This is a genomic window from Streptomyces sp. NPDC057287, assembly GCF_042667905.1.
Classification (GTDB): Bacteria; Actinomycetota; Actinomycetes; order Streptomycetales; family Streptomycetaceae; genus Streptomyces.
In genome coordinates, this window is the sequence record NZ_JBHUYV010000006.1 from 139603 (window position 1) to 193326 (window position 53724).

Genomic DNA, 53724 nt, shown 5'->3' on the forward strand with positions numbered 1-53724 from the left:
TTTCACGAAGCAGATCGGGTCGAGTTTCCATCTGATGAACCGTCTGACGCTGGCGGACATCAATGCGGACGGCAAGGCTGATGTCGTGGCGACGGGGCGTACGACGGGTGATCTGAACCTCTACACGAGCAGCGGGGACGACATCACCGGCGCCGGTGTCATCGGCCACGGCTGGAACACCGTCAAGCACCTCGTCTGACCACGGCCTCCGGATGCCACGAAGTGCCGGCCGGTCACCGGCCGGCACTTCCTGTCGTCTCCCTACCGGACGGCGAACCGGTCCAGCGCGGACAGCACCGCACGGGAGGTCGCCGGGCCGCCCAGGTGGCCCGCGTCGTCGATCACCGTCAACTCGGCTTCCGGCCAGGCCTTCGCCAGCTCCCAGGCGGTGGTCAGCGGACCGCCAAGGTCGAAGCGTCCGTGCACCAGGACGCCCGGGATGCCCGCGAGGCGGCCGGCGTCGCGGATCAGCTGCCCCTCCTCCAGCCACGCGGCGTGGGAGAAGTAGTGCGCGCAGATCCGGACGAACGCCTCCTGGGCGCGGGCCGGCCTGCCGCCGTACGGGGCCGGGCCGGTGTACGGCTCCATGGACAGCACCGCGTCCTCCCAGGCGCACCAGTCGGCCGTCGCCCGGGCCCGTACGTCCGGGTCGGGGCTCTCCATCCGCCCGGCGTACGCGGCGACGAGGTCCCCGGGGCCCGCGGCCTCAGGAACGCCCGCCCGGAACAGGTCCCAGGCCTCGGGGAAGATCTGCCCGGCGCCCCTGTACAGCCAGTCGATCTCGCCGCGCCGGGTCGTCGTCACCGCGGGGATCACGATCTCCGTGACCCGCTCCGGGTGCTGTTCGGCGTACGCGAGGATCAGGGTGGAGCCCCAGGAGCCGCCGTACAGCAGCCACTTCTCGATGCCGAGGTGGGCGCGCAGGAGCTCCATGTCCGCGAGCAGGTGCGCCGTCGTGTTGTGCCGCATGTCGGCGGCCGTATCGCTCGCGTGCGGGGTGGAGCGGCCGCAGTTGCGCTGGTCGAAGAGCACGACGCGGTAGAGGTCCGGGTCGAAGTACTGCCGGGGCCGGGTGCCGCACCCCGAGCCGGGCCCGCCGTGGACGACGAGGGCGGGCTTGCCCGCGGGGTTGCCGCAGACCTCCCAGTGCACGAGGTTGCCGTCTCCGACGTCCAGCATCCCCTGGTCGTAGGGCTCGATCGGCGGGTACTTCTCGTCGGGCTTCCTGTCCACGGCTGCGGTTCCCCTCGGTCGACGGGGTGCCCAGGGGAGGGCGTCTCCCCTCGGCACACCGTGGCGTACGCGGACGGGCGCCGGTAGCGTGTCGGTCCGGGCGGAGCCGTAGCGCAGAGGTCGTCGCGCCGGTCTCCAGAACCGTGAGGACGCCGGTTCGATTCCGGCCGGCTCCGCCCCTCTCCGGATTCCGTGCTGTCCCGCTACGGCGCGATGGGCAGTCGGCGCTTGTGGTCGGTGAGGCGGTAGCGGGCGACGATCGTCTCGAAGGCCTGCTCGTCCACCGGCTTGCCCTCCAGGAAGTCGTCGATGGTGTCGTAGGTGACGCCGAGCGCGTGCTCGTCGGCCTTGCCCGGGTCGAGCGTCTCCAGGTCGGCGGTCGGCACCTTTCCGACCAGCTCGGCGGGGGCGCCCAGCGTCTCCGCGACGGCGCGCACCCGACGCTTGGTGAGCCCGGTCAGCGGGACCAGGTCGGCGGCGCCGTCACCGAACTTGGTGAAGAAGCCCGAGACGGCCTCGGCCGCGTGGTCCGTGCCGACGACGAGGCCGTTGTGCGCTCCGGCCACCGCGTACTGGGCGATCATGCGCTGCCGGGCCTTCACGTTGCCGACCACGAAGTCCTGGTGGTGCGGGTCGCGGAAGGTCACGTCGCCGGTGAGCAGGGACGCCTGCGTGGCGTCGGTCGCGGGCTTGATGTCCACGGTGAGCACCTGGTCGGCCTGGATGAAGGAGAGCGCGAGCTGGGCGTCGCGCTCGTCGGCCTGGACCCCGTAGGGAAGCCGCATCGCGTAGAAGCGCGCCTCGTGGCCGGCGGCCCTGGCCCGCTCGACGGCGAGCTGGCACAGTCGGCCGGCGGTGGTGGAGTCGACGCCGCCGCTGATGCCGAGCACCAGGGAGCGCAGACCCGTGGAGGTCAGCCGCTCGGTGAGGAAGGCCACCCGGCGCTCGATCTCCTTCTCGGCGTCGAAGGTCTCCGCGACCTCCAGCTCCCGGGCGATCTCCTGCTGCAGGGCGATGGACGCCGGCTCGCTCACGTCTGCTCCTCGTTCCGGTTCACGACGGTCTGTCGCGCCCACCCTACCCAGGGGCGGATTCCGGCCCGGCCGGTGCGCTCTCAGCCTCTGACCGCCACGTGGAAGGCGGACGCCCACAGCGTCACCGCGGAGGCCAGGCCCACAACGGCGCGCACGCCTCCGTCCGAGAGTCCGGCCGTGATGAGCGCGAAGCCGACGACCGCGACGGCGGACAGCAGCGCGGCTGTCCCCTTGTACTGCCACTGGTCGTAGAGGCGCGCGAGCGGGACGAAGTGCAGGCCGACGACCAGTGCGATGGCCGGCGGGATGAAGGCGGGGTGGCCCGAGGCGTTGGACGCGGCGATCACCGCGAAGATCGCCGCGAGCTCGACGACGTTCACGATGCCGACCGAACGCGCCCAGTTGTGGGGCAGGTCGACCATGCGGGGGGAGGGGGCGGCACTCTTGCGGTACGCGAGGAGGACCGCCGCCGCGGTGACGGGTACAGCGATGATCTCGACGGTCAGGGCGGCGCCCCCCGAAGCGAGCCCGGACGCCCCGGCGAAGGCCCAGACGAGGGCGAACACCGACAGGACGACGGTGCCCCGGCGGCGCAGGGTCCGGGTGAGGGCCGCGCACTCGGCATCCGGGACCGAGGGCGTCGTGGGGGTCGGCTGGATCATTCGGCGAGGCTACAGCGATCACCGGGCCCCTTCGGCGCTTTCGGGACGAGGGGGGAATGCCTCCACTTGCGGAGGCTCCACGTCCGCCCCGCACCGGCCCGACCTGCCGGTTCCGGGGCGCCGCCGTACGGCCGGGGCGCCCGTCCCGCCGCCGTGAAAGGCTGGGCGTGAAGGACGATCCGTGACTGAGCGACGAGGAGGCGGACGGCGTGGACGCGACCCCGCAGGTGCTGGCGGTGCTGGACGAGCTCCTGGCCTCCGCCGCCGCCGATGAGCGCGGTGCGCTGTGGCATCTCGCTGAACAGGGACGGGAGTTGGACGCCAACGTCGTCCGCCTGCCGGCGGGCGCGGCGGTGGGTGAGCACCAGGAGGACGTGCTGGACGTGCTCCTCGTCGTCCTCGCGGGCGGCGGCAGCCTGCGTACGGGCGGCGGCGACGTGCTGGACCTCGCCCCGATGGCGGTCACCTGGCTGCCCCGCACGTCACGGCGCGCCCTGAGGGCGGGGCCCGAGGGGTTGGTGTACCTCACGGTGCACCGCCGGCGCCCCGGGCTCGCGATCAAGCCGGCCGTGCGGACTCCCGCGTACGAGGGCGGCGAGGCGCCCTGCATGCTGGACCTGGTGTGCCCGGGGTGCGGGCGGCTGTCGGCGGACCGGGCGCCCGCGTTCTGCAGCGCGTGCGGGGAACCGTTCCCGGAGCGGTAGCGGTCCGGGCGCGGGCTCCCTATGCGCCGTCCAGGATCTGGATCAGGTTGCCGCAGGTGTCGTCCAGGACCGCGGTGGTGACCGGTCCCATTTCCAGCGGCTCCTGGGTGAAGTGCACGCCGAGCCCGCGCAGCCGGTCGAACTCCCCGGCCACGTCGTCGACGGCGAAGGCGGCGAGCGGGATGCCGTCCTTGGCCAGCCCGTCCCGGTAGGCCTTCACCACGGGATGGCCGGAGGGCTCCAGGAGGAGTTCCGTCCCGTCGGGTGCCTCCGGCGAGACCACGGTCAGCCAGCGGTGCTCGCCCAGCGGGACGTCGTGCTTCTTCACGAAGCCGAGCACCTCGGTGTAGAAGCGCAGGGCCTTTTCCTGGTCGTCGACGAATACGCTGGTCCGCTGGATCTTCAAGGGGTGCTCTCCGGGGTGTCGGGCCTGAGCCACCGGGTCGCGATGCGCTCGAGGGGTTCGGTGTTCAGGTCGTGGAACTTGTAGCGGCCCTCGCGCCGCGGGACGACCAGGCCCGCGGATTCCAGGACGGCCAGGTGCTGGCTGATCGCCTGGCGGGACAGCCCCAGGCCGTGTTTGGTGACCAGCCGCGCGCATATCTCGAACAGGGTCTGCCCGTCGCGGTCCACCAGCTCGTCGAGGATGCGCCGACGGGTGGGGTCGGCCAGCGCCTTGAAGACATCCTGCGTCATGACCTGACCATAGGCAAGCATCTGCTTGCCTATCAAGGGGGTCCGTCGGCCTTCCGACGCCTCGTGCCGCTCCGTCTCGCTGCCCTGTCGTCAGGCCAGCGAGAGGAAGAGCTTCTCCAGGCGGGCGCGCATCCGGTCCTTGTCGGCGGGCGTCTGCTCCTCGTCGGCCAGGCACTGTTCGAGCCCCGAGGCGATGATGGAGAACCCCGCCCGGTCCAGGGCCCGGGACGCCGCGGCCAGCTGGGTGACCACGTCCTCGCAGTCCCTGCCCTCCTCGATCATCCTGATGACCCCGGCGATCTGCCCCTGGGCCCGGCGCAGCCGGTTCAGCGCGGACTTCAACTCATCCGCCGCCATGTCGAGTTGCACAGTTCCTCCCGCGTTCCGATGAATACCCCCAGGGGTAACGTACCCGGGTGTTTCCCCCCGTGCGGGGTGTATCCAGCGCCACCCGGCAGTCGGGGCGTACGCCCAATGTGCTCGTCCGCCGCCGTCCGTAGCGTCGTCGACGAGGCGCAGAGCGCGTCCGACGGGCAGAGGGGGAGACCATGTTCACTCGCGAGCGGCAGCCCAGGAGCCGGACCGCGGAGGCTCTGCGGCTGGTTTCGGTGAGCAAGGTGTACGGCACCGGTGACAGCGAGGTGACCGCCCTGGACGGGGTGACCCTGAGCCTGCCGACGGGAAGCTTCACCGCCGTCATGGGGCCCTCGGGCTCGGGGAAGTCCACGCTGCTCCAGTGTGCGGCGGGCCTGGACAGGCCCGACCGGGGGCAGATCCTCGTGGACGGCGAGGAGATGGGCGGCGGGAGTGAGGCGGCACTGACGAGGTTCCGCCGGGACCGGATCGGCTTCATCTTCCAGCAGTACAACCTGCTGCCCACCCTGACCGTCGAGGAGAACACCTCGCTGCCCCTGCGGCTGGCCGGCCGGAAGGCCGACCCCGGGCGCGTCCGCGCGATCCTGGCGCAGGTGGGGCTGGGGGAGCGTCTGGGCCACCTCCCCGACGAGCTCTCCGGCGGGCAGCGCCAGCGCGTCGCGATCGCGCGTGCCCTGGTGACCAGGCCGGGCGTGATCTTCGCCGACGAGCCCACCGGCGCCCTGGACACGCGCAGCGCACGCGATGTGCTGAGCCTGCTGCGGGAGAGCGTCCGCTTGCACGGATCCACCGTCGTCCTCGTGACGCACGACCCGGTGGCCGCCTCCTGGGCCGACTCGGTGCTCTTCCTCGCGGACGGAAGGCTGGCGGGACACCTCACCGCTCCCACCGCCGAGGCCGTGGCCGAACGCATGACCCACCTGGGCGACCGGGCGGCCGAGCAGCGCGCGATGGAGGTGTGAGCCGATGCTGTTCCTTGCCGTTCGCTCGATCCGGAAGCGTCCGGGGCGCTTCCTCGCCACCCTGCTGTCGGCGTTCCTCGGCGCCGTGATCATCATGACGTTCAGCTCCCTGCACGACACGGCCGCGGCGCCCGGCGTCGACAGGGTCAGCTCGGAGTCCATGACCATCTCCGCGACTGTCGTCGGCGGATACGGCTCCCTCCTCGTCTTCTTCGCTATCGCCTCCACCCTCACCGTCGGCGTCCGCCAGCGCGCCGAGGAGATCCATCTGCTGCGCTGCACAGGAGCGACCCCGGCCCAGATCACGCGCATGGTCGTCGGCGAGTCCGCCGCGGTGGCACTGGCCGGAGCGGTGCTCGCCATCGGGCCCGCGGTGCTCGGCGGGCGTCTCCTGCTCGACCTGTTCAAGGACAGCGGCCAGGTCGCGGCCGGCGTCGATCCGGCCTTCGGCGTGATGGCGCTCGGCTCCGGTTTCGGCATCGCGTTCCTCGCCTCGGTCGGCGCCGCGTTCCTCGCCGTACGCCGCGCGACCGCGACCGGGGCCGGGGCCGGGGCCGGGTCCGGAGCCCGGGGCGCGTCCCGCGGCAAGGGCCGTACCCTCGCCGGCTGCGCCGCGCTGGTGGCCGGCACGGGGGGAGTCCTGACGACGTACGCCGTCGACAGCACCGAGGAGATGCTGATGGCGTTCCCCGCCTACGGTGCGATCCTGCTCTCCGTCGGATTCGCCGTCCTCGCCCCCGCCCTGCTGGGCCGGCTGCTGGGACTGCTCCGGGGCCCCCTGGCGGCAGTGGGCGGGGCGGGCGGCCATCTCGGTGCACTCAATCTGCGCCGCCGCGGCAGGGAACTGGCCGGAGTGCTCATGCCGATGATCATCTTCACCGGCATGGCCACCGCGACCCTCTACATCCAGGGCGTGGAGAGCGACTGGGTCGCTTCGTCGGGCCTGGACAAGACCGTCGACGACAAGAACCTGGAGACCCTCAACCTGGTCGTCGTCGGCATCATCGTCGTCTTCTCCTGCATCATGCTCGTCAACAGCCTCTACGCGGCGACCACGTACCGCAGCCGCGAGTTCGGACAGCAGCGCCTCGCCGGTGCCACACCCGGCCAGGTCCTGGGCGTGGTCGGCTGGGAAGCGGTCATCCTGACGCTGACCGGTCTGGTGCTGGGCACCGTCGCGGGAATCGCGGGGATCATCCCCTTCACGATGGTCCGCACCGACCAGGTGCTGCCCGACCAGGGGCCCGGCACCTGGCTGGCCATCATGGCCGTCGCCGCCGTGGCCACCTTCGGCACGAGCCTCGCGACCGCGAGCAGGACGCTCCGCACCCCGGCCGTCGACGCCGTCACCGTGGCCGCGTGAGGCGGCCGGGGGCGGGGCCGTGTTCCCGGCGGTAGAGGTCCGTGGCCAGGGCGACGGCGGTGTGGGTGGCCGGGTGGGCGTCGTGGGTCCGCCAGATGAGGTGCACCGGGACGGGGTCCGCGTCGCGCAGGGGGCGGTAGGTGATGCCGTCGCGCCGGTACTGGGCGGCGGTCGCCCTGGGGGTGAGGCCGACGCAGCGACCGGTGGCGATGGCATCCAGCCAGTCGTCGATGTCGTGGGTGTACTCCACGGAGGGCCGCTCGTGTTCGGGCCACAGGTCCAGGGTGGTGGTCCCGGTCCGGCGGTCGATCGCCAGGGTGCGGCCCAGGATCTCGTCGAGGCGGATGCTGCGGCGCCCGGCCCAGGGGTCGTCGGAGGCCAGTGCGACGCAGCGGGCCTCGTGCCCGATCAGGGCGTGGGACCAGGACGTGAGGTCGAGCGGGGCGCGGACCACGGCGAGGTCGCACCGCCCCTCGGCCAGGCCGCCGGTGGGGCTGTTGTGGCGGACCAGACGCAGCTCGGTCTCGGGATGCTGTTCCTGCCAGCGGCGCTGGAATTCGGTGGTGCGGCTGCCGAAGGCGGACCAGGCGTGGCCGATGTGGAGGCGGGTGTGGCCGCCGGTGGCCTCGCGGACGAGCTCGTCGGCTCCCGCCAGCAGCACGCGCGCGCGGGCCAGGACCTGCACGCCGACGGTGGTGGGGGCGACGAAGCGGCTGGTGCGGTGCAGCAGCCGCACCCCCAGTACGCCTTCCAGCGCGGTGAGGGTGCGCGAGACGGCCGCCTGGGAGACGCCGAGTTCGTGGGCCGCGTCGGTGAAGCTGCCGGTGTCGATGATGGCGACCAGGCACCGCAGGTGTCTCAGCTCCACCGCGCCGGACGTCCTTCCCGTTGCATCCATGCGTCCAGCGTATAGATAGGCCGGCACTTGCATTTTGCGCATGCGGACCGGCGTCCCATCGTGGGCGCATGAAGCCCGCGCCGCCCCTCACCGCCGTCACTCCCGCCCCCAACGCCTCGCAGGCCACGGACGTGCGCGGGCCCGGCCGGTGCGGCGGGCGCTGGGGCGGGACGGCACTGATGCTGGGCAGCGGGCTGTCCAACCAGAGCGGAGCGGCCGTCGCGGCGCTGGCCTTCCCCGTGCTCGGCCCGGCCGGTGTGGTCGCGGTGCGCCAGTGGGTGGCCGCCGTCGTGCTCGGAGTGGCCGGCCGGCCGAAGCTGCGCGGGTTCACCGGAGCGCAGTGGCGTCCGGTGCTCTGTCTGGCGCTGGTCTTCGCCGGGATGAACCTGTCCCTGTACGCGGCGATCGAGCGGATCGGGCTGGGGCTGGCCGTCACGCTGGAATTCCTCGGCCCGCTGACCGTGGCCCTCGCCGGCTCGCGCCGCCGCACCAACCTCGCCGCTGCCCTGACCGCGGCAGGAGCGGTGGCCGTACTGGCGCGCCCCACACCCTCCACCGACTACGTGGGCATCGGCCTCGCCCTCCTGGCGGCGGTCTGCTGGGGCTGCTACATCCTCTGCAACCGCACCGTCGGCGCCCGGCTGCCGGGCCTGGAGGGCTCGGCAGCCGCAGCGCTGGTCTCCGGGGCCCTGTACCTGCCCGTGGGCGGGTGGGTCCTGTGGCACCACCCGCCCACACCGGCGGCGCTCGGCTGCGCACTGGCGGCCGGCGTGCTCTCCTCGGCCGTGCCGTTCGTGTGCGACCTGCTGGCGCTCCGCCGGGTGCCACCGCACTTCTTCGGCGTCCTCATGAGCGTCAACCCCGTCCTCGCCGCTCTGATCGGTCTCGCCGTCCTGGACCAGCACCTCGACGCCGCAGCGTGGACGGCCGTCGCCGTCATCGTCGCCGCCAACACCGCCGTCGTCGTCACCGCGTCCCGTGACGCCTCGCGTCGAGCGCCGCGTTCGCGTAGCGGGAGGGAGCCCGCCCCGGGAGAAGTACGGCCAGGAACTCACGGGCCTGTACAACGTTCTGACGAATGAACCGCGTTGTCCCGTGCTGGGCAGTGCGGCCGAACGAGGGGAGGCCTGGGAAATGATCTGGCGGTGGCCGGCGGCTCTGGGTGCGAATCTGCTTCTGGGATGCGTGGGGGTCGTCCCGTTCTGGCTGATCTACTATCTCGTGTCGAGCTGGCTGACGGGCCCGCCGCCGGAGGAGAACGACGGCATGCTGCTCTGGCTGCCGATCGCCGCCGTCGTCGTCATCCCCTACGCCCTGCTCTGGGCGGCCGTGAACCGAGCCGTCGTACGACGCAGTTCGTTCGCGCCGCCGACCTACTGGGCGATCAGCGGCCTGGCCACTCTGCTGCCGATGACGGCACTGATCATCAACAGCCCGTGACACACGGATACGAAGACGTGCGCATCGCGGGCCGGAGGGTAGTTGCCCCGGCCCCGCGGCCAGGTGTCAGTGGCTGGACGTACGGTCTGCGCATGGCTGATCAGTGGTGGACGGGCGTGCGTCGGCGGGTCGAGGCGGCGGGTGCGGGGCCTGGGAGCGGCGACGTGTTCGGGGCGTCGGGGCACGAGTGGGTCGTGGAGGAGCCGCTCACCCAGGAGGAGCTCGCCGAGCTGGAGGCTCACCTGGGCGTGCGGCTGCCGGAGGAGTACAGGGCGTTCCTGCTCCACATCGGCGCGGGCGGTGCCGGTCCCGCGTACGGCGTGTTCCCGGTTCGGCGCGTCGAGGGCAGCTGGCGCTGGGAAGGCGACGGCGCGGACCTGGCCGATCTGTCGAGGCTCGCCGAGCCGTTCCCCGACCGGGGCCCGGACCCGAAGCTTCTCGACGAGCTTCTTGCCCAGCGCCCCGAGGAAGAGGACTTCGACGACGCCATCGAGGACTTCGACGACGCCATGGAGGCGTGGGACGAGCGATGGGAGGCCGTCATGTTCGCCCCGGAGCGCACCGCCGGCGCCCTCGTGATCTCCCACCTGGGCTGCGCCCAGAGGGAGTGGCTGATCGTCAGCGGCAGCCACCGCGGCACGGTCTGGTCCGACTGCCGGGCGGACGACGCCGACCTCGCGCCGCTCCTGGGCGAGGACGGTACGCCGGTGACGTTCGCCCGCTGGTACGCCGCCTGGCTGGAGAAGGCCGAGCGCACGGCCCTTTCGGCGCCGTAGGGCGACCGCGGATCACGGCGACCGTGGCCAGAGGGTCACGCGGGCTTCTCCCAGACCGAGATGTGGCGTCCGCTCTCGTTCGTGAACGGCTCACGGCCCCAGTCCTCCCACCGCTCACGCAGCCGCAGCCCCGCGATCCGTGCCATCAGGTCCAGCTCCGCGGGCCACACGTAGCGGAACGGGATCGAGTGGAAGCGCCCCCGGCCGCCCTCGACCTCGATGTAGTTCGAGCTGACCGCCTGCGTGGCGACGTCGTACGCGTCGAACGCCCAGCCGGTGGAGTCCGCCTTGAACGGCACGACCCTCTGCCCGGCCGGAAGCCTCCGCAGCTCGGGCACCATCACCTCGATGACGAAGCAGCCGCCGGGGGAGAGGTGGGCGGCCACATTGAGGAAGCAGTCGACCTGCGCGTCCTGGGTCGTGAGATTCATGACCGTGTTGAAGACCAGGTAGGCGAGGGAGAACTCACCGTCCACCTTCGTCGTCGCGAAGTCGCCGATGCTCACGCCGATTTCGTCGCTGCTGCCGCCCGGCTTGGCCCGGAGCCGGTCCACCATGGCCCGCGACAGGTCGATCCCGTGGACCGGAACGCCCCGAGCCGAGAGCGGAAGGGCGATGCGCCCGGTCCCGATGCCCAATTCCAGAGCCCGGCCACCGCCCGCGAGCTCCGCCAGGAAGCCGACGGCCGGATCCACGGCCGCCGGAGCGAACATCCCGTCCGGTGAGTCGTCGTACGTCGCCGCGATCCGTTCCCCGAAGTAGCCGTCCTCGTCACTCATGCGCAGGACCGCCCAGCGCCTCGTCCGCACGTGGGACGAAGTCGCCCTTCGGTGGCCTCGCGCCCCGTTCGACCATTGCCACCTGGGACTTGGAGAAACCGATCTTCGTGCCCAGTGACTCCTGTGACAGTCCCGCCCGTTCGCGGTAGAACCGCAGCAGCGCGCCGAACTTCTCCGCGTTACCACTTCCAGGTTCACCGGAGTGCACAACTCCACCCCCTAAGTACACAACAGTGCACAGTCGGCTTGTGACGCTGGTCACGTTACGTGTTCGCCGTCACGCTTGGCTCATGGATCAGAGAAGTTCACTGGACCCGGTGCCGTGCTGGGTTCCCGCGAGTGGGCATGCGCTCCGGCATATCGGCGTCCACTTCGACGCCGTGCGGGTCATCGGGCCGGCGGGCGAGGAAGTCGCCTACGAGCTGATGCAGTTCACGGACTTCCGGGCGGGCCCGATCGTACGGTCGAGCGTCGGTGAGCGGAGTACGTACTTCCTGCTGCCGCCGCAGAGTGCCGCCGCGTACAGGTGGCCGGCCGGGGCGCGGCTCATGGGGCGGGACCTGCGGTGCGACGCGTTCGTGGGGATTCCCGCGCTGGAGGGCAGGACCTGGCCGCTGGACTGGCGCTCGCGACCCACCGGGGAGGCGCCGTTCGTGGACGCGAAACTGCTGTACGAGGTGGCGGTGGACGTCCTGGCGGGGCCGGGTGAGCCGTGATCGAGGAGTCCGGGCATATGCGGAAAGCACTCCACGGCATGACGCCGGAGCTGCTGACCTGCGCGGCCGCTCCCGAGAGTGAGGAGCACGTCTTCCGGCCGGTCGCCGACGGGACCGAATGCCGTGACTGCCGCAAGCGGGCCGCGTGGGAGTGCTGGGAGAGGCGCCGGGCCCCGGCCGAGCCGGAGGCCGACGTCCCGTCGTGGCGGCAGCGCTTCGCGACGCTGGGGGTGGCCGTCGAGGGGGAGGGGGCGGCTCAGGCCGCCCCGTAGCGGAGTCCGTCGACGAGCAGGGCGATCATCCGCCGGGTGTGACCGTCGCTGTCCTCCTGGGCGGACAGGGTCAGATTGCGGGTGGCGGTCAGCAGGTCGTCGGGGCTGATGTCGGAGCGGATCCCGCCCGCTTCGACGGCGGTCCCGATGAGCGTGGTGAGCACGGGCATCAGGCGCTCGTCGAAGTAGGACGGCAGGCTGTCGTAGGCCGTGTCCCCAGAGTGCAGTGCGGCGCTGAGTCCGCGCTTCGTGGCCAGGAAGAGGGCGAAGCGCTGCAGCCACTCGGCGAGCGCGTCGGCGGGTGCGAGCTGCGCGGCGAGGGCGGGTGCGGCGTCGGCGCAGGCGTCGACCTCGTGGCGGAAGACGGCGGCGATGAGGTCCGAGCGCTGCGGGAAGTGGCGGTAGAGGGTGCCCGCTCCGACGCCCGCCTTCGCGGTGATCCGGCGTACGGGCGCGTCCACCCCCTCGACGAGGAACACCTCCGCGGCTGCTGTGAGCAACGCGTCGGTGTTGCGGCGCACGTCTGCGCGCACGCGCTTGGGCGGCCGTTCCGCGGCCGCGCCGTCGTCGGCTTCCCGAGCCGTGTCCTCACTCACCATGCATCCCTTGCTAAACGGAACACTGTTCCGTATTGTCGAGGCTGAACGTTGTTCCGTTTTTCAGCCTAGCGCCCGCACCGGGGCTGGGCCACAGCGCGAGGAGCTTCATGAAATACCGCACACTGGGCCGGACCGGCATCAAGGTCAGCCCGTACTGCCTGGGCGCGATGATGTTCGGCGCCATGGGGAATCCCGATCACGACGAGTCCGTCCGCATCATCCACAAGGCACTCGACGCGGGCATCAACTTCGTGGACACCGCCGACGCCTACTCACGCGGCGAGTCGGAGGAGATCGTCGGAAAGGCGCTCAAGGGGCGCCGGGACGAGGTCGTCCTGGCCACCAAGGCGCACCTCCCCATGGGGGACGACCCCAACATGCGTGGGAACTCGCGGCGCTGGCTCGTCCGCGCCCTGGAGGACTCCCTGCGCCGCCTGGGCACCGACCACGTCGACCTGTTCCAGGTCCACCGGCCCGATCCGGACACCGACGTCGAGGAGACGCTCTCCGCGCTCACCGACCTGGTGCGGGCGGGCAAGGTCCGGCACATCGGCGCCTCGACGTTCCCCGCCTCGGACATCGTGGAGGCGCAGTGGGTCTCCGAGCGGCGGGGCCTGGAGCGCTTCCGCACCGAGCAGCCGCCCTACTCGATCCTCAACCGGGGCATCGAGCGCGAGGTGCTGCCCGCCTGTGAGCGCTACGGCATGGGCGCCCTGGTCTGGAGTCCTCTCGCGGGAGGCCTGCTCACCGGCCGCTACCGCAAGGGACGTACGCCCGACACCCACCGGGCCGCATTCGGCTTCAAGCACCTGAGCGACGAGCGGCGGCTGGACGCGGTCGAGGAGCTCATCACCGTCGCCCAGGACGCCGGGATGCCGCTGACCCACATGGCGACGGCCTTCGCGATCGCCCACCCGGGCGTCACCTCGGCGATCATCGGCCCGCGCACCATGGAGCACCTCGACGACCTCCTCGCGGGTGCCGGGACCACGCTGGACGACGAACTCCTCGACCGGATCGACGCCGTCGTGCCTCCGGGCACCGACATCGGAACGCTCGACGCGGCCTACGACCCTCCGGCCATCGAGCAGGCCCGCCTGCGCCGCCGCCTGCCCGACGAGCGCTCCGCCGCCTGAACCCGGGGCCGGGGCGCGGTCGTCGGCCTCACGCCGCCGTCGCCGGGCCGGCGTTCACCTCCGGGCCCGGCCTGCGCCGTACTCCGCGAGGGCGTGGAACGCGGCCTTGGGCTCCCACGGGACTCCGGGATACGCGGCGCCCGTCCTTCCGTCGGCGAGGACCTTGACCACACCGAAGGACGCCTTGTCGAAGTCGCGGTCGTCGTTCCCCGGTGCTGCCTCCCGGGCGTGCGGGAGGTCGTAGCGGGCGAAGGTGTAGACGAAGGCCGCGTCGATCCCGGACTCCTCGAAGGCGCCGAGCAGTTCGCGCACGTAGTCGGCCTGCTCCTGCTCGTCACGGACGACGGGGCGGGTGAACCGCGCGGGGCGGGCCCGGTCGTCCCACTCGACCACCCCGTCGGCCCGGCTCGCGATCTCCGCGCCGCCGCGTACGGGGGCGCAGCCGAACTCCGTGACCGCCGCCGGCTTGCCGTGCGAGGCCAGCGACTTCAGCCCGTCGGCGAGTTGGCCCGCGTTCCGTGCGTCGCGGTAGCCGGCGTCGGTGGCGACCAGGTCGAAAGGGGTCCAGTCGACGCCCTCGAACGGGAGCGAGGCGTACCCGACCCGGCCGCCGAACTCCGCCCGTACGGCTGCCACCGCCCTGCTCAGGAAGGCGTTGATCCGGGCGGACAGGGCGGACAGGGCGGGGAGCGCGGCCCGCAGCCGCTGGGGGTCGGAGAGCACCGCGACCCTCTCGGCCGTGTTGTCGCCGGGGAGGAAGCCGTCGGTGAAGAGGGAGATCTCCGACCCGGTGAGGAAGAGCACCTCGGCGCCGCCGCGCCGCAGCTTCTCCGCGCGCCTGGCGCTGTCCGTGAGGAAGTCGAACAGCTCGTCCTGGGTGAGGCCGTTGGTGAACGGGCAGTACCAGACGCCGAGTCCGGCCTCGGCCGCGAGCCGGGCAGCCGTCTCCAGGCGGTCGCGGTCGCCGCCGGTGATCCGGACGGCGTCGCAGCGCAGCTCCTCGCGGATGATCTCCATCTCCCGGCGGACGGTGTCCGGGTCGAACGGCTCGCGGGTGGTGGTTCCGGCGCTGGTGAAGCCGGTGTCGAAGTTGATGCCGAAGGTGCGCACAGCGGTCCTCCCGGTCGGGCATTTTAGGGTACCGACCGTACCCTATTGGGGGGCGTACCGCTGCCCGGATTTGATGCGCGCGGGCTCCGTGCCGTAGATATCGGCCTACGGGACGAGAGGGGACGACCAGTGCCGGAATCCGGTGACGGGCGGCAGGGCGGGGCATCGCGTCGGCGCGGAGCCGTGCTGGAGGAGGCGATCCTCCGGGCGGCGGCCGAGGTGCTGGGGGAGGCCGGTGTCGACGGCCTGACCATGGACGAGGTGGCCCGGCGCGCGGGCACCAACAAGAACGCGATCTACCGCCGCTGGCCGAACCGCGTCGCGCTCGGCGTGGCCGCCTACCGCAGGCTGGCCGCCACGGAGGTGACGGTGCCGGACACCGGCTCGCTGCGCCAGGACGCGCTGGAGCTGCTGCGGCGCGCGAACAGCACCTGGTCGTCGCCGTACGGAGAGATCCTGCGCGGCCTGATCTCGGCGGCCGGCAGCACGCCGGAGCTGCTCGCCGAGCTGCGCGCCCCGGCGGCCGAGGGCGACGCCTACGAGGACGCGTGGACGGCTGCCGTCGGCCGGGCGGTCGCCCGCGGAGAGGCCCCGCCCGGGTCGCAGCATCCCCGGGTCGTGTCCGTGCCGGTGGCGCTGCTGCGCAACGAGTACGTGACGCGGGGCGTCCCGGCCGTACCGGACGCCGTGCTGGCCGAGATCGTGGACGAGGTCTTCCTGCCGCTGCTCAGGGGCAGGGGCGGCGCCGCCTGACCACGCCCGGACGGCCGGCCGGTCCCGACGGTGCGCGGCGGCCGGTCCCGGTGGTGAGCGGTTCAGGGCCCGCGCGCCGGTGCGCCTGGCAGAATCCGCCGTATGGCGGACATCATCTCGCGCGACGGTACGTGGAGCTTCGACGGGGACACGGTGCGGATCGTCCCCGGCAGCAAGGTGCACCCGGTGCGGCAGGCCCTCGGTGAACTCGCCGTCCCGCTGCAGGCTGTGGCGGGCGTCTCGTACGAGCCCGACCGCAAGGGCGGCCGTCTGCGGCTGAGGCTGCGCACCGGTGCGTGCCCCGTCCTGCGGGCGGCGGACGGGCGGCTGAAGGATGCCTCCGACCCGTATCAGCTCGTCGTCGAGAAGGACCGCACGGGCGTGGCCGAGTACCTCGTCGACGAGATACGCAACGCCCTCCTGATCGAGCAGGTGTCCGACGGCCCGGTGGACGGCTTCCTGCTGCCGGGGCCTTCGGTCCCGGTGTCGGGCGGCGGCGGGGACGGCACGGCGTCCTTCGACGGGGAGGCGGTCCGCCTCACATGGAACTGGAAGGCGGAGGAGTCGAAGGAGGCGGCCGGCGCCGTCACCATCCCGCTGTCGGAGGTGACCGGCGTGCGCTGGATACCCTCGATCGGGCTGGAGAACGGCTCCCTGCGCTTCGACCGGGGAGGTGCCGTGTCGGTCACGCCCGCCAAATTCGACCCGTACTCGCTGGAGTTGTGGGGTCTGTCGAAGCGGGAGTACACCGCGGTCCTGGTCGCCGCCGCCGTCCTCGTACGCATGCCGGCACCCGCTGGGACCGCCGCGCTCGCCGCCCCGCAGGAGGCCGCCCCGGCGCTCGCACCGGTGCCCGCCCCGGCCGCCGACGACCACGACGTGCTGCTGAGGCGGCTGCGCGAGCTGGGGGAGCTGTACGCGGCAGGCATCCTCACCGACGAGGAGTTCGCCACCGCGAAGCAGGCGGTGCTGAAGCGGCTCTGAGGCGTCGCGCCGGCCGGTGCCTTCGGGGCGGGGTCCTCCGGGGACCAGTCCGCCGGTCACGGGACGAGGGGCGCGTCCGCGCTGAGCGGCCGTCCTCCCCGGCGGGGGTACTCCTGTGCGAGCTGTCACCGGTCCTGGCGGAATTCCGGCCGAACCGCGCGGTGCGGGAGCAATCGGGTCGGACGTACCGGGACAATGGCGCACGCGCCATCCCAGAGGCGCCCGAGCCCTCCTCCGGTCCTCGCGACTGCTCAACGGCGAGCGTGCGCACCGGATATGGGCAGACCAAGGAGGACCCGTGGTGGATGTTCAGGTGGACCAAGTGACCGGTGTGGTCGACGGTGCGCGTGCGCGGGCCCGTGGGCTGCTCCTCGACGCCGGACTGGAGCTGTTCGGGGTGTACGGCTACGCGCAGACCTCGGAGCAGGCCCTGTGTGACATGGCAGGGGTGCCGGAGGAGGTGCTCTGGGAGGAGTTCGGCTCCCGGGAGGGCCTGTTGACGGAGCTGCACAACCGGATCACCACCAGCGGACTGCGGGCGGCGGAAGTGGCCCTGCTCTCCGAGGGGATGGACGACTGTCCGATGGGGCAGCGCTTCCGGCGCCTCTTCGACGCCTACGTGTCGGCGGTGACCCGGGACCTGCGCGAGGCGCGGGTGACCTTCGTGGAGGTGCTGGGCGTGAGCCCGGCGGTGGACGCGCACTGCAAGCGGTGGCGCGACCTGTGGGCCGACTTCCTGACCGGCGAGGCCGAGCGTGCGGCGGTGCGGGGCGAGGCGGAGGAGCGGGACCACCGGGTGGTGGTGATGGTGATGGTCGGCTCGGTCCACGAACTCATGGCCCACCACGTCCGCCGGCCGCGCCGGGCCCGGCCGTACGAGGTGTCGGAGGAGCTGACCCGGCTCGGGCTGGAGATGCTGGGCGCCACACCGAAGCCGGAGTAGTCGCCGCGGTCGTCAGAACTGGATGCGGGCCGCCACCGGCAGGTGGTCGCTCGCCGTGGCGGGCAGGGCCCACAGGGCCGTGACGCGTGCGGACCGGGTCAGGATCTGGTCGATGCGGGCCAGGGGCAGTCCCGCCGGCCAGCTGAAGGCGAAGGAGTCGTCCGGGCGGCTCATCAGCGAGGTGACGGGGTCCAGGCCGCGGTCGTCCAGTGTGCCGTTGAGGTCGCCGAGGAGGATCACCCGGGCCAGGGGCTCGGCGGCGAGGGCCTCGGCGAGGAGAGCGGCGCTCTCGTCCCGGCGCCCGGCGGTGAGCCCGGTCGTCGGACCGATCCGGACCGAGGGCAGGTGCGCGACGTACACGGCGACCTCGCCCCCCGGCGTACGGGCCGTGGCCCGCAGGCCCCGGTCCCAGCCCTCCCCGACGCCCTCGGGCCTGATGTCCACCAGCCGCACGCCGGTGAGGGGGTGCTTCGACCAGAGCCCGACCGTGCCCCTTGTCGCGTGGTGGGGGTAGTCCGCCGCCCGGGCCGCTTCGAAGGCGGGGAGGGCGGGGGCCGTCAGCTCCTCCAGGGCGATGAGGTCGGCGTCCGTCCCGGCCAACGCCGCCGCTGTGGAAGCCGGTTCGGGGTTCACGTCGCTGACGTTGTGCTGGACCGCGGTGAACCCGCCGTCCGCCGCCGCGCCCGTGGACAGCCGGCCGCCGAAGAGGCTCGTCCAGGCGACGACCGGCAGGAGCAGCGCGGCCGCCGCCAGGCGTGAGCGGCGCAGGAGCGCCGCGACCAGCAGGACGGGGAACACCAGGCCGAGCCAGGGGAGGATCGTCTCCAGCAGGCTGCCCAGGTGGCCGGGGGTGTTGGGGACCAGACCGGGGAACACCAGCAGGACCGCCACCAGGAGGCAGAGTCCGGCGATCACGCGGCCCCTCCCGCGGACCTTCCCGCGGCCCCGGCCCGGGGGTTGCGTATCCGGCTTCCTCGTCACTCGCTCCTGCTCCGGTCCGGACGTCTCCCACTAGGTCCTGTACGTGAGGAGGAGACGCGGTCCCGTCCCGGCCCGGTTCCGGGGCGCAGGCCGGCGGGTCACCGGGCCACCGGCCGGGCGGTGGTGATCAGGCGGCTGCCAGCGCTCCGGCGTACGGGCCGCCCACGCCCCAGGCCTGGTGCATCGCGTCGGCGAAGGCGCCGGCCAGCTTGTGCTCGCCGGTGGGGCCGGGGTGGGTGCCGTCGTAGGTGTCCGTGTGGATGTCGTAGCCCGTGGGGGGCGAGGCCAGCAGGACCGGGGACGACGGGGCGTCGAGGTCGGCCACCGCCTTCGCGAGCAGCGTGTTGAAGCGTTCGCACTCGGCGGCGAAGGGGGCGTCGGACTCCGCCCGCACGTTCGGGATGACGGGGAGCAGCACCAGCCTGATCCGCGGGTTCGCGGTGCGGGCGGCGGTGATGAACTCCCGTACGTTCGCCGCCGTCTGGCCGCTGTCCGTGTAGAAGCCGAGGTCTATCAGGCCGAGCGAGACCAGCAGGACGTCGGCGCGGGTCGACGTGACCGTGTCCGCTATGACGGGCGCCATGTGGAGCCAGCCCTCGCCCCAGCCCGCCAGGTGCCGGCGTGCGGGCGCGGGGAAGGCGGGATCGCCGTACGTGTGGGAGAGCGGGGCGTTCGCCTCGGTGTCGTACAACTCGGTGCGCGGGCCCGTGATCGCGTAACCGCCGTCGCCGAACGTCGCTTCGAGGTGCTGCCACATGCGGTAGCGCCAGGTGAAGTCGCCGGCCCTGCCCACGGTCATGCTGTCGCCGACGAAGAGAAAACGCATGGCGACATCATGGCGGATCACCGCTCCGGCCTGCGACGTGACAGTGGACACTTGTGGGATGAGATCGCTGCTGACCGTCTCCGCCGCCGCTGCCCTCCTGCTCCTGACGGGGGCAGTGCCCGCCGTCGCGGACGACGGGGACGGAGCGGACCGGACCTTCACGATCGAGGACCCCCGGATCACCGAGTCCAGCGGGCTCGCCGCCAGCCGGATCCACCCGGGGGTCTACTGGACGCACAACGACAGCGAGGACGGTCCGTACGTCTACGCCGTCGACTCCCGCACCGGGAAGACGGTCGCGACGATCACCATGAAGGGCGTGGGGGAGCCCCGGGACGTGGAGGCGATCTCCCTCGGCCCCGACGGGAATCTGTACGTCGGTGACATCGGCGACAACCTCGACGGCTCCTGGGACCACGTCTGGATCTACCGCTTCCCCGAGCCGAAGCGCCTCGCGGACGCCACGGTGCGGGCGACCCAGTTCGACGTGACGTACGCGGACGGGGCCCGCAACGCCGAGGCGATGATGGTCCACCCCAAGACCGGGCGGGTGTACATCGCCTCCAAGAACGAGGACGGCGGCGGGCTCTACGAGGGCCCGCAGAAGCTCACGACCGGCGGGAACAACGTGTTCCGTCGGGTGGGCGAGGTGCCGTGGGTGACGGACGGGGCGTTCTCGCCGGACGGCAGGAACGTCGTGTTCCGGTCGTACTTCAGCGCCCGGGGCTACGCCTTCGAAGGGGGCAGGCTCGGTGCCGACCACGCGGTGGGCGTGCCGCTCCAGGGGCAGTCCGAATCGGTGACGTACACGGCGGACGGCTCAGCCATGATGTTCGGCTCCGAGGGGGAGAACAGCGAAGTGGTGCGCGTGGACGCGGAGGGCGGCGGCGACGGTGGCAGCAAGGCTCCCTCCCCCAACGGCGGGGGCGGCGGGACGTCGCCCGGGGACGACGGGGACGACGGCGGCTCGAAGAAGGGCACCGCGACCGGGGGCGCCGTGGCCGTCGTCGTCATCGTGCTGGCCCTGATCGCTGCCAAGCGTCGCCGCGGCTGAGCGCTGCCCCGGATGGCGCGGCGGCGATCAGGCGACCGGTGAGGGGCGCTCCGATGACGGCCCCCGGTGTTCCGCGGAAGCGGTCGACCGGTCGCCTCCTCCCGTGGTGCCACGGGATGGCTGCCTGGCGCCGAGTGGTGCCACATGGTGCCGTGTGACGCCATCAGAGGGGCCGCAGAGTCGGGGATTCCCCGTGGTGTCGCGTTGGCGTGGCGTGGTGGCAGCGCATATGTGCAGGTCAGAGGGGTTCGGTGTGAGTCGGTCCGCATAGGTTGGCCCGATGGGCTTGCGCATGGCGCCATGATGGTGCCACTATGGCGTCATGGACCTCACGCCGTATGTCGACACCCTCCGCCGCGAACTCGCGGTGGCCGCCGAGGCCGGCGGCCCGGAAGCCCGCGAGCTGGCCGAGCGGCTCACCGCTCCCCTGGAGTCGGCGACCCGCTTGACGATGCTCAACGTGCTCTCCGCCGCCATGGACGAGATCACCCGCGAGCTCGCCCCTGGTTCGGTCGACGTACGGCTGCGGGGGCTCGACCCCGACTTCGTGGTGACGCGGCCGGCCGGCGCCGAGGCGTACGAGGAGGGCAGTCGCAGGGCCGAGCCCCTCAAGGCTCCGGCACCGGCGCCGGCCGACAGCGAGGACGGCGGCACCGCCCGCGTCAATCTGCGCCTTCCCGCCCACCTCAAGGCGCGCGCCGAGGAGGCCGCGAACAACGAGGGCCTGTCGGTCAACGCGTGGCTGGTGCGGGCCGTGTCGGCCGCGGTCGACGGCGGCCGCCCGTCACGTACGGCGGAGAAGACCCGCGCCACCCGGACCGTCGGGCAGAGCTTCACCGGCTGGGTGCGCTAGCCGCACCCCGCCCGCACCACTTCACCCGCATCACGTCCTGCCAGGCGGGACGCCGCGAAGACCCAAGAGGACGGGACAGCCATGCCTTCTTTCGACACCCCCGCAGCAATCTCGGTCACCGCCCACGTGGAGGCCGGATCCATCCGCTTCGTCGCCACCGACCGTCTCGACACGTTCGTCGAGGCGCAGCCCCGCGACCCGAAGAAGGACCAGGACGTACGGGCCGTCGAGCAGACCGAAGTGCATTACGCGAACGGCCTGCTGACCATCAGGACACCCAAGCAGCGCTACCTCGTCGGGCGCACCGGCACCGTCGACGTGGCGGTCGAGCTGCCCACGGGATCGCAGGTGGAGATGACCGGCGCCTGGACGCAGGTGCACGGCGAGGGCCGGCTCGGCGATGTCCGGGTGAAGACCTCGTCGGGCGACGTCCGCCTCGACACCACCGGGCCGCTGCACCTGACCGCGTCCCACGGCTCCATCACCGTGGAGCACGTCGAGGGGGCCGCGGAGATCACCACCAGCTCCGGCAGCATGCGCGTCGGCACCATCGAGGGCGCGGCCGTCCTGAAGAACTCGCACGGCACCACGATCATCGGTGACGCCCTCGGAGATCTGAGCGTCCGCGGCGCCAACGGAGACATCCACGTCGAGCGCGCCGAGGCCTCGGTCTCCGCGACCACGGCCCACGGCACGCTGCGCGTCGGTGAGGTCGTACGCGGGACCGTCCAGCTGGAGACCTCCTACGGTGCCATCGAGGTCGGCATCCGCGAGGGCACGGCCGCCTGGCTCGACGCCGGCTCGGGCTCCGGCCAGGTGCACAACGCGCTCACCGCCTCCGAGAGCCCGGAGTCGTCCGAGGACACCGTCGAGGTCAAGGCCCGTACCCGGTTCGGCAACATCGAGATCCGCCGCGCCAAGTCCTGAGCCGCACCCCCTTCGACGACCAGCGCGCTCCCGCCCACGTCAGCCCCCAAACGGAGGACCTCATGCCTTTTTCTGTCATGCCCATGTCTAGAAACGGTGACGACCGCCCACGGACGGCCGCCGTATCCGCGGTCGGTCTGCGGAAGTCCTACGGTGACAGGACCGTCCTGGACGGTGTCGACCTGCGGATCCCGGCGGGGTCGGTGTTCGCGCTGCTCGGGCCGAACGGGGCCGGCAAGACGACGGTCGTGAAGATCCTGTCCACCCTGATCTCCGGGGACGGCGGACAGGCCCAGGTCGGCGGTCACGATCTCGTCGCCGAGCCGCACGCGGTGCGGGCGATGATCGGTGTGACGGGTCAGTTCTCGGCCGTGGACGGGCTGATCACGGGTGAGGAGAACATGCTCCTCATGGCGGACCTGCACCACCTGTCCAGGGCCGAGGGCAGGCGGGTGACCGCCGAACTCCTGGAGCGTTTCGACCTGGTGGACGCGGCGAAGAAGCCGGCCGCGAGCTACTCGGGCGGGATGAAGCGCCGCCTCGACATCGCGATGACGCTGGTGGGCGGTCCGCGGATCATCTTCCTCGACGAGCCGACCACAGGCCTGGACCCCCGCGCCCGTCACACCATGTGGGGCATCATCCGCGAGCTCGTCACCGACGGCGTCACCGTCTTCCTCACCACGCAGTACCTGGAGGAGGCCGACGAACTCGCCGACCACATCGCCGTGCTCCACGACGGGCGCATCGCCGCCGAGGGCAGCGCCGACGAACTCAAGCGGCTCATCCCCGGCGGACACGTCCGCCTCCGCTTCACCGACCCCGCCGCCTACCGCTCCGCGACCACCTCCCTGGGCGAAGTCACCCACGACGACGAGTCCCTGACCCTGCAGATCCCCAGCGACGGCAGCCAGCGCGAACTGCGCTCCATCCTCGACCGCCTCGACACCGCCGGCATCGAGGCCGACGAACTGACCGTCCACACCCCCGACCTCGACGACGTGTTCTTCGCCCTCACCACCACCGACCACGACCAGCCCAAGGCGGAAGTCCGATGAGTGCTCTGTCCCTCGCCGTGCGCGACTCGTCCACGATGCTGCGCCGCAACCTCCTGCACGCCCGGCGCTACCCGTCGATGACCCTGAACCTGCTGCTCACCCCGGTCATGCTCCTGCTGCTCTTCGTCTACATCTTCGGCGACGTGATGAGCGCCGGCATCGGCGGCACGGACCGGTCCGACTACATCGCCTACATCGTCCCGGGCATCCTGCTGATGACCATCGGCAGCGCCGTCGTGGGTGCCGCGGTGTCCGTGTCCATGGACATGACGGAGGGGATCATCGCCCGCTTCCGGACCATGGCCATCCACCGCGGGTCCGTGCTGATCGGGCACGTCGTCGGCAGCGTCCTGCAGTCCGTCGCCGCTGTCGTCCTCGTGGGCGCCGTCGGTGTGGCCATCGGCTTCCGCTCCGTGGACGCCACCGTCCTGGAATGGCTCGCCGCCTTCGGGCTGATCGCGCTGTTCGCCCTGGCCCTCACCTGGATCGCGGTCGGCATGGGGATGGCCAGCCCGAACGTGGAGGCGGCCGGCAACAGCGCGATGCCGCTGATCCTGCTGCCGCTCATCTCCAGCGCGTTCACCCCGGTGGAGGCGATGCCCGGCTGGTTCCGGCCCATCGCCGAGTACCAGCCCTTCACCCCCGCCATCGAAACCCTCCGCGGCCTCCTCCTCGGCACCGAGATCGGCCACAACGGCTGGCTCGCCCTCGCCTGGTCCCTCGTCCTCACCGGACTCGGCTACTACTGGTCGACCTCGATGTTCAAGCGCGACCCGAAGTAGGGCAGCGGGCCCGCACCACCGCAGGGCGGCGCACTCCGACACTCCCCGTCGGCGTGCGCCGTCCCGTGCGTGTGTGCGGAGGGCTCTCCCGCGCCGGTCACCGGCCGGCGCGTGTTCCCGTTCCGGCGGCGAGTTCTTCCGCACCGTCCAGGTAGGCGCGGACCAGCGGCCGACGGTCGTCGCGGCGCGCCGCGACCGCCAGTTCCGACGGGCTGACCCCCCGGACCGGCAGGCAGACGACGTTGGCCCGGGCTATCAGCGGGGCGTTTCCCGACGCCAGGAGCGCCACACCCTCGCCGTTGGCCACGGCCTCGTGGGTCTCCTCGGCGCTTGCGACCACTCCACCGATCCGCGGCTCCCGGCCGCCCCGGGCGTCCAGGGCCAGCCAGTAGTCCCGCATCGGTCCGGCATCCGGCGGCAGGGAGAGGAAGGGCTCGTCCAGGAGGTCCGCGAAGTCGGCCGTCCCGTCCCCGGATGCCCGTACCGCGAGCGGATGGTCCTCCGGCAGCGCGATCAGCCTCGGCTCACGCGCCACCACCACCCAGCGAAAGCGCTCGGCGTCGGGCAAGGGCATCCAAACGAACGCCACATCGCAGGATCCGTCGGCCAACCCAGCAGTCGGATCCGCCCAGTTGACCTGCCGCAACACCGGACGGGCCGTGGGGAAGCGGGCGGTGAGGCGGGCCCGCAGGGCAGGGAGCAGCCCGCGCCCGGGGCTGGTGGACATCCCCACCGTGAGGGTGTCCCGCTCGGAGGCCTTCGCGGCCTCCAGGGCTCCCTCCGCCGCCTCCCAGGCCGCCAGCACCGTCCGGGCGTGCGGCAGCAGCGCCTCCCCCATGCCGGTGAGCCGGACCGTGCGCCGGTCCCGGTCGAAGAGTTCGGCGCCGACCTGCTTCTCCAGCATCCGTATCTGCTTGCTCAGCGCGGGCTGGGAGACGAAGAGCCGCTCGGCGGCCCGGGTGAAGCTCAACTCCTCTGCCACCGCGGTGAAGTAGCGGAGATCGCGCCCGTGGACGTCCATAACCCATGGCTATCACAGGAGGTCTTGGACGCGCCCCTGCTTCCGGGCGAAGGATGGGTCGTGCCGGCGGGGAGTTCCCGGGCGGCGGCTGACGAGGGAGTCCATCATGAGCGTGAACGACGGCAAGGTATGGCTGATCACCGGAGCGAACAGCGGCTTCGGGCGTGCCATCGCGGAAGCCGCGATCGCCGCGGGTGACACCGTGATCGCGGCGGTCCGGCGCACCTCGGCCCTGGACGACCTGGTCGCCGCCCACCCCGGCCAGGTCGAGGCGGTCACCCTGGACATCACCGACGGTGAGCGGATCGACGAGGTCGCCGCGGATGTCCTGGCCCGCTACGGCAGGGTGGACGTCCTGGTGAACAACGCCGGGCGCACCCAGGTCGGGGCGTTCGAGGAGACCACCGAGCAGGAGCTGCGCGCCCTCTTCGACCTGCACGTCTTCGGGCCCGCCCGGCTGACCCGGGCACTCCTGCCGAGCATGCGGGAGCGGCGAAGCGGATCGGTCGTCATGATGAGCAGCATGGGCGGTCAGCTGTCGTTCGCCGGCTTCTCCGCCTACAGCGCCACCAAGGCGGCGCTGGAACAGCTCTCGGAGGGGCTGATCGACGAGGTCCGGCCCTTCGGCATCAAGGTGCTGATCGTGGAGCCCGGGGGCTTCAGGACCAACCTCTTCGGCCAGGGTGCGGCGTACTTCAGCGAGGAGATCCCCGCCTACGCGGAGACGGCGGGCCGGACCCGGCAGATGGTGCGGGCGGGCGGCGGTGACGCGCCGGGCGACCCCGCGAAGGCGGCGGCGGCGATCCGTCAGGCCCTGGACGCCGCGCAGACCCCCCTGCGGCTGCCCCTCGGCGGGGACGCGGTCGATGCACTCGCCGGGCACCTGGACTCGGTGCGGGCGGAGCTGTCCGAGTGGGAGAAGGTCTCGCGGGGCACCGACTTCGACAGCGAGTGATCCCGCGGGGGCGAGTGCTCCGCGGTTGCGTGACCGCGCACGGGCCCGACCCTGGCGGATCCGCTCAGATCTCGTCGGTGACCGGCCGCAGTTCGTAGTGGAGTGTGTGGTCGCGCTTCAGCCGGTGGGCGAGCGGGACCGCCACGCCCTGGAGGGCCGGGTACTTCCTGGACATCGTCCGGGCGGCGTGGGTGTTCTCCTTCGACCCCTCCTGGAGGAGTCGCGCCCAGGCCTTCACGGGCGGTCCTGTCGGCGCACCCCGCACGGTGCACGGCGCGATCTCCACCACCGGGTGGTTGCGCATCCGGTCGACCTTCCAGGCCGAGGAGAACGTGCGGATGTAGGCGTGGTCGCCCTCGACGGCGATGCTGACGGGCGTACGGGCAGCTGATCCGTCCGGCCTGCGGCTGCTGAGCAGGACGGTGTACTGCTTCACGAAAGGCTCTAGCTCACGGATCGTCTCCATGTATTCCATGGTGCATGAATTCGGGGTGATCCGGGCCTTTCGGGCTGTACTCCCGCGTCGATCAGCACGCTGCCGCTCGCCGCTCGCCGTACGCGGATTCCAGCGGCCCGCGCGCCGGAATCCGCGTACGCTCCGCCCATGCAGGCCGACGGGGCCCCCGAGCCCTTCTCCACCTCCCGCCTCGACGCGCTCCCGCTCGCCGTTCCGCACGCCGAGGAGATGGCCGCGGTCCTCTTCGACCCCGCCCTCCACGCCTACACCGGTGGCGCCCCCGAGGGCGCCGACGCCCTGCGCGCCCGCTACGAACGCCAGAGCGCCGGCTCGCCCGACCCCGCGGAACTCTGGTGGAACTGGGTGCTCCGGGTGCGCGCCGACGGATGCCTGGCGGGCTATGTGCAGGCCACCGTGCGCGGGGCGCGGGCAGAGGTGGCCTGGGTGATCGGGACGCCCTGGCAGGGCAGGGGGTACGCGAAGGAGGCGGCGACAGGCCTCGTCCGGCACCTGCTGGACCGGGGGGCCGTCCGTACCGTCGTCGCCCACATCCACCCGGACCACGCCGCCTCCGCCGCCGTGGCCACCGCGGCGGGGCTCCTGCCGACGGACGAGCGGGCGGACGGCGAGGTGCGGTGGCGGCGGGGCGTGTCCGCAGGAGGAACGGGGCGATCGGTGGGCTCCGAGAACGGCCTCTGATCATGACATGGCAGGAATTGTCTTATACCTTCGTCAGTACGCGGCACACGACGCCGCCGCTCCTGCCAAGCGATCGACGGAGGCCCTGGGGTGGGCGAACTGCGGAGGTTGGAAGCCCTGCGGCTCGCAGGGCTCACAGCGGCGGCCGATCCCGGAATGGACCGGTTCGCGAGGCTCGTCACCCGGTTCCTCCGTGTCCCCGTGTCGCTGGTCTCGCTGCTGGAGGCCGACCGGCAGGTCTTTCCCGGCATGGTCGGACTCGCCGAACCCTGGGCCGCCCGGCGCGAGACCCCCTTGAGCCACTCCTTCTGCCAGCACGTCGTCGTCGACGGCCGACCCCTGATCCTCGAGGACACGCGGGCGCATCCGCGTACCTGCGCCAGCCTGGCCATCCCCGACCTCCAGGTGATCGCGTACGCCGGGATGCCGCTGACCGACGCCGACGGGCACGTCCTGGGCTCCCTCTGCGCCATCGACCACCGGCCCCGGAAGTGGACCGAGGGCGAGCTGCAGGACCTCGGGGACCTCACCGCGGCCTGCTCGGTGGAACTGCGCCTGCGGATCGCCTCGGAACAGATCCGGCAGGACCGCGACCACGCCGACCTCCTGCTGCGCGCCTCCGTCGAGCTGGGCCACTCCCGCGACCTCACCGACCTCACCCGGCGCCTGCGCCGCCTCTTCCACGGCCCCGCCGACCCGTCCTTCGTGGGCCTGCTGCTCGCGGACGGCCGGGGACTGTGGCGCGTGGTCGACCAGGACGACGTGCGGCCGGTGGAGATCGCCATCGACCGCCTGGACCTGGACGCCGGCTATCCCAGCACCCGGGCCATGCGCGAACAGCGCACCGTCTTCGTCCCGGACCACGACGCGCTCGAAGCCGGATTCAGCGCCGAAGCCGTGGCCGGGTACGACTCGCTCGGGCTCCGCTCCGTGCTGTGCGTCCCGCTGACGGGCAGCAGGGGCGTGCTGATGTGGTGCTGGCCGGACTCCCACGTCCTGGCGGTGACGGAGAGGGCGGCCCTCACCGCCGTCGCGGGCTACGTGAGCCAGGCGGTGGAGCGCACCCTGTTCGTCGAGAACCGGCTCAGCATCGCCGAACAGCTCCAGGCCGCGATGCTGACGGACCTGCCGGGCGTGCCGGGCCTGGACATGTCCGCCCTGTACCTGCCGGCCACCGACCAGGACATGGTGGGCGGCGACTGGTACGACGCCTACCTGCTGCCGGGGCCCCCGGCCGCCCCGCAGCCCGCCCTCATGCTCTCCATCGGGGACATCATCGGCCACGACGTCCAGGCAGCGGTCGTGATGGGCCAGGTCCGCAGCATGCTCCGCCAGGCCACCCTCAGCCATCCCGAGCACTCACCCGCGGCCGCTCTGGCCTCGGTCGACAGCGCCTTCGGCGCGCTGCCCCTCGGCCCCGGCGCCACAGCGGTGCACGCCCGCCTCGACCAGGACGGCGGGCGCCGGCGGCTGACCTGGTCCAACGCCGGACATCCTCCACCGCTGCTGCGCACACCCGACGGCCGTGTCCGCACCCTGGGCGAGCACGACCTCCTCCTTCTCGGCACCCCCAGCGACCTCGTCCGCCATGACCACACGGACGAGCTCCCCACGGGAAGCGTCCTCCTGCTGTACACCGACGGGCTGGTCGAACGCCGGGACAACGACATCGAGGCGAGCATCCGGCAGACGGCGTCCGTCCTTGCGGCGCACGGCGACGAGCCCCTGCCGATGCTCCTGGAGGCGCTCTCCCACGGACTCGCGGACGCCCCGCAACGCGACGACGTCGCGGTGCTCGTCGTCCGTGTCACGGGCGACGGGAACGGCCCGCCCGCACCAGCTCGGTGAGACGGTTCGCCGTCACCAGCATCGGTTCCGGCTCATCGTCACAGGGGTGCTCGACTGCCGCTGCAGACACTGCGGGCCTCCTGGGACGGCTGGTGTCGAGACCCTCATCGTAGGGCGGGGGTCCGGTTTCCGTCGTGAGCCCCGTTCGCCACCCCGGCGAGTGAAGCAGAAACGGCCCTGCTCACCGGGGTGAGCAGGGCCGTTCCGGACGGGTGACCGTCAGAGCTTGTCGATCACGTAGTCGATGCAGGCGGTGAGCGCCTGGACGTCCGCCGGGTCGATCGCCGGGAACATCGCCACGCGCAGCTGGTTGCGGCCCAGCTTGCGGTACGGCTCGGTGTCGACGATGCCGTTGGCGCGGAGCACCTTGGCGATCGCGGCGGCGTCGATGCCGTCCTCGAAGTCGATCGTGCCGATGACCTGCGAGCGCTTCGCCGGGTCGGTGACGAACGGGGTGGCGTACTTGGACTCCTCGGCCCAGCCGTACAGGGCCTGCGAGGACGCGGCGGTGCGGCCGGTCGTGAAGTCCAGGCCGCCCTGCGTGTTCATCCACTTCAGCTGCTCGTTCAGCAGGAAGAGGGTGGCCAGCGCCGGGGTGTTGTACGTCTGGTTCTTCAGGGAGTTGTCGATCGCCGTGGGCAGCGAGAAGAACTCCGGGATGTGCCGGCCGGAGGCGTGGACGCGCGCGGCGCGGTCCAGGGCCGCCGGGGAGAACACACCGATCCACAGGCCGCCGTCGGAGGCGAAGGACTTCTGCGGGGCGAAGTAGTAGACGTCCGTCTCGGTGATGTCGACCGGCAGGCCGCCCGCACCGGACGTGGCGTCCACCAGGACGAGGGAGCCCTCGTCGGCGCCCGCGACCCGCTTGACGGGGGCCGCGACACCGGTGGAGGTCTCGTTGTGGGTGAAGGCGTAGACGTCGACGCCGGCCTCGGCCTTCGGGTCCGGGTGGGTGCCCGGGTCCGAGGCGATGACGGTCGGGTCGGCGAGCCACGGGGCGAGCTTCGCGGCCTTCGCGAACTTCGACGAGAACTCGCCGAAGTTCAGGTGCTGGGACTTCGACTCGATCAGCCCGTGCGTCGCGACGTCCCAGAAGGCGGTGGAGCCGCCGTTGCCCAGGATGACCTCGTACCCCTCGGGGAGGGAGAAGAGGCTGCGTACGCCGTCACGCACCTCGCCGACCAGGTTCTTGACCGGGGCCTGGCGGTGGGAGGTTCCGAGAAGGGAGGTGCCGGTCGCGGCCAGCGCGTCGACCGCCTCCGTCCGCACCTTGGAGGGCCCGGCGCCGAAACGTCCGTCGGCGGGCTTGAGGTCTGCGGGAATCTGGATGTCAGCCACGGTCCGGAGCGTAGTCCCTCACGGAAGCGGTCGGGGACCGTGTCCGTCGGATGAGACGCGCGCTCCGGACCGTGGACGGTCTGTGCGCCCGGAAACGACGTGCGGGATCAGCCCAGGTCGACGGGGAGCTCGTACAGGTCGTTCTGGGTCACGATCGGCTTGTTCCGCAGGTCGGCGGCCGGTACGGCGAGGTCCAGGTCCGGGAAACGCTCGTACAGCGCGGGCAGGGCGACCCCCGCCTCCAGCCGGGACAGCGCGGCGCCCGGGCAGACGTGCGGGCCGTGGCCGAAGGCGATGTGGCGGTTGGGGGAGCGCGTGATGTCGAACTCCCCGGCGGTGGGCCCGTACTGCTTCTCGTCGCGGCCCAGCGCGCCGAAGGAGATGAGCAGGCCCTCACCCTTGGGCAGCACCTTGTCGCCGACCTCGATGTCCTCGGTCGCGAAGCGGATCAGGACGTGCGAGGTCGGGGTGTTCCAGCGCAGCGTCTCCTCGATCACGTTCTCCCACGGGACCTCGCCGTTCAGCACGCGCTTGCGCTGCTCGGGGTGGGTCTGGAGCGCCTCCACGACGTTGACGACCAGGCTGATCGTCGTCTCGTGACCGGCCGCGATGATCAGCTGGAGTGTGTTGACGATCTCCTCGTTGGTGAGGTGGTCGCCGTCCTCGGACGCCGCGATCAGGGCGCTGGTCAGGTCGTCGCCCGGGTTCGCGCGCTTGTCGTCGACGATCTTCGTGAAGAGGGTGCCGAGGTCCGCCATCATCTGCGGGACCTCCTCCGGCGGGGTCTGGGTCGAGAAGAACTTCTCGAACAGCTCCTTGAGCCGGGGATGGTCGGCCGCGTCCACGCCCATCAGCTCGCTGATGACGTTCATCGGCAGCGGGTAGGCGAACTCCGCCTTCAGGTCGACGGTCCCGCCCTTGGGCAGCGCCGCCAGCCGGTCCAGGGAGGCGTTCGTCAGCGCCTCGATGCTCGAACGCAGCCGCTCCACCCGCTTCACCGTCAGAGCCTGCGCGACCAGGGTGCGAAGCCTGCGGTGGTCGGCCCCGTCGACGGTCAGCATGGAGCGGCCCGGGTTGACGAGACCGATCAGCGGCCAGTCCATCGGGATCTCACCGCGCTGCCACGCGTTCCAGACGTTGATGTCCTTCACGACGCGGCTGTCGGTGAGCAGCTGGCGGGCCTCCGCGTGGTGCGTCACCGCGTAGCAGTGCACCCCTCCGGGGAGCTCCACCTCGGCCAGCGGGCCCGCGGCACGCAGCACGGCGCTCTCGGCGTCGAGGTCGGCGACGAAGGGATCGAGGGCGATCCGGGTCATTTCTGGCCTCCAAGTGCGGGAGTGGGCGTGAAGTGCACCGGCAGGTCCGTCAGGCCGCGCAGCCACGGGGACGGACGCCGGGTCAGCTTGTCCGCGGGGACGGCGAGGTCCACGTCCGGCAGCCGGTCCAGGAGCACCTCGATCCCCGTACGGGCGATGACCTCCGCGGTCTCCTGGGCCGGGAACGGGCAGCGGTGCTCGCCGTGGCCGAAGGAGAGGAACGCGTTGTTGCCGCCGGTCAGAGCGGAACCGTCGGTGCGCACCTGCGGGTCGCCGTTGGCGGCGGCGATGCCGAGGAGCAGCAGATCGCCGGCGCGGATGTGCCGTCCGCCCAGGTGGGTGTCGCGGGAGGCCCAGCGGCCCGCCACGTTCTGGGTGGGAGTGTCCTCCCAGAGCACCTCGTTCATGGCCTCGCCGACGCTGTGCCGGCCGCCGGAGAGCGACGCGGCGAAACGGTCGTCGGTCAGCATCAGCCGCAGCGAGTTGCCGATCCAGTCCGCGGTCGGCTGGTGGCCCGCCGCCATCATCACCATGAGGTCCTGGGCGACCTCCTCGACGCTGAAGCCGCCCGGGTCCTGGAGCATCCGCGAGGCGACGTCGTCGCCGGGCGCGGCCTGCTTGTCGGCGAGGAGCTGCCCCATGGCGGCGCCCAGGTGCTGCTGTCCGGCCAGCGCCCGCTCGCGGCCGTCGATCATGTCGTTCAGCGCGCCCACGAGGGGGCCGCCGACCTCGTCGCTGAAGCCGTAGAGCTTCGCGAGGACGCGGGCCGGGAGCAGCATCGCGTACTCGGCGATGAGGTCGGTCCTGCCGGTGGAGCAGAAGCGGTCGATGAGATCGTCGGCGAACTCCTCCGCGTACTGCTTGAGCGCGAACGGGTCGACGGCCTCCAGCGCGTTGCTGATCATGGCAGCGCGGACGGTGTGCCGCTCACCGACCGTGTAGAGGATCGACGGCTGCTTGCGCCCGATCATCGGCAGCAGCGGCCAGTTCTCCGGGATCTGCTCCCACTGGTTCCACAGGTCCGAGTCCCGGCTGAAGAGCACCGGGTCGTTGGTGACCTGGTGCAGCTCGCGGTAGCCGAGGATCAGCCAGGCGGGTACGTCGCCGTCGAGCACGACGGGGGCCACGGCGCCGTGGTCGCGGCGCATGTCCCGGTACAGCTGCACGGGGTCGGTCTGGAACCGCGGGCCGGACAGGGGTACGGAACCGTGGGACACGGGGCACTGGGTCACGGGGTGCGCTCCGGGGTCATCGCCGCAGGGCTCTGGCCGCCCGCGAGCGCCGCTCCGGCGCCCTTCGCACGGGCCAGGGAGAGTGCGTGGAGGTGCTCGACCAGCGTGATCAGGACGTACTTGCTGGACGAGCGGTCCCGGGCGTCGCACTCCACGAGCGGGACGTCGGGGGACAGGTCGAGGGCCTCGCGGATCTGCTGTTCGGTGTGGAGCGGCCCGCCGAAGTCGTTGCACGCGACGATGAACGGCGTGCCGTGGTGCTCCAGCCGGTCGATCGCGTACCAGGAGTCCGCGAGCCGCCGGGTGTCGACGAGCACGACGGCGCCCAGCGTGCCGGAGAAGAGGCGGTCCCACAGGAACCAGAAGCGTTCCTGTCCGGGCGCGCCGAAGAGGTAGAGGACCGATCGCGCGTCGAGCGTGATGCGGCCGAAGTCGAAGGCGACCGTGGTGGACGTCTTGGAATGCACACCGTCGAGGTCGTCGACGGCCTCGCCCGCGCGGGTCATGGTCTCTTCCGTGTTGAGCGGACGGATCTCGCTCACGGATCGGACCATGGTGGTCTTGCCGACCCCGAAGCCGCCGACAACGACGATCTTCAGTCCGTTGTCGGCCGTCGCCTGCAGGGCGGCACGGTCAGAGGTTGCGGAGTCCAACGAGCACCTGTTCCAGGGTGTCGGTGTCGGGGAGCCGGTCCTCGACACGTGCAGTACGGGGGTGGCGGGCGCTGATCCGGCCGGTGTCGAGCAGGTCGCACAGCATGATGCGGACGATGCTGACGGGCAGATTCAGGGTGGCCGAGATCTCGACGACCGCGGTGGGGCTGTCGCACATCCGCAGGATCGCGACATGCTCCGACTGCATCCCGGGGTTCGGTTCGCATTCGGCGACGACGAGTGTCACCAGGTCGAACGCGGCGGAGTCGGACCGGCTGCGGCCACCCGTGAGGGTGTACAGCCGGTCCGGATCGTCGTCGCGTCCGGGGCGGGGGCGCGGGACCGGTGTCATACGTCCGCGGTTTCCGCGGCCGGGGCCGCTGCGTCACCTGGCCCGGCGGGGTCGCGCGGCGGGGCGACGAGGTACTCGCCGAGCTGCTCGACGAGTTCGCTCATGTTGTGGCCGACGAGGCCGACGTCGGAGTCCTCGGCGGCCACGACCGCCAGGTGGGCGCCGGCGCCCGCCTCGACGATGAACAGCACGCCGCCGTAGAACTCGGTCATCGCCGACCGCACGCCGCCGGAGCCGTCACCGAACTCGATGGACGCGCCGTGCGAGAGGCTCTGGATACCGGCGGAGATCGCGGCCAGCTGGTCGGCCTGGTCGACGGAGAGTTCGGGGGTACGGCACAGCTTCAGGCCGTCCCGGGACAGGACGAGGGCGTGCCGGGCGCCGGGCGTGCGGTCGAGCAGCCCCTCCAGCAGCCAGTTGAGCTTCTCGTCGGTGGTCGCGCTCATCGGGTGTTGCCTTCCGGGTGCGGGGAATTGGCTCGTACCGCCTGGCTGAAGGTGCTGAAGCGGGCAGCCTGGACCTTCGGGTCGGTGGCACGGGGCCTGGGGGATTCGGCGCCGCCGGGGGTGGCAGTGCCTGTACGGGCTTCGGCGGCGGCCAGGGTGCGGCCGCGGCGGCGCTTGGGCAGGCCGCTCTCACCGATCTGGGGGACGGAGCCTGTGGCCTCCGACTCCGACTCCGACTCCGGCCTCCGGGACGCCTCGTCCGCTCGGGACGTGGCCACGGCCGGGTCCGCCGCCGCGCCGGCCGGGGCCCGGTTCCCGGTGCCCGGCGTCGCGTGGTCCGGCTCCGGCTCGGGGTGCCGGGCGGGCTCCTGGGGGAGGGACGGCGTGGGTGTACGGGAGATGAGCTCCTGAGGCAGCATCATCAGCGCGCCCGTGCCGCCGCGCGCCGACGGCCGGAAGGAGACGGTGAGGCCGTGCTTCCTGGCCAGCCGGCCGACGACGGCGAGGCCGAGCCGGGTGCCGGAGATGCCCGTGAGGTCCTGGTTGTCGGCGGACACGGCCCGCTCGGCGCGGCGCAGCTGCACGTCGCTCATCACCAGGCCGCTGTCCTCGACGGTGACGACGATGCCCGCCGGGACCTCCTCGACGTACACGTGGACCTCCGCCGTGGGCGGCGAGAAGTTGGCAGCGTTGTCAAGGAGCTCCGACAGGGCGTGCATGACGCCCTCCGCGGCGTGGCCCGCGATCGCCACGTCACTGGTCGAGTGGAGGCGGATCCGCTGGTAGCTGCCGATACGGCCCATCGCACCGCGCAGGATCGACTCCATCACGATCGGCTTCGCCCAGCGGCGCCCGGAGCGCGCACCGGTCAGCACGGCGATGGAGTCGGCGAGGCGGCCCGCCTGGGCCGTGCGGTGGTCCAGGTGCAGCAGGTCGCCGAGCACGTCCTCGGCGGTGTGCCGGTGCTCCATCTCGCGCAGGTCGGCCAGCATGCTCGTGGCCAGGGCCTGCATCCGGCCGGCGGCGTTGGCGCAGGCGGAGATCGCCGCGGAGCGCTCGGTCTCGCTGCGCCGGGCGCGGGCGGTGAGGCGCGCGGTCTCGGCGGTGAGCCGCTCGTGCTGCTCGGCGGCCTCGGAGGTGGCACGGGCGACCAGGCTGTTCGCCTCGGCGGTGACACGGGCCGTCTCGGCGGACGCGGCCGCTCTGATGCGGGCGGTCTCCGCGGTGAAGCGCTGCGCCTCGGCGGCGGAGGTCGAGACGAGGCGGGAGGTCTCGGCGGTGAAGCGTTCGGAGTCGGCGGCCCGCAGCGCGCGCAGATTGCGGGCGGTGGCGAGCGTGTGGACCGTGACGGTCACCGCGACGCACAGCAGGACGGCGGCGGCTCCCGCCCCCCATGCGAGCGCGGTCCGTACCGAGGCCGGAGCGGCGGCGACCGCCCAGAGGCACAGAGCACCGGTGACGGCTGCCGATATCAGCAGGGCGAGTGCGGTCGGCCGGAGTGAAGGGCGCAATCGGAGTCCTCGGGGCGGACGGTGCGGAGGAAGGGGACAGGTGCGACGTAAGGAGCAATCGGGGCGTATCGGTGTGGTGATGGTGAAAGAACCACAACTGGAGCTGATTGTTCCTGATCAAGTCACGGCAACTATAGGAGAATTGGCGACTTGTTTGGGGATTCCTTGTGGCCACTTCTGTATGAAATCTGGCTCGAACCGATTCCGGTTGCGTCCGGCGGCCCGAATTCCGCGACTCAACAGGTGGGCCGGGCGGGTAAGTAGTGGCGAATGTGGCGTTATGCCCCCTCTGTGATGCTTGATTTATCACGATCGTCGCTCGTGGGCCGGTGGCCAGCTAGTGTGAGCGCTCCGGTGCAGCCGATCTGCCAGGTCGGCACTGCCGTAAGACACACCGCGCGCCTTGAAGGGGGAGGCGCCGCGTGGCCCCGACGGAGGACGCAGGCAACCGTGGACGCGCAAGGCCGTGGGCGGGACGAGGGCATCGACCCCGCAGACCAGTGGGTACTCAACCCCGACACCGGTGATTACGAACTGCGACTGACCCCTTCCCCAGGGCGATCATCCGCAGCGGCCGGTACCTCCGACACCAGAACGGCGTCGGGACAGCGCCGCAGGCCGAAGCCGGAGGCGGCGCCGTCCGGCGACCGGGCCGCCGTGCCCGGCCAACGCGGCGGACGCCGGGGCGCCGGAGGCGGACGCGGGGACCGGGACGAGCCGAAGAAGCAGGGGAGCCGGGCGGCAGCACCGGCCGCCGGGCGGCGCAAGGCGAAGCCCAGGAAGTCCGGGAAGAAGAAGGCCCTGGTGTGGACGGGCGGCGTGCTCGCCTTCCTGCTGGTGGGTGTCGGCACCACGGGCTACTTCGTGTACCAGCACTTCAACGGCAACATCACCTCCGTCTCCACCGACGGTGCCGGCACGGGCGGCTTCAGCAAGGACCGGGCGATCAACGTCCTGGTGATCGGGACCGACAAGCGGACCGGCAGCGGCAACGAGGGCTACGGGGACGCGGGCAGTGTCGGCCACGCCGACACCAACATCCTGTTCCACGTCTCCAAGGACCGCACGAACGCGACCGCGCTGAGCATCCCGCGCGACCTGATAACGGACATCCCGAACTGTCCGACCACCATGGAGGACGGCTCCGAGAAGGACATCCCCGCGACCAACGGCGGGCGTTTCAACACCAGCCTCGGGCAGTCCGACCGCACGCCCAGCTGCACCATGCGGACCGTCACCGAGCTCACCGGCCTGAAGGTCGACCACTTCATGGTGGCCGACTTCAATGCCGTCAAGTCCCTGACGACCGCCGTCGACGGTGTGGACGTCTGCCTCGCCAAGGACATCGACGACAAGGACTCGCACCTCAAGCTCTCCCAGGGCGAGCACACCATCCAGGGCGAGCAGGCCCTGGCCTTCCTGCGCACCCGGCACTCCGTCGGCTTCGGCAGCGACCTGAGCCGCATCGAGATCCAGCAGCAGTTCCTGGGCTCGCTGATGCGCAAGCTCAAGTCCAACGACACCCTGACCAGCCCCACCAAGATGTGGTCGCTCGCGGAGGCCGCCACCAAGGCCCTCACCGTCGACGACAAGATCGACGACATCAACCAGCTCCGGAAGCTGGGCATGGAGCTTGCCTCGGTCGACCCGAAGAACATCACGTTCACCACGGTCCCGGTGCTGGACAACCCGAACGACAAGGCCACCGTCATCCTCGACAAGTCCAAGGCCCCGCAGGTCTTCTCGATGATGCGCGAGGACGTGTCCTTCACCGCGGTGGAGAAGAAGGAGAAGGCCGCGGCCAAGGCCGCGGACGCCGCCAAGCTCAAGGGCGAGATGGCCGACGCGGCGGACGTGCGGGTCGACGTCTACAACGGCGGCGCCCCCGCCGGCTCCGCGCAGAACGCCCTGGACTGGCTGCAGAACGAAGAGAACGTGCTGAAGTCCACGAACCAGGCCAACGCGCCGGAGAACGTCAAGAAGACCACCCTCGTCTACGCCCCCAACCAGGCGGACCAGGCCCGTCGGCTGGCCGACATGATGGGCCTCTCCGCCTCGGCCCTGAAGCCGACGACGACGGACGCGGGTGAGATGGAACCGATGAAGCTGACCCTGGGGCCGGACTTCACGGAGGCGGGCAGCCCGCTCTCGGCACCCAGCAAGGCGCCGGAGGACATCCAGCGCGTGGAGGCGGACAAGGCGGTCTGCGCGAAGTGACCGCAGGTAGGGCCGCCCCGGTCGCCCCGTCCGGCGGATCCGGCTCGTCCGGCACCTGAGGACGGAACCAGGACGGAACCAGGACGGAACCTCGCGCGGGGCCGGGCGGGCCGCCACGGCGCCGCGCGCCCCGCCCGGCCGGTGCCGGAGGCCCGCCCCGGCCTCCAGGACCGGCATGCTGGCCGCATGGCCAACCCGCACGCCGACCTCACCCGTCACCTCGCCCGGGCCGTCCGGGGCGAGGTGGAGTCCGGCGCGGCCGCCCGCGCGCTGACGACCATGGACGCGTCGAACTACCGCCGCGTCCCGCAGGCGGTCGTGGCGCCCCACGACGCGGCGGACGTCGCGGAGACCCTCCGCGTCTGCCGGGAGCACGCCACGCCGGTCGTCCCCCGGGGCGGAGGCACCTCCATCGCCGGCCAGGCCACCGGCACCGGCGTCGTCCTGGACTTCACCCGCCACATGCGGCGGATCCTGGAGCTGGACCCCGTCTCCCGCACCGCCGTCGTCCAGCCCGGCGTCGTCCTGGACGACCTGCGGGCCGCCGCCGCCCCGCACGGGCTGACGTTCGGCCCCGACCCCTCCACCCACAGCCGCTGCACACTCGGCGGCATGATCGGCAACAACTCCTGCGGTTCGCACTCCGTGGCCTGGGGCACCACCGCCGACAACGTCCGGAGCCTGCGCGTCGTGCGCTACGGGGGAGGCGAGGCCCTCCACATCGGCCGCGGACTGCCCGACGCGCCGCCCGGCCTCCACGAGTTCGCCGCCTCCCACCTCGCCCTCCTGCGCACCGGCTTCCCCGCGCTCCCGCGCCGTATCTCCGGCTACGCCCTCGACGCGCTGCTCCCCGAGCACGGACCGGACCCCGCCCGGGCCCTCTGCGGCAGCGAGGGCACGCTCGCCGTGGTCACCGAGGCGACCGTCTCCCTCGTCGAGGTGCCCCGCGCCCGCGCGCTCGCCGTCCTCGGGTACGCCGACGAGGCGGCCGCCGCCGAGGCCGCCCCCGGCCTCCTCCCGTACGGCCCGCTCACCGTCGAGGGCATGGCCGCCGACCTCGTACGCGAACCGGCCGGGCTGCCGCGCGGCGCGGCCTGGCTGTTCGTCGAGACGGGCGGAGCCGCACCCGCCGAGGCCCGTGACCGGGCGACCCGGATCCTGCGCGCCGCCGACGCCCTCGACGGCACCGTCGTCACCGACCCCGCCGCGATGCGGACCCTGTGGCGCATCCGCGAGGACGCCGCCGGCACCGCCACCCGGATGCCGGACGGCACCGAGGCGTGGCCCGGCTGGGAGGACTGCGCCGTACCGCCCGCGCGGCTCGGCCCGTACCTCCGCGACTTCCGGGCCCTGCTCACCGAACACGGCCTGCGCGGCACCCCGTACGGGCACTTCGGCGAGGGCTGCATCCACGTGCGCATCGACTTCGACCTGCTGAGCGAGCCGGGAGTGGCCCGCTTCCGCCGCTTCTCCGAGGACCAGGCGGACCTCGTCGTGGCGCACGGCGGCTCGCTCAGCGGCGAACACGGCGACGGGCAGGCGCGGGCCGAACTCCTGCCCCGGATGTACGGGGACGAGATGGTCGGCCTGTTCACCCGCTTCAAGGACCTCTGGGACCCGGACGGCGACCTCAACCCGGGCATCCTCGCCCGCCCCGCACGGCTCGACGAGAACCTCCGCTTCGCCGTCCTCCCCGGCCGCCCCGTGGACGTCGCCTTCGGCTACCCGAACGACGGGGGCGACTTCTCGGCCGCCGTACGCCGCTGTGTCGGCGTCGCCAAGTGCCGGACGGCGCAGCCCGGTCCGGACGTCATGTGCCCGTCCTTCCGGGCGACGGGCGAGGAGGCCCACTCCACCCGGGGCCGCGCCCGGCTGCTCCACGAGATGCTCGCCGGGGAGGTGATCACGGACGGCTGGCGGTCCACCGAGGTACGGGACGCGCTCGACCTCTGCCTGTCCTGCAAGGGCTGCCGCACCGACTGCCCGGTCGGCGTCGACATGGCCACGTACAAGGCGGAGTTCCTCCACCACCACTACCGGGGCCGCCTGCGCCCGGCCGCGCACTACGCCATGGGCGGGCTCCCGCGATGGCTGCGGATGGCGGCCCCCTTCGCGGGCGCGCTCAACGCCCTGGCACGGATGCGCCTGCCCGCCGCCCTCGCCAAGCGGCTCGCCGGGATCGACCCGCGGCGGACGCTCCCCGTCCTGGCACGTCGCACGTTCCGGGCGTGGGCCGGGACCCGCGGGGCACCGGAGGCCGGGCCGGCCGTCGTCCTCTGGCCCGACACCTTCACCGACCACCTCTCGCCCGAGGTCGGCCGGGCGGCGGTCCGGGTCCTGGAGGCGGCGGGCCGGACCCCGGTGTTGCCCGCCCCCGGTGTCTGCTGCGGCCTCACCTACGTGTCGACGGGCCGCCTCGACGCGGCCCGCTCCGTCATGCGGCGCACCCTGGACCGGATGGGCCCGCTCCTCGGCCGGCCGCTCGTCGTCCTGGAGCCGAGCTGCGCCGCCGCGCTCCGGACGGACCTGCCGGAGCTCCTCCCCGACGACCCGCGCGCCGCCGGACTCGCCGGTTCCGTCCGCACCCTGGCCCAGTACCTGGAGGAGTACGCCCCCGAGTGGACGCCGCCCCGCCTGGACCGGCGGGTCGCCGGCCAGACCCACTGCCACCAGCACGCCGTGCTCGGCGACGCGGCCGAGCGCAGGCTCCGCGAGAAGGCAGGGCTGACCGGCGAGCTGAGCGGAGGCTGCTGCGGACTGGCCGGCAACTTCGGCTTCGAGAAGGGCCACTGGGAGGTCTCCGTGGCCTGCGCGGAGGATCAGCTCCTGCCGTCCGTGCGGGCGGCGGAACCCGGCACGGAGCTGCTGGCCGACGGCTTCTCCTGCCGCACCCAGCTGGAGCAGCTGGCGGGCCGCCGGGCCCGGCACCTCGCCGAGGTCCTGGCGGAAGGGCTCGACTGAGGGCTGTCCCGGAGTGACGGGACTGGCCTCGGCGGGCCCGGCCTCAGGGGCTCAGAGCTTCGCGACTGCCTCGCTCACCGCCGCCGACAGCCGCTCGTTCTCCGGGGCGGCACCGCCGGGGAGGGCGAAGCGGCGACGGGTGTAGCCGTAGGCCACACCGTTGACGGGGTCGGCGTAGGCCTGCGAGCCGGCGGCCCCCGAGTGGCCGAACGCGCCCTCGCCCAGGGCCGGGTAGTAGCCGGGGGACGCCTCGAAGCCGAAGGCGAAGGCGTCGGCCACGCCGGTCACCAGGTCGGTCCCCTTCCACCGCACCCTGCCCACCTCGGCCAGGGTCTCCGGCCGGAGCAGGGGCGCCCGGCCGTCCACCTCCGAGATCGCCGCCGCGTACATCCCCGCGAGCCCGCGCGCCGATCCCACTCCGCCGACCGAAGCGGGGCCGAGTGCGCGCACCTCGCGGGTGTTGGGAAGAGCCACGACGTCGAGCGGCGGGTCGGACGCGAAGCCGAACGCGACCGCCATCAGGCTCTCCAGGTCCAGCGGGTTCGCCGCGGACTCGGCGGCCTGCTCGGGTGTGGCGACACCGGGGCGGACGGGCACGTACCGGGATTCGAGCTCCTCGGGCAGGCCCAGGTGGAGGTCCAGCCCGTACGGAGCGCGCACCCGCTCCTCGAAGATCTCCTGGATCGACCGCCCGGTGACCCGGCGGACCACCTCACCGGTGAGGGCGCCGATCACCAGCGCGTGGTAGCCGAACGCCGTCCCCGGGGCCCAGTGGGGCCGCTGACCGGCCAGCCGGCCGGCGAGGACCCGGTCGTCGGCCAGGTCCGGGATGCCGAACCCGCCGTCCGACCAGACCAGCCCGGCGCGGTGCGACACCAGCTCACGGACGGTCAGTTCGCCCTTCCCCTCGGCGGCGAACTCCGGCCAGTACGACGCCACCGTGCGCTCGGGGTCGATGGCTCCGTCCTGGACGAGCAGGGCCAGGACGAGGTGGGCGGCGCCCTTGGTGGAGGAGTACACGGCGGGCAGCGAGTCCCCGGCGATGCCCTCCCCCGCCCACAGGTCCACGACCAGCCGGCCGTGGTGGTACACCGCGAGCTGGCTTCCGGGCTCCGTGTGGTCCGCCGCGAGTACGGCGGCGAACTCGTCCCGTACGCCCTCGAAGCCGGCCGTGACCGTGCCGTGCACGGTGATGGTGTCGCCGGTGTCCGTCATGTGGTGCCCCCTGGAATGATCGACCCGATCGGTACACGGCTCCCAACTCCCGTACGTCCGGGCTTCATTCCCCGTCACCGGGTGGAATTTCCCGGGGGCTCCCGCTGTTCCCGCGCCACGATCTCCCGGGCGAGCGTCACCAGATGGGGCAGCGCCGGATGGCCCGGCCCGTCCCGGCGGGCCAGCAGGACGGGCAGGGGCGGCGCGTCGGTCAGCGGCACGTAGGCGACCCCGGCGTGCGGGTGCATCCCGGCGGTGGAGGCCCCCGAGACCCCGCTGCCCCGTCCCGCCGCGACGGCGGTGAGCCAGTCGTCGGTGTTGGCGACGGTGAGGGTGGCCGCGGGCCGGTCGTGCGGGGGCCACAGGGCGAGCGTGGTGGTGCCCGAGACGGTGTTCAGGACGACGGCGTCGCCGGTCAGATCGGCCAGGGACAGCGAGGCGCGGGCGGCGAGCGGGCCGTCGGCGGCGACGGCGGCCACCCGGTCCTCCGTGAACAGCACCTCGGTGACGAGCCCCGGGGTGTCCACCGGGCCCCGCAGCAGCGCCGCGTCCACCTCGCCCCGGGTGAGGCCGGCCGTGCGGTCGTCGATGCGGAGCAGTTCGAGCGGGGTCCCGGGGTGGCGCTGCTGCCACGTCCGCAGCAGCGGTGTGGTGTACGGACCGAACGCGGACCACGCGTGGCCCAGGCGCAGCGGCCAGTGGCGCAGTCGGCCCGGGTCGATGGCCTCGTCGAAGGCGCCGACCGCCGCTGCGGCCTTGTCGCGGAAGGCGACGCCCTCGGGGGTGAGGGCGAGGTGATGCGTGGACCGGTCGACGAGCCGGACGCCCAGATGGCGTTCGAGGGCGGCGAGCGTGCGGGAGACGACGGGCTGGGTGACCCGGAGCCGGGCGGCGGCGCGGGTGACGCTGCCCTCGTCGGCGATGGCGAGGAAGGCGCGCAGATGTCGGACCTCGATGCCGCGCCCGCCGGTCCCGGTGTCCTGTCCAGTCCTCATGCCGCCGGAGCATAACGGGAGCGCAATGGGCATTTCACGGGAGGCGCGCGGGTCTCTACGGTGAGGACGTGAGACCCTCGCGGCCGGTGCCGTACTGTGGACCGGAAAGTGCACTCTAGTGAACTGAAGAAAAGGTGTCCGGTGAACGACCCCCGCGTTGCCACAGAGTCGGCCGCAGCCGTCGCCGTCCCCGAGGCGGTGACCGCGCTCCAGGAGCCGGGCGGCGGCCCGGCTCGTCGCGGCGCCGCACTCGGTCCGGTCGCGCTGGTGGTGGCGGGCGGCCTCTCCGTGCAGTTCGGCGCGGCGGTCGCCGTCCTCCTGATGCCGAAGGCGGGCGCGCTCGGCGTCGTCACCCTGCGTCTCGCCGCCGCCGCCCTCATCCTGCTGGTCGTCTGCAGGCCGAAGCTTCGGGGCCACTCGCGCGCCGACTGGGGCACCGTGGTCGCCTTCGGTGTCGCGATGGGCGGCATGAACATGCTCTTCTATCAGGCCGTCGACCGCATTCCGCTGGGTGCGGCCGTCACTCTCGAGGTGCTGGGCCCGCTGGTGCTCTCCGTCGTCGCCTCGCGACGGCTGGTCAACCTCGTGTGGGCGGCGCTGGCCCTCGGGGGCGTCGTCCTGCTCAGCGGCGGGGGCTTCGACCAGCTGGATCCGGTCGGGGCGGCGTACGCCCTGGGCGCCGGCGCCATGTGGGCGGCGTACATCATCTTCAGCGCCCGCACCGGACGCCGCTTCCCGCAGGCGGACGGGCTGGCCCTCGCGATGGTCGTGGCCGCGGCGCTCTCGCTGCCCCTCGGCATCATGGAAGCCGGTTCGAAGCTGCTGGTCCCCTCCACGCTGGGCCTGGGCATCGCCGTGGCGCTGCTCAGCTCGGTCCTTCCCTACACCCTCGAACTGATGGCCCTGCGCAGGCTGCCCGCGCCCACCTTCGCGGTCCTGATGAGCCTCGAACCGGCCATCGCCGCCACGGCGGGCTTCCTCATCCTCGACCAGGCCCTCTCCGCGACGGACGCCCTGGCCATCGCCCTGGTCATCGGGGCGAGCATCGGCGCGGTGCGCAGCCAGGGGCGGCGCGCCCGGAAACGGTGAGCCCGGTGCGCCGGGCGTCCGTCCGTTCTCCTGCGCGGCCGGGCGTCCGATCCTAGGGTGGTCGCGATGGCCGACCTGGAGGAACACATGCCGGAACGCGACGATCTGCTCGCCCTCGTGACCGATCAGCGCACCAACTTTCTCTTCACCGTCGCGGAGCTCGACGACGCCGGTGCCCGCGCCCGGACGACCGTCAGCGAGCTGACCCTCGGCGGGCTCCTGAAGCACCTCGGACTCGTGCAGCGCAGCTGGCTCGACGTCGTCGAGGGCACCGCCCCCGCCAAGGTCGACTGGGCGGACCTCGACCCCGACGGCAACCGGATGACCGACGGCGAGACGGTGCCAGGGCTGCTGGAGGCCTTCCACGCGGCGGCGGCCGCGTTCGACCGTACGGTGCGCGAGGAGGCCGACCTCGACCGCGAGGTCACGCTGCCCTCGTACCCCTGGTCGCCCCCGGAGCCGGTCGTCTGGACCGTCCGCCGCGTCCTGTGGCACATCTTCCGCGAGATCGCCCACCACAGCGGCCACGCCGACATCATCCGCGAGGCGCTGGACGGTGCCAGCACCACGGCGAAGATGGCCGAGGCGGCGTCGAAGGGGCAGTGACGAGGCCCCTTGGCCTCGTCGACGGTTCCCGGCGCAGGAGTCACCGCGCCGGGAACCGGCGCGAGGAGCACGATGGAAGGGAATGAAGGAAGGAGGCCCACGCATGGGAGCCACCAAGGAAACCGATGAGTACGCCGGGCTGTACTCCCACACCCCCTCCCAGGCCGAGGGCGAACGCGACGAGCCGACGGAGCGCGGCCGGGTCTCCGAGACCCACCCCGACGTCCCCAGGACGGAACCCTCGCAGGCCGAGGGCGACCGCGCGGAGTAGCGGCGCGGTGTGGTTCAGCCGTCGACCGGGAGGATCCGGAACGCGGACAGGCCCGGTGTCAGCGGTGTGATCGCCCGGAAGTCGCGCTGGTCGAGAGTGAAGATGCGGTCGGTCCTGTAGCGGTCGGCGAGGACGACGCCGACCGCGTCCGCGAGGTCCAGCCGAAGCCCTGCGTACGTGAGGCGCACCTCGTGCGCCGCTCTCAGGTCGATGGGCTTCAGGTCGGCGAGCCTGTACTGGCCGTCCGCCAAGCGCGAGTTGAGGGCTTCCATCACCTGCATGGTGGCCGGGAAACCGAGGTCCCGGTGTACGAGGTGGTCCAGCTCCGTGACGACCAGCGGGGAAATGGCCAGCGTCTCGTCGGCGAGAACCTTCGCCGCACCGGAGTGCTCCGGCTGTGCGGAGTCGAAGGCCGCGTAGAGGGCGGAGGTGTCGGCGACGATGATCAACGGCGCGCCGCTCGTTCCTTGATGTGTGCGTACACCGCGTCGTCCATGGCCTCGGGTGTGAGGGGGTGCCCGCTGTCGAAGACCGGGAGCTTGTCGCTCCGCTTGGGCCGTTCCGCGTGGTCGAGGAGCAGAGCGATGCCCCGCCTGATGAGCTCCGCCTTGCTGATTCCGGTGGCGGACGCTTCGGCGTCCAGCCGTACTTCCAGCTCCTCCGGGAGGTACACGGTCGTCTTTATCATGATGTCAATTTACCACCCTGCCCTACGTAGGGCAGGGTGGTAACGGGAGTCGTGCGAGGGCACGCGGGACATGAAGCGTCGGTCGCCTGTTACGTTCCGGCTCATGGGCGACGGTGTGTACGTGGGGCATGCGGCGGCGGACGCCGCCCTGGACCACGGGTGGCTGCTGGGCCACTTCAAGGACCCCTCCGGCCCGCGCCACAGTGAGGCCCTGGAGATCAAGTGGGGTGTCCACCCCCGGGGCGACGAACGGGCCGCGTGGGTGAGGGGGGAGGAGCGCACGGCGCTGCTCGTGCTCATCAGCGGCCGCTTCCGGCTGGAGTTCCCCGAGCGCCACGTGGTGCTGGAACGCCAGGGCGACTACGCCGTCTGGGGCCGGGGCGTCGACCACTCCTGGTACGCGGAGGAGGAGTCCGTGGTGCTGACGGTGCGCTGGCCCTCCGTCCCCGGCTACCGGGCGCCCGCCGTCGGCTGACCGGTGTCGGTGCGCCTCGGGCGAGCTGTGGCGCGGGTGGTCCGTTCGATCCTCGGTCACCGGCACAGGCGTTCCTCGCCGCCGTTCCGGCCACATGACCCGGCTTTGGCCATTGTCGGAGCGTCAGGCGTGCGACGTGAGCCCGTGGGATAGAAAGCCTCGGACACCCGACAGTGCCTTTTGTTTGCATCTCGGTGAATACTGGGGGTTTTGCATGATCGACATCCTGGACCTTGATGTGCAGCTGGCCCGGTTCCACGAGAACGGCTACCTCCTCCTGCCCGGATTCCTCCCCGCGTCCCTCATCGAGCGCCTCGTGCCCGAAGTCGACCGATGGGTCGACCGCGGCCTGCGGCAGTTATCCATCGACGCGTGCGCGGACCCCGGCAGCGCTCCGCCGCCACTGGTGGAGCTGGAGATGGACTCCCACGGGGAACTGGCGTCCTACGAACCTCTGCTGGAGCTGCTCGAGGAGGAGCCCCTGCTGGGGCGGACCTTCGTCTTCCACCACCTCCACAGCGACCGGCGGCTGCCCGGAGGCGGTGGCAAGCCCTGGCACCACGACTACGAGCAGCATCCGCAGAAGGACCGGGACCACCCCATGATCCACGCACTGCACTACGTCGGAGGGCTGCGTCCCGGCATGGGGGCACTGGCCGTGCTCCCCGGATCTCACAGACAGGTCGCGGAGAAGGACGCGTGGAGTGACCTGGGAACGGCGCAACAGCCGGGTGAGGTGGTCATAGACGACCTGCCACCGGGTTCCACCGTCCTCCTGCACTCGGCTCTTTTTCACACGAGACGCGCCGCGTCCGGTCCGGTGGCGGACGGGAGCCGCCGGTACATGATCGACGCGTCCTACTGCAGGACGGGTGTGCTCTGGCCGCCGGTCAAGCCGTACTGGCGGGCGGTGCTGGCCGTGGGCCGCGCGCGGGGGCTGGGGGCCGGGCGCCGGCCCGACCTCTTCGACGAGCGGCACTTCCGCGAGTACTCGGCAACGGGCTGGGGGACGGCGGCATGAAGGTGCTGGAGGCCGTCACCTTCGACGCGATGATGGCCCGCTTCCGCCTGGAGCACCCGTACCACGAGGGCGACGACGCCAACTCGAACGACGAGGCCGAGACCCACATCCACAGCGCACACAGGGCTCTCGGCGGCCGCTGGCACCGTGTGCTGCTGGAGGGCACCGAGGTGCTCGGTGTCGTACTGCCCTGGCATCTCGGGGAGGACGGCGGCGTGGAGCTGATCCCCAGGACAGGCCTGACGGTGGCGGCGGCGGCATCCCGGCTCGCCGGGCTGGGGGCCTCCTACGCGGAGACCAACCCGCTCTGCGCGTTCAAACTCGCACGCCAGACAGACGCGCCACCACGCTCGTGCTTCCTCAGCACCGAAGCGGTGCCCGGCCAGGACTACGAAGGGCTCACGTCCCGCAGCGGCCTGGTTCATCTCGACGGGCTGCACCGGATGCTGGCCTGGCAGCACGCAGGCCGGCTGGGGCCCGGCCGGTGGGTGAACGCCTACGTCGCCGGTCTATCCCCGGCCGACGTACGGCATGGAACTCGGCATCACCAGGACTGACTGGATGTTCACCCCTGCGGGTAACGCGGCCATGGCCCGGACCATGTCCACGACGTGCCGCATGTCCATGGTCGGCTCGGCCCGGAGCGAGCCGTCGGCCTGGCGTACCGCGGGCTGCGGCCGGTCCTCGGGAGTCACGTTGCCGATGTCGATCTGACCGCAGGAGATGTCGTGGCGGCGCCCGTCGAGCGACAGGGAGCGGGTCAGCCCCGCCACGGCGTGCTTGGCCGCAGTGAAGGCCACCGAGTCGGGGCGGGGCGTCTGGGCGGAAGGAGCACCGTTGTTGATGATCCGGCCGCCTCGGGGCGACTGCCCCTTCATCATCCGGAAGGCCGCGCGCGAGCACAGGAAGGTCCCGGTCGCGATGGACGCCATCACGCGGTTCCAGTCCTCGACCCGCACCTCCTCGGTGGGGGTGTACGGCATGGTGTCCGCGGCGTTGTTGAAGAGCAGATCGAGCCGGCCGAAGCGCTCCTCCACGGTGCCGAAGAGAGCGTCGACCGCCACCGGGTCGGTGATGTCGGCAGTGACCGCGACGGCCCGGTCCCGGTCCTGGCCGGGGGCGAGCCGCGCGGTCTCCTCCAGGGGGGCGTGGCGCCGCCCGGTGAGGACGACCGTCCAGCCGTCCGCCAGCAGACCCAGGGCACAGGCCCGCCCCACACCGCTTCCCGCCCCCGTGACAACAGCCGTCCTCACCGTCACGTTGCACACCCCATCTCAGCGAACCCGTGTCCGGACATCGGCTCCCGGAGCGTGTCCCGCGTCCCTCTCACCCAAACTGGAGCAGCGATGAATGGCGTTTTCCCGGCGCTCGGCGGTACCGACGGCAGCCGGTCCTGGTTCGAGCGCGCACAGGCGTCCCTGGCCGGCGGGATCAGTTCCTCCGCCCGGCTGACCTCCACCGGACCCCACCCCTACCCCCTCTACATGACCAGCGGGTCGGGCGCGCGCGTGCGGGACGTGGACGGCAACGAGTACATCGACTATCTCGTCTCCTACGGCAGCGCCGTCCTCGGGCACGCGTCCCCCCTCCTCACGGACGCCCTCACCCAGGTACTCCGGACGGGAACGATGTTCGGAACCTGCAACGTGCCGGAGGTCGAACTCGCCGAACTGATCTGCCGGATGGTGCCCTGCGCAGAGCTGGTCCGCTTCGCCAACTCGGGAAGCGAGGCGGTGCAGGGAGCGGTACGCGCCGCCCGCGGGTACACCGGCCGGTCCACCGTGCTCAAGTTCGAAGGGCACTATCACGGCTGGTCCGACACGCTCGCCGTCTCGAACCGGCCCACCGCCTCCGAAGCCGGCCCCTACGCCGCGCCGCATTCCGTGCCCCACTCACCGGGCATCCCACAGGGTGTCGTCGACGACGTGGTCGTCTGCCCGTGGAACGACCCGGCCGCCTTCAGGGCCGTCCTCGACGCCCGTCCGGACCTCGCCGCCGTCATCTGCGAACCCATCGTCGCCAACAACGCCTGCACCATGCCCGACCCGGGCTTCCTGGACCTGTTGCGGCAGGAGTGCACCGCACGGGGCCTCGTGCTGATCTTCGACGAGGTCTGTACCGGGTTCCGGACGGGCCCCGGCGGGGCCCAGGCGCTCTTCGGGGTGATCCCGGACCTCGCGGTGTACTCCAAGGCGCTGGGCGGAGGCCTGCCGATCGCCGCATTCGCGGGCCGGCGGGAGGTGATGGAACCACTGGCCAGCGGGCGGGTGAAGCACGGAGGCACCTACAACGCGTCGCCCCTGTGTGCCACAGCCGCTCTCGTGACACTCCGCGCGCTGAACGACCCCGCCGTCACCAAACGGATCGACGAGACCGGCCGCAGGATCATGGAGACGGTGCGACGCGCGGCACACGACCGGCGTGTGCCCTGCGCCGTGCAGGGCGTCGGGGCCATGTTCCAGGTGGTGTTCACCCCGGACGGGTCCCCCACCCGGCAGTACCGGGACCTCCTCACCGTGGACGGAGGCCGGTACGACGCCTTCCGGCACGAACTGCTCAAACGCGGAGTGCACACCAACGCCTACGGGATGGCCTGCTGGTTCGTCCCGGCCGTCGTGTCGGACGCCGACCTCGATGCCACCTGCCGGGCGGTGGAGGACGCCATCGCCGTCCTCTGAGGGCGGTCCCCGCCCTCCCTGCCACGTTGTCCGGTCACGCGTCGGTCCGGCGGTCCTCCCGCGGCCCGCCGGACCAACCGCCTCCCCTCGGGTTCCAGGCGAGAGGGGCGGCGGCCGGGACGAAAAAATCATGCAAGCATGCTTGCTTGTTTTATGGGGCACTGGCATGCTCCGGGGCACACCGCCACGCCCCGAGGGGAGCGCACCGTGCCCGACGCATCGGCCGTGACCGCCGCCGTGCTCGACGACATGCGTGAGGAGAGCGACGAACTCGACCTGCTGGTAGCCGGGTTGAGCGCACACGAGTGGAGCGCGCCGACCCCCGCGCAGGGGTGGACCGTCGCCCACCAGATCGCCCACCTCAACTGGACCGACGAGGTGGCCCTGGTCGCCGCCACCGAGCCCGACGCCTTCGCCGCCGAGGTCGACAGAGCCCTGGCCGCTCCCGAGACCTTCGTCGACGAGGCGGCCGACGCGGCCGTCACCGCCCTGACGCCCGACGCGCTGCTCGTGGAGTGGCGGGAGGGACGGGCCCGGCTCCAGGAGGCCCTTCGTGCGGCGCCGGCGGGGACGAAGCTGCCCTGGTACGGCCCGCCCATGAGCGTCGCCTCGATGGCGACCGCGCGGCTCATGGAGACCTGGGCGCACGGCCAGGACATCGCCGACGCCCTCGGCGTGACGAGGAAGCCCACCGCCCGGCTGCGGCACGTCGCCAGGATCGGCGTACGGGCCCGGGACTACGCCTACTTCGCCCGGGGCATGCAACCGCCCGCCGGGCAGTTCCGGGTGGAACTGCGCGCCGAGGACGGCGGGTTGACCGTGTACGGCCCCGAGGACGCCGCCCAGCGGGTCACCGGGCCGCTCCTCGACTTCTGCCTGCTCGTCACCCAGCGCGCCCACCGCGACGACCTGGCCGTCGAGGCGGTGGGCGCGGACGCCGGACAGTGGCTGGACATCGCGCAGGCCTTCGCCGGACCCGCCGGCCCCGGCCGTCCCCCGAAGGCGGACCGATGACCCGGCCGCTGCGCATCGGCAACGCCTCCGGCTTCTACGGCGACCGCTTCGACGCCGTGCGCGACATGCTCACCGACGGCCCCCTGGACGTCCTCACCGGCGACTACCTCGCCGAACTGACCATGCTGATCCTGGGCCGGAGCCGCCTCAAGGACCCGAAGCGGGGATACGCCACGACCTTCCTGAGACAGCTGGAGGAGAGCCTGGGCCTCGCCCACGAGCGGGGCGTGAAGATCGTCGCCAACGCGGGCGGGCTCAATCCGGCCGGACTCGCCGACGCCGTACGGGAGCTGGCCGACCGGACGGGCGTACCCGTGCGCGTCGCGCACGTCGAAGGCGACAGCCGCCCGGTGCCCGACGGCTTCCTCACCGCCAACGCCTACCTCGGCGGCGGAGGCATCGCCGCCTGCCTGCGGGCGGGGGCCGACATCGTCGTCACCGGCCGGGTCACCGACGCGGCCCTCGTGACCGGGCCCGCCGCCGCCCACTTCGGCTGGGGGCCGGACGCCCACGACGCGCTCGCCGGAGCGGTCGTCGCCGGGCACGTCCTGGAGTGCGGGACCCAGGCCACCGGTGGCAACTACGCCTTCTTCGGCGACCACGACGTCCGCCGCCCGGGGTTCCCGCTCGCCGAGATCCACGAGGACGGCAGCAGTGTCATCACCAAGCACGACGGCACCGGCGGGGTCGTCGACATCGGCACCGTCACCGCGCAGCTGCTGTACGAGACCGGCGGCGCCCGCTATGCGGGACCCGACGTCACCGCCCGGCTCGACACCGTCCGGCTCACGCAGGACGGACCCGACCGGGTGCGGATCGACGGCGTGCGCGGAGAGGCCCCGCCCCCCACGCTGAAGGTCGGGCTCAACCGGCTCGGCGGGTGGCGCAACGAGGTCGTCTTCGTGCTCACCGGACTCGACATCGAGGCCAAGTCCCGGCTCGTACGCGACCAGTTCGCCGACGCCCTCGACCGGGCCGGCTCGAAGCCGGCCGAGGTGACGTGGGAACTCGCCCGCACCGACCGGGCCGACGCCGGCACCGAGGAGACCGCGAGCGCCCTGCTCCGGCTCGTGGTGCGCGACCCGGACCCGGAGGCGGTCGGCCGCGCCGTGTCGGGGGCCGCCGTCGAGCTGGCCCTCGGCAGCTACCCCGGCTTCCACGTGACCGCCCCGCCAGGGAAGGGCGCGCCGTACGGGGTGTTCGAGGCCGCGTACGTACCGGCCGGGAGCGTCCCCCATGTCGCCGTCCTGCCGGACGGGTCGCGTTCGGCCGTCCCGACGGCCGGCCCGTACCGGGACATCGAGGACGTGGCGGAACCGGAACTGCCCGATCCGCTGCCTGCCGGACCCACCCGCACCGCGCCCCTCGGCCGTGTCGCCGGCGCCCGCAGCGGTGACAAGGGCGGGGACGCCAACGTCGGCGTATGGGTCCGCACGGACGACGCCTGGCGCTGGCTGGCCCATGAACTGACCGTCGCCCGCTTCGAGGAACTGCTGCCGGAGACCGCCGGACTCACCGTCGTGCGCCATGTCCTGCCCCGGCTGCGGGCCCTCAACTTCACCGTCCACGGCCTCCTCGGCGAAGGCGTCGCCGCGCAGGCGCGCTTCGACCCGCAGGCCAAGGCGGTGGGGGAGTGGCTGCGGTCCCGGCACGTCCCCGTCCCCGTACAGCTCCTGGACGAACCGGAGGTGAACGCATGACCGTCCTGCCCACCGCGCTCGACACCTCGGGGCCCGAATACGGTGCCCACCGCGAGGCCATGCTCGCGAAGCTCGCCGAGCTGGACACCGAGCACGCCAAGGCGCTGGCCGGCGGCGGCGAGAAGTACGTGGCCCGCCACCGCGGGCGCGGCAAGCTCCTCGCCCGTGAGCGGATCGAGCTGCTCGTCGACCCGGACACGCCCTTCCTGGAGCTGTCCCCGCTCGCCGCCTGGGGCAGCGACTACGCGACCGGCGCCTCGCTCGTCACCGGGATCGGGATCGTCGAGGGCGTCGAATGCCTGATCACCGCCAACGACCCGACCGTGCGCGGTGGCGCCTCCAACCCCTGGACCCTGAAGAAGGCCCTGCGCGCCAACGAGATCGCCTTCGCCAACCGGCTCCCCTGCATCTCCCTGGTGGAGTCGGGGGGCGCTGACCTGCCCTCGCAGAAGGAGATCTTCATCCCCGGCGGGGCCCTCTTCCGCGACCTCACCCGGCTGTCCGCCGCCGGGATCCCCACCGTCGCGGTGGTGTTCGGGAACTCCACGGCCGGCGGGGCGTACGTCCCCGGGATGTCCGACCACACCGTCATGATCAAGGAGAGGTCCAAGGTCTTCCTCGGCGGCCCGCCCCTGGTGAAGATGGCCACCGGCGAGGAGAGCGACGACGAATCGCTCGGCGGCGCCGAGATGCACGCCCGCACCTCCGGGCTCGCCGACCACTACGCCGTCGACGAGCACGACGCGCTGCGCCAGGCCCGCCGGATCGTCGCCCGGCTCAACTGGCGCAAGGCGCACCCCGATCCCGGTCCGGCCGAGCCACCGAAGTACGACGAGGACGAGCTGATCGGCATCGTCCCCGGCGACCTCAAGGTCCCCTTCGACCCCCGCGAGGTCATCGCCCGGCTCGTCGACGGCTCGGACTTCGACGCCTTCAAGCCGCTCTACGGGACCAGCCTGGTCACGGGCTGGGCGCGCCTGCACGGCTACCCCGTCGGCATCCTCGCCAACGCACAGGGCGTGCTGTTCAGCGAGGAGTCGCAGAAGGCCG

The 53724-nt window shown here is 72.2% G+C and carries 58 protein-coding genes, 1 tRNA gene and 3 pseudogenes (1 of these 62 only partly in view); 34 read left to right on the forward strand and 28 right to left on the reverse strand.

The window, feature by feature from the left end; all coding sequences use genetic code 11:
* Positions 1-199 (forward strand): annotated as a pseudogene (locus ACFUNE_RS13520) (hypothetical protein); the annotation flags it as partial.
* Positions 200-261: 62 nt separating this feature from the next.
* Here the strand turns inward: ACFUNE_RS13520 and pip are convergent.
* Entirely contained in the window at positions 262-1233 is a 972-nt protein-coding gene (pip, locus tag ACFUNE_RS13525) for a prolyl aminopeptidase (protein WP_383565963.1), read from the reverse strand.
* A 102-nt stretch (positions 1234-1335) separates the two neighbouring features.
* On the opposite strand from pip, the gene ACFUNE_RS13530 reads away from it, so the two are divergent.
* Positions 1336-1409 (forward strand) — tRNA-Trp (locus ACFUNE_RS13530).
* Positions 1410-1436: 27 nt separating this feature from the next.
* On the opposite strand, the gene nadE is transcribed toward ACFUNE_RS13530, so the two are convergent.
* Together nadE and ACFUNE_RS13540 are read right to left on the reverse strand one after the other, a co-directional pair.
* Positions 1437-2267 (reverse strand): ammonia-dependent NAD(+) synthetase, encoded by an 831-nt coding sequence (gene nadE / locus ACFUNE_RS13535; protein ID WP_383565965.1) that lies wholly within the window; start codon positions 2265-2267, stop codon positions 1437-1439.
* Positions 2268-2347: 80 nt separating this feature from the next.
* Entirely contained in the window at positions 2348-2929 is a 582-nt protein-coding gene (locus ACFUNE_RS13540; protein ID WP_383565967.1) for a hypothetical protein, read from the reverse strand.
* 209 nt (positions 2930-3138) lie between these two features.
* On the opposite strand from ACFUNE_RS13540, the gene ACFUNE_RS13545 reads away from it, so the two are divergent.
* Positions 3139-3633 (forward strand): hypothetical protein, encoded by a 495-nt coding sequence (locus tag ACFUNE_RS13545; protein ID WP_383565969.1) that lies wholly within the window; start codon positions 3139-3141, stop codon positions 3631-3633.
* 19 nt (positions 3634-3652) lie between these two features.
* Here the strand turns inward: ACFUNE_RS13545 and ACFUNE_RS13550 are convergent, their stop codons facing one another.
* The 3 genes from ACFUNE_RS13550 to ACFUNE_RS13560 all read right to left on the reverse strand — a co-directional run bounded on the left by ACFUNE_RS13550 (position 3653) and on the right by ACFUNE_RS13560 (position 4698).
* Positions 3653-4039, reverse strand: coding sequence for a VOC family protein (locus tag ACFUNE_RS13550; protein ID WP_383565971.1), 387 nt, complete (start codon positions 4037-4039; stop codon positions 3653-3655).
* Positions 4036-4329 (reverse strand): ArsR/SmtB family transcription factor, encoded by a 294-nt coding sequence (locus ACFUNE_RS13555; protein WP_383565973.1) that lies wholly within the window; start codon positions 4327-4329, stop codon positions 4036-4038. Before ACFUNE_RS13555 ends, ACFUNE_RS13550 begins: the two co-directional genes overlap by 4 nt.
* A gap of 90 nt (positions 4330-4419) precedes the next feature.
* Positions 4420-4698 carry a metal-sensitive transcriptional regulator gene (locus tag ACFUNE_RS13560; RefSeq protein ID WP_383565975.1) on the reverse strand — a complete coding sequence of 93 codons (279 nt, stop codon included), beginning with the start codon at positions 4696-4698 and terminating at the stop codon, positions 4420-4422.
* A 179-nt stretch (positions 4699-4877) separates the two neighbouring features.
* On the opposite strand from ACFUNE_RS13560, the gene ACFUNE_RS13565 reads away from it, so the two are divergent.
* Positions 4878-5666 (forward strand): ABC transporter ATP-binding protein, encoded by a 789-nt coding sequence (locus ACFUNE_RS13565; protein ID WP_383565977.1) that lies wholly within the window; start codon positions 4878-4880, stop codon positions 5664-5666.
* A gap of 4 nt (positions 5667-5670) precedes the next feature.
* Entirely contained in the window at positions 5671-7029 is a 1359-nt protein-coding gene (locus ACFUNE_RS13570) for an FtsX-like permease family protein (protein WP_383565979.1), read from the forward strand.
* Here the strand turns inward: ACFUNE_RS13570 and ACFUNE_RS13575 are convergent.
* Positions 7013-7927: a LysR family transcriptional regulator gene (locus ACFUNE_RS13575; RefSeq protein WP_383565981.1), complete on the reverse strand. Its 915-nt coding sequence runs from the start codon at positions 7925-7927 to the stop codon at positions 7013-7015. The genes ACFUNE_RS13570 and ACFUNE_RS13575 overlap by 17 nt on opposite strands.
* 179 nt (positions 7928-8106) lie before the next feature.
* On the opposite strand from ACFUNE_RS13575, the gene ACFUNE_RS13580 reads away from it, so the two are divergent.
* The 3 genes from ACFUNE_RS13580 to ACFUNE_RS13590 all read left to right on the forward strand — a co-directional run bounded on the left by ACFUNE_RS13580 (position 8107) and on the right by ACFUNE_RS13590 (position 10143).
* Positions 8107-9009 (forward strand): DMT family transporter, encoded by a 903-nt coding sequence (locus ACFUNE_RS13580; RefSeq protein ID WP_383566726.1) that lies wholly within the window; start codon positions 8107-8109, stop codon positions 9007-9009.
* Positions 9010-9061: 52 nt separating this feature from the next.
* Positions 9062-9367: a hypothetical protein gene (locus ACFUNE_RS13585; protein ID WP_383565983.1), complete on the forward strand. Its 306-nt coding sequence runs from the start codon at positions 9062-9064 to the stop codon at positions 9365-9367.
* 92 nt (positions 9368-9459) lie between these two features.
* Positions 9460-10143 (forward strand): SMI1/KNR4 family protein, encoded by a 684-nt coding sequence (locus ACFUNE_RS13590; protein ID WP_383565985.1) that lies wholly within the window; start codon positions 9460-9462, stop codon positions 10141-10143.
* 35 nt (positions 10144-10178) lie between these two features.
* On the opposite strand, the gene ACFUNE_RS13595 is transcribed toward ACFUNE_RS13590, so the two are convergent.
* The gene (locus tag ACFUNE_RS13595; RefSeq protein ID WP_383565987.1) at positions 10179-10922 is read right to left on the reverse strand and encodes a class I SAM-dependent DNA methyltransferase; all 744 of its coding nucleotides are present in this window, start codon (positions 10920-10922) and stop codon (positions 10179-10181) included.
* 10 nt (positions 10923-10932) lie between these two features.
* Positions 10933-11130: pseudogene (locus tag ACFUNE_RS13600) on the reverse strand (multiprotein-bridging factor 1 family protein); the annotation flags it as partial.
* A gap of 82 nt (positions 11131-11212) precedes the next feature.
* Between ACFUNE_RS13600 and ACFUNE_RS13605 the strand changes: the two are divergent.
* Together ACFUNE_RS13605 and ACFUNE_RS13610 are read left to right on the forward strand one after the other, a co-directional pair.
* Positions 11213-11638, forward strand: a complete 426-nt coding sequence (locus ACFUNE_RS13605) for a hypothetical protein (protein WP_383565989.1) — start codon at positions 11213-11215, stop codon at positions 11636-11638.
* Between the two features lie 17 nt (positions 11639-11655).
* Positions 11656-11910: a hypothetical protein gene (locus ACFUNE_RS13610; RefSeq protein ID WP_383565991.1), complete on the forward strand. Its 255-nt coding sequence runs from the start codon at positions 11656-11658 to the stop codon at positions 11908-11910.
* Here ACFUNE_RS13610 and ACFUNE_RS13615 read toward each other — a convergent pair.
* Positions 11895-12509 (reverse strand): TetR/AcrR family transcriptional regulator, encoded by a 615-nt coding sequence (locus ACFUNE_RS13615; protein WP_383565993.1) that lies wholly within the window; start codon positions 12507-12509, stop codon positions 11895-11897. The genes ACFUNE_RS13610 and ACFUNE_RS13615 overlap by 16 nt on opposite strands.
* A gap of 107 nt (positions 12510-12616) precedes the next feature.
* On the opposite strand from ACFUNE_RS13615, the gene ACFUNE_RS13620 reads away from it, so the two are divergent.
* On the forward strand, positions 12617-13645 hold the full coding sequence (locus ACFUNE_RS13620) for an aldo/keto reductase (protein WP_383565995.1): 1029 nt from the start codon (positions 12617-12619) through the stop codon (positions 13643-13645).
* Positions 13646-13699: 54 nt separating this feature from the next.
* Here ACFUNE_RS13620 and ACFUNE_RS13625 read toward each other — a convergent pair whose 3' ends face one another.
* Positions 13700-14755 carry a hypothetical protein gene (locus ACFUNE_RS13625; protein ID WP_383565997.1) on the reverse strand — a complete coding sequence of 352 codons (1056 nt, stop codon included), beginning with the start codon at positions 14753-14755 and terminating at the stop codon, positions 13700-13702.
* 129 nt (positions 14756-14884) lie between these two features.
* Between ACFUNE_RS13625 and ACFUNE_RS13630 the strand changes: the two genes are divergently transcribed.
* The 3 genes from ACFUNE_RS13630 (at position 14885) to ACFUNE_RS13640 (ending at position 17435) form a co-directional block, all read left to right on the forward strand.
* Positions 14885-15508 carry a TetR/AcrR family transcriptional regulator gene (locus ACFUNE_RS13630; protein WP_383565999.1) on the forward strand — a complete coding sequence of 208 codons (624 nt, stop codon included), beginning with the start codon at positions 14885-14887 and terminating at the stop codon, positions 15506-15508.
* Positions 15509-15610: 102 nt separating this feature from the next.
* Positions 15611-16492 carry a DUF4429 domain-containing protein gene (locus ACFUNE_RS13635; protein ID WP_383566001.1) on the forward strand — a complete coding sequence of 294 codons (882 nt, stop codon included), beginning with the start codon at positions 15611-15613 and terminating at the stop codon, positions 16490-16492.
* A 298-nt stretch (positions 16493-16790) separates the two neighbouring features.
* Positions 16791-17435, forward strand: coding sequence for a TetR/AcrR family transcriptional regulator (locus ACFUNE_RS13640; protein WP_383566003.1), 645 nt, complete (start codon positions 16791-16793; stop codon positions 17433-17435).
* 12 nt (positions 17436-17447) lie between these two features.
* Here ACFUNE_RS13640 and ACFUNE_RS13645 read toward each other — a convergent pair whose 3' ends face one another.
* Together ACFUNE_RS13645 and ACFUNE_RS13650 are read right to left on the reverse strand one after the other, a co-directional pair.
* Entirely contained in the window at positions 17448-18350 is a 903-nt protein-coding gene (locus tag ACFUNE_RS13645; protein WP_383566005.1) for an endonuclease/exonuclease/phosphatase family protein, read from the reverse strand.
* 193 nt (positions 18351-18543) lie between these two features.
* Positions 18544-19242, reverse strand: a complete 699-nt coding sequence (locus tag ACFUNE_RS13650) for a GDSL-type esterase/lipase family protein (RefSeq protein WP_383566729.1) — start codon at positions 19240-19242, stop codon at positions 18544-18546.
* A 58-nt stretch (positions 19243-19300) separates the two neighbouring features.
* Between ACFUNE_RS13650 and ACFUNE_RS13655 the strand changes: the two genes are divergently transcribed.
* The 5 genes from ACFUNE_RS13655 (at position 19301) to ACFUNE_RS13675 (ending at position 23916) form a co-directional block, all read left to right on the forward strand.
* Complete coding sequence (locus ACFUNE_RS13655; RefSeq protein WP_383566007.1) at positions 19301-20296, forward strand: WD40 repeat domain-containing protein; 996 nt, start codon at positions 19301-19303, stop codon at positions 20294-20296.
* Between the two features lie 322 nt (positions 20297-20618).
* Positions 20619-21149, forward strand: coding sequence for a toxin-antitoxin system HicB family antitoxin (locus ACFUNE_RS13660; protein WP_383566009.1), 531 nt, complete (start codon positions 20619-20621; stop codon positions 21147-21149).
* 81 nt (positions 21150-21230) lie between these two features.
* Positions 21231-22076, forward strand: coding sequence for a DUF4097 domain-containing protein (locus ACFUNE_RS13665; RefSeq protein ID WP_383566011.1), 846 nt, complete (start codon positions 21231-21233; stop codon positions 22074-22076).
* 62 nt (positions 22077-22138) lie between these two features.
* Complete coding sequence (locus ACFUNE_RS13670) at positions 22139-23134, forward strand: ATP-binding cassette domain-containing protein (RefSeq protein ID WP_383566013.1); 996 nt, start codon at positions 22139-22141, stop codon at positions 23132-23134.
* A complete protein-coding gene (locus ACFUNE_RS13675; RefSeq protein WP_383566015.1) occupies positions 23131-23916 on the forward strand; it encodes an ABC transporter permease in 786 nt (261 codons plus the stop codon). Before ACFUNE_RS13670 ends, ACFUNE_RS13675 begins: the two co-directional genes overlap by 4 nt.
* Before the next feature lie 97 nt (positions 23917-24013).
* Here the strand turns inward: ACFUNE_RS13675 and ACFUNE_RS13680 are convergent, their stop codons facing one another.
* The gene (locus ACFUNE_RS13680) at positions 24014-24937 is read right to left on the reverse strand and encodes a LysR family transcriptional regulator (RefSeq protein ID WP_383566017.1); all 924 of its coding nucleotides are present in this window, start codon (positions 24935-24937) and stop codon (positions 24014-24016) included.
* 106 nt (positions 24938-25043) lie between these two features.
* Between ACFUNE_RS13680 and ACFUNE_RS13685 the strand changes: the two genes are divergently transcribed.
* Entirely contained in the window at positions 25044-25892 is an 849-nt protein-coding gene (locus ACFUNE_RS13685; RefSeq protein WP_383566019.1) for an oxidoreductase, read from the forward strand.
* Positions 25893-25956: 64 nt separating this feature from the next.
* Here the strand turns inward: ACFUNE_RS13685 and ACFUNE_RS13690 are convergent, their stop codons facing one another.
* Positions 25957-26358 (reverse strand): PPOX class F420-dependent oxidoreductase, encoded by a 402-nt coding sequence (locus ACFUNE_RS13690; protein ID WP_383566021.1) that lies wholly within the window; start codon positions 26356-26358, stop codon positions 25957-25959.
* Between the two features lie 138 nt (positions 26359-26496).
* Here ACFUNE_RS13690 and ACFUNE_RS13695 point away from each other — a divergent pair, with 138 nt between their 5' ends.
* The gene (locus ACFUNE_RS13695) at positions 26497-27048 is read left to right on the forward strand and encodes a GNAT family N-acetyltransferase (RefSeq protein WP_383566023.1); all 552 of its coding nucleotides are present in this window, start codon (positions 26497-26499) and stop codon (positions 27046-27048) included.
* A 90-nt stretch (positions 27049-27138) separates the two neighbouring features.
* Positions 27139-28896, forward strand: coding sequence for a GAF domain-containing SpoIIE family protein phosphatase (locus tag ACFUNE_RS13700; RefSeq protein WP_383566025.1), 1758 nt, complete (start codon positions 27139-27141; stop codon positions 28894-28896).
* Here the strand turns inward: ACFUNE_RS13700 and ACFUNE_RS13705 are convergent.
* The 8 genes and pseudogenes from ACFUNE_RS13705 to ACFUNE_RS13740 form a co-directional block, all read right to left on the reverse strand.
* Positions 28889-28966 (reverse strand): annotated as a pseudogene (locus tag ACFUNE_RS13705) (Uma2 family endonuclease); the annotation flags it as partial. The gene ACFUNE_RS13700 and the pseudogene ACFUNE_RS13705 overlap by 8 nt on opposite strands.
* Positions 28967-29115: 149 nt before the next feature.
* Positions 29116-30234: a phosphoserine transaminase gene (gene serC / locus ACFUNE_RS13710; protein WP_383566027.1), complete on the reverse strand. Its 1119-nt coding sequence runs from the start codon at positions 30232-30234 to the stop codon at positions 29116-29118.
* 107 nt (positions 30235-30341) lie between these two features.
* On the reverse strand, positions 30342-31550 hold the full coding sequence (locus tag ACFUNE_RS13715) for a cytochrome P450 (RefSeq protein WP_383566029.1): 1209 nt from the start codon (positions 31548-31550) through the stop codon (positions 30342-30344).
* Positions 31547-32782, reverse strand: coding sequence for a cytochrome P450 (locus tag ACFUNE_RS13720; protein ID WP_383566031.1), 1236 nt, complete (start codon positions 32780-32782; stop codon positions 31547-31549). The genes ACFUNE_RS13715 and ACFUNE_RS13720 overlap by 4 nt, the downstream gene beginning before the upstream one ends.
* Positions 32779-33435: an ATP/GTP-binding protein gene (locus ACFUNE_RS13725; protein WP_383566033.1), complete on the reverse strand. Its 657-nt coding sequence runs from the start codon at positions 33433-33435 to the stop codon at positions 32779-32781. Before ACFUNE_RS13725 ends, ACFUNE_RS13720 begins: the two co-directional genes overlap by 4 nt.
* Positions 33416-33787 (reverse strand): DUF742 domain-containing protein, encoded by a 372-nt coding sequence (locus ACFUNE_RS13730; RefSeq protein WP_329231576.1) that lies wholly within the window; start codon positions 33785-33787, stop codon positions 33416-33418. Before ACFUNE_RS13730 ends, ACFUNE_RS13725 begins: the two co-directional genes overlap by 20 nt.
* Positions 33784-34233, reverse strand: a complete 450-nt coding sequence (locus ACFUNE_RS13735; RefSeq protein ID WP_383566035.1) for a roadblock/LC7 domain-containing protein — start codon at positions 34231-34233, stop codon at positions 33784-33786. The genes ACFUNE_RS13730 and ACFUNE_RS13735 overlap by 4 nt, the downstream gene beginning before the upstream one ends.
* A complete protein-coding gene (locus tag ACFUNE_RS13740; protein WP_383566037.1) occupies positions 34230-35744 on the reverse strand; it encodes a sensor histidine kinase in 1515 nt (504 codons plus the stop codon). Before ACFUNE_RS13740 ends, ACFUNE_RS13735 begins: the two co-directional genes overlap by 4 nt.
* Before the next feature lie 450 nt (positions 35745-36194).
* Here ACFUNE_RS13740 and ACFUNE_RS13745 point away from each other — a divergent pair, with 450 nt between their 5' ends.
* A complete protein-coding gene (locus ACFUNE_RS13745) occupies positions 36195-37961 on the forward strand; it encodes an LCP family protein (RefSeq protein WP_383566039.1) in 1767 nt (588 codons plus the stop codon).
* A gap of 186 nt (positions 37962-38147) precedes the next feature.
* Positions 38148-40922, forward strand: a complete 2775-nt coding sequence (locus ACFUNE_RS13750; RefSeq protein WP_383566041.1) for an FAD-binding and (Fe-S)-binding domain-containing protein — start codon at positions 38148-38150, stop codon at positions 40920-40922.
* A gap of 51 nt (positions 40923-40973) precedes the next feature.
* On the opposite strand, the gene ACFUNE_RS13755 is transcribed toward ACFUNE_RS13750, so the two are convergent.
* Together ACFUNE_RS13755 and ACFUNE_RS13760 are read right to left on the reverse strand one after the other, a co-directional pair.
* Positions 40974-42137 (reverse strand): serine hydrolase domain-containing protein, encoded by a 1164-nt coding sequence (locus ACFUNE_RS13755; RefSeq protein WP_383566043.1) that lies wholly within the window; start codon positions 42135-42137, stop codon positions 40974-40976.
* A 74-nt stretch (positions 42138-42211) separates the two neighbouring features.
* Positions 42212-43132 carry a LysR family transcriptional regulator gene (locus ACFUNE_RS13760; protein ID WP_383566045.1) on the reverse strand — a complete coding sequence of 307 codons (921 nt, stop codon included), beginning with the start codon at positions 43130-43132 and terminating at the stop codon, positions 42212-42214.
* Positions 43133-43273: 141 nt separating this feature from the next.
* Between ACFUNE_RS13760 and ACFUNE_RS13765 the strand changes: the two genes are divergently transcribed.
* The 3 genes from ACFUNE_RS13765 to ACFUNE_RS13775 all read left to right on the forward strand — a co-directional run bounded on the left by ACFUNE_RS13765 (position 43274) and on the right by ACFUNE_RS13775 (position 45098).
* Positions 43274-44221 carry a DMT family transporter gene (locus tag ACFUNE_RS13765; protein WP_383566047.1) on the forward strand — a complete coding sequence of 316 codons (948 nt, stop codon included), beginning with the start codon at positions 43274-43276 and terminating at the stop codon, positions 44219-44221.
* An 87-nt stretch (positions 44222-44308) separates the two neighbouring features.
* Positions 44309-44827: a DUF664 domain-containing protein gene (locus tag ACFUNE_RS13770; protein WP_383566732.1), complete on the forward strand. Its 519-nt coding sequence runs from the start codon at positions 44309-44311 to the stop codon at positions 44825-44827.
* A gap of 103 nt (positions 44828-44930) precedes the next feature.
* On the forward strand, positions 44931-45098 hold the full coding sequence (locus ACFUNE_RS13775; RefSeq protein ID WP_383566049.1) for a hypothetical protein: 168 nt from the start codon (positions 44931-44933) through the stop codon (positions 45096-45098).
* 14 nt (positions 45099-45112) lie between these two features.
* Here ACFUNE_RS13775 and ACFUNE_RS13780 read toward each other — a convergent pair whose 3' ends face one another.
* Together ACFUNE_RS13780 and ACFUNE_RS13785 are read right to left on the reverse strand one after the other, a co-directional pair.
* Complete coding sequence (locus ACFUNE_RS13780; protein ID WP_383566051.1) at positions 45113-45547, reverse strand: PIN domain-containing protein; 435 nt, start codon at positions 45545-45547, stop codon at positions 45113-45115.
* Entirely contained in the window at positions 45544-45786 is a 243-nt protein-coding gene (locus tag ACFUNE_RS13785) for a ribbon-helix-helix domain-containing protein (protein ID WP_383566053.1), read from the reverse strand. The genes ACFUNE_RS13780 and ACFUNE_RS13785 overlap by 4 nt, the downstream gene beginning before the upstream one ends.
* Before the next feature lie 103 nt (positions 45787-45889).
* On the opposite strand from ACFUNE_RS13785, the gene ACFUNE_RS13790 reads away from it, so the two are divergent.
* The 3 genes from ACFUNE_RS13790 (at position 45890) to ACFUNE_RS13800 (ending at position 47839) form a co-directional block, all read left to right on the forward strand.
* Positions 45890-46261 (forward strand): signal peptidase I, encoded by a 372-nt coding sequence (locus ACFUNE_RS13790; RefSeq protein ID WP_383566055.1) that lies wholly within the window; start codon positions 45890-45892, stop codon positions 46259-46261.
* 214 nt (positions 46262-46475) lie between these two features.
* Positions 46476-47282: a phytanoyl-CoA dioxygenase family protein gene (locus tag ACFUNE_RS13795; protein WP_383566058.1), complete on the forward strand. Its 807-nt coding sequence runs from the start codon at positions 46476-46478 to the stop codon at positions 47280-47282.
* Positions 47279-47839, forward strand: coding sequence for a DUF6309 family protein (locus ACFUNE_RS13800; RefSeq protein WP_383566061.1), 561 nt, complete (start codon positions 47279-47281; stop codon positions 47837-47839). Before ACFUNE_RS13795 ends, ACFUNE_RS13800 begins: the two co-directional genes overlap by 4 nt.
* Here ACFUNE_RS13800 and ACFUNE_RS13805 read toward each other — a convergent pair.
* Entirely contained in the window at positions 47792-48541 is a 750-nt protein-coding gene (locus tag ACFUNE_RS13805; protein ID WP_383566064.1) for an SDR family oxidoreductase, read from the reverse strand. The two genes, ACFUNE_RS13800 and ACFUNE_RS13805, sit on opposite strands and share 48 nt — an antisense overlap.
* Before the next feature lie 87 nt (positions 48542-48628).
* Here ACFUNE_RS13805 and ACFUNE_RS13810 point away from each other — a divergent pair, with 87 nt between their 5' ends.
* The 4 genes from ACFUNE_RS13810 to ACFUNE_RS13825 all read left to right on the forward strand — a co-directional run.
* Positions 48629-49960: an aspartate aminotransferase family protein gene (locus ACFUNE_RS13810; RefSeq protein ID WP_383566067.1), complete on the forward strand. Its 1332-nt coding sequence runs from the start codon at positions 48629-48631 to the stop codon at positions 49958-49960.
* A 207-nt stretch (positions 49961-50167) separates the two neighbouring features.
* Positions 50168-50974, forward strand: a complete 807-nt coding sequence (locus ACFUNE_RS13815) for a TIGR03084 family metal-binding protein (protein WP_383566070.1) — start codon at positions 50168-50170, stop codon at positions 50972-50974.
* Positions 50971-52674 (forward strand): acyclic terpene utilization AtuA family protein, encoded by a 1704-nt coding sequence (locus ACFUNE_RS13820; RefSeq protein ID WP_383566073.1) that lies wholly within the window; start codon positions 50971-50973, stop codon positions 52672-52674. The genes ACFUNE_RS13815 and ACFUNE_RS13820 overlap by 4 nt, the downstream gene beginning before the upstream one ends.
* Positions 52671-53724, forward strand: partial view of an acyl-CoA carboxylase subunit beta gene (locus tag ACFUNE_RS13825; RefSeq protein WP_383566076.1) — the 5' portion only. It continues 542 nt past the right edge of the window; the window shows 1054 of its 1596 coding nt (coding positions 1-1054); it begins with the start codon at positions 52671-52673; the stop codon falls past the right edge of the window. Before ACFUNE_RS13820 ends, ACFUNE_RS13825 begins: the two co-directional genes overlap by 4 nt.

Bases quoted from the DNA above. Each gene is read 5' to 3' on its own strand.
- ACFUNE_RS13685 (WP_383566019.1), top strand. From the start codon at position 25,044: ATGAGCGTGAACGACGGCAAGGTATGGCTGATCACCGGAGCGAACAGC.
- ACFUNE_RS13635 (WP_383566001.1), top strand. From the start codon at position 15,611: ATGGCGGACATCATCTCGCGCGACGGTACGTGGAGCTTCGACGGGGAC.
- ACFUNE_RS13620 (WP_383565995.1), top strand. From the start codon at position 12,617: ATGAAATACCGCACACTGGGCCGGACCGGCATCAAGGTCAGCCCGTAC.
- ACFUNE_RS13750 (WP_383566041.1), top strand. From the start codon at position 38,148: ATGGCCAACCCGCACGCCGACCTCACCCGTCACCTCGCCCGGGCCGTC.
- ACFUNE_RS13575 (WP_383565981.1), bottom strand. From the start codon at position 7,927: ATGGATGCAACGGGAAGGACGTCCGGCGCGGTGGAGCTGAGACACCTG.
- ACFUNE_RS13675 (WP_383566015.1), top strand. From the start codon at position 23,131: ATGAGTGCTCTGTCCCTCGCCGTGCGCGACTCGTCCACGATGCTGCGC.
- ACFUNE_RS13785 (WP_383566053.1), bottom strand. From the start codon at position 45,786: ATGATAAAGACGACCGTGTACCTCCCGGAGGAGCTGGAAGTACGGCTG.
- ACFUNE_RS13605 (WP_383565989.1), top strand. From the start codon at position 11,213: ATGGATCAGAGAAGTTCACTGGACCCGGTGCCGTGCTGGGTTCCCGCG.
- ACFUNE_RS13730 (WP_329231576.1), bottom strand. From the start codon at position 33,787: ATGACACCGGTCCCGCGCCCCCGCCCCGGACGCGACGACGATCCGGAC.
- ACFUNE_RS13755 (WP_383566043.1), bottom strand. From the start codon at position 42,137: ATGACGGACACCGGCGACACCATCACCGTGCACGGCACGGTCACGGCC.
- ACFUNE_RS13595 (WP_383565987.1), bottom strand. From the start codon at position 10,922: ATGAGTGACGAGGACGGCTACTTCGGGGAACGGATCGCGGCGACGTAC.
- ACFUNE_RS13670 (WP_383566013.1), top strand. From the start codon at position 22,139: ATGCCTTTTTCTGTCATGCCCATGTCTAGAAACGGTGACGACCGCCCA.
- ACFUNE_RS13800 (WP_383566061.1), top strand. From the start codon at position 47,279: ATGAAGGTGCTGGAGGCCGTCACCTTCGACGCGATGATGGCCCGCTTC.
- ACFUNE_RS13665 (WP_383566011.1), top strand. From the start codon at position 21,231: ATGCCTTCTTTCGACACCCCCGCAGCAATCTCGGTCACCGCCCACGTG.
- ACFUNE_RS13570 (WP_383565979.1), top strand. From the start codon at position 5,671: ATGCTGTTCCTTGCCGTTCGCTCGATCCGGAAGCGTCCGGGGCGCTTC.
- ACFUNE_RS13760 (WP_383566045.1), bottom strand. From the start codon at position 43,132: ATGAGGACTGGACAGGACACCGGGACCGGCGGGCGCGGCATCGAGGTC.
- ACFUNE_RS13795 (WP_383566058.1), top strand. From the start codon at position 46,476: ATGATCGACATCCTGGACCTTGATGTGCAGCTGGCCCGGTTCCACGAG.
- ACFUNE_RS13690 (WP_383566021.1), bottom strand. From the start codon at position 26,358: ATGGAGACGATCCGTGAGCTAGAGCCTTTCGTGAAGCAGTACACCGTC.
- ACFUNE_RS13580 (WP_383566726.1), top strand. From the start codon at position 8,107: ATGCTGGGCAGCGGGCTGTCCAACCAGAGCGGAGCGGCCGTCGCGGCG.
- ACFUNE_RS13775 (WP_383566049.1), top strand. From the start codon at position 44,931: ATGGGAGCCACCAAGGAAACCGATGAGTACGCCGGGCTGTACTCCCAC.
- ACFUNE_RS13590 (WP_383565985.1), top strand. From the start codon at position 9,460: ATGGCTGATCAGTGGTGGACGGGCGTGCGTCGGCGGGTCGAGGCGGCG.
- ACFUNE_RS13790 (WP_383566055.1), top strand. From the start codon at position 45,890: ATGGGCGACGGTGTGTACGTGGGGCATGCGGCGGCGGACGCCGCCCTG.
- ACFUNE_RS13735 (WP_383566035.1), bottom strand. From the start codon at position 34,233: ATGAGCGCGACCACCGACGAGAAGCTCAACTGGCTGCTGGAGGGGCTG.
- ACFUNE_RS13695 (WP_383566023.1), top strand. From the start codon at position 26,497: ATGCAGGCCGACGGGGCCCCCGAGCCCTTCTCCACCTCCCGCCTCGAC.
- ACFUNE_RS13615 (WP_383565993.1), bottom strand. From the start codon at position 12,509: ATGGTGAGTGAGGACACGGCTCGGGAAGCCGACGACGGCGCGGCCGCG.
- ACFUNE_RS13650 (WP_383566729.1), bottom strand. From the start codon at position 19,242: ATGCGTTTTCTCTTCGTCGGCGACAGCATGACCGTGGGCAGGGCCGGC.
- ACFUNE_RS13810 (WP_383566067.1), top strand. From the start codon at position 48,629: ATGAATGGCGTTTTCCCGGCGCTCGGCGGTACCGACGGCAGCCGGTCC.
- ACFUNE_RS13610 (WP_383565991.1), top strand. From the start codon at position 11,656: ATGCGGAAAGCACTCCACGGCATGACGCCGGAGCTGCTGACCTGCGCG.
- ACFUNE_RS13660 (WP_383566009.1), top strand. From the start codon at position 20,619: ATGGACCTCACGCCGTATGTCGACACCCTCCGCCGCGAACTCGCGGTG.
- ACFUNE_RS13555 (WP_383565973.1), bottom strand. From the start codon at position 4,329: ATGACGCAGGATGTCTTCAAGGCGCTGGCCGACCCCACCCGTCGGCGC.
- ACFUNE_RS13540 (WP_383565967.1), bottom strand. From the start codon at position 2,929: ATGATCCAGCCGACCCCCACGACGCCCTCGGTCCCGGATGCCGAGTGC.
- ACFUNE_RS13655 (WP_383566007.1), top strand. From the start codon at position 19,301: ATGAGATCGCTGCTGACCGTCTCCGCCGCCGCTGCCCTCCTGCTCCTG.
- ACFUNE_RS13715 (WP_383566029.1), bottom strand. From the start codon at position 31,550: ATGACCCGGATCGCCCTCGATCCCTTCGTCGCCGACCTCGACGCCGAG.
- ACFUNE_RS13680 (WP_383566017.1), bottom strand. From the start codon at position 24,937: ATGGACGTCCACGGGCGCGATCTCCGCTACTTCACCGCGGTGGCAGAG.
- ACFUNE_RS13770 (WP_383566732.1), top strand. From the start codon at position 44,309: ATGCCGGAACGCGACGATCTGCTCGCCCTCGTGACCGATCAGCGCACC.
- ACFUNE_RS13585 (WP_383565983.1), top strand. From the start codon at position 9,062: ATGATCTGGCGGTGGCCGGCGGCTCTGGGTGCGAATCTGCTTCTGGGA.
- ACFUNE_RS13565 (WP_383565977.1), top strand. From the start codon at position 4,878: ATGTTCACTCGCGAGCGGCAGCCCAGGAGCCGGACCGCGGAGGCTCTG.
- ACFUNE_RS13820 (WP_383566073.1), top strand. From the start codon at position 50,971: ATGACCCGGCCGCTGCGCATCGGCAACGCCTCCGGCTTCTACGGCGAC.